This window comes from Rothia gullae, from assembly GCF_024294905.1.
Lineage (GTDB): Bacteria > Actinomycetota > Actinomycetes > Actinomycetales > Micrococcaceae > Rothia.
The window spans coordinates 318,879-374,096 of sequence record NZ_JANCOC010000001.1 but is presented as its reverse complement, the minus strand read 5'-3'; the positions used below and the strand labels follow the sequence as shown (position 1 = coordinate 374,096).

Annotated in this window: 66 protein-coding genes and 2 pseudogenes (1 of these 68 cut by a window edge); 51 read left to right on the top strand and 17 right to left on the bottom strand. The window is 58.7% G+C overall.

Going from position 1 to position 55,218, the window contains the following annotated elements:
- Positions 1-130, bottom strand: the beginning of a protein-coding gene (locus NML54_RS01680) for a metal-dependent hydrolase (protein WP_254755623.1). It extends 1,760 nt beyond the left edge of the window; the window shows 130 of its 1,890 coding nt (coding positions 1-130); its start codon is at positions 128-130; the stop codon falls past the left edge of the window.
- Positions 131-343: 213 nt separating this feature from the next.
- The gene (locus tag NML54_RS01675) at positions 344-1,249 is read right to left on the bottom strand and encodes a PAC2 family protein (RefSeq protein ID WP_254755622.1); all 906 of its coding nucleotides are present in this window, start codon (positions 1,247-1,249) and stop codon (positions 344-346) included.
- Positions 1,250-1,681: 432 nt separating this feature from the next.
- Between NML54_RS01675 and NML54_RS01670 the strand changes: the two genes are divergently transcribed.
- The 3 genes from NML54_RS01670 to sucB all read left to right on the top strand — a co-directional run bounded on the left by NML54_RS01670 (position 1,682) and on the right by sucB (position 6,868).
- Positions 1,682-3,178, top strand: coding sequence for a leucyl aminopeptidase (locus NML54_RS01670; RefSeq protein WP_254755620.1), 1,497 nt, complete (start codon positions 1,682-1,684; stop codon positions 3,176-3,178).
- Positions 3,179-3,608: 430 nt separating this feature from the next.
- Positions 3,609-4,994 (top strand): dihydrolipoyl dehydrogenase, encoded by a 1,386-nt coding sequence (lpdA, locus tag NML54_RS01665; protein ID WP_044142607.1) that lies wholly within the window; start codon positions 3,609-3,611, stop codon positions 4,992-4,994.
- A gap of 191 nt (positions 4,995-5,185) precedes the next feature.
- Positions 5,186-6,868 (top strand): 2-oxoglutarate dehydrogenase, E2 component, dihydrolipoamide succinyltransferase, encoded by a 1,683-nt coding sequence (gene sucB / locus NML54_RS01660; RefSeq protein WP_254755618.1) that lies wholly within the window; start codon positions 5,186-5,188, stop codon positions 6,866-6,868.
- A 206-nt stretch (positions 6,869-7,074) separates the two neighbouring features.
- Here the strand turns inward: sucB and NML54_RS01655 are convergent, their stop codons facing one another.
- The gene (locus NML54_RS01655) at positions 7,075-8,805 is read right to left on the bottom strand and encodes a peptidase (protein ID WP_254755617.1); all 1,731 of its coding nucleotides are present in this window, start codon (positions 8,803-8,805) and stop codon (positions 7,075-7,077) included.
- 207 nt (positions 8,806-9,012) lie between these two features.
- Between NML54_RS01655 and lipB the strand changes: the two are divergent.
- From lipB to glnA, 4 genes and pseudogenes are all read left to right on the top strand, one after another.
- Positions 9,013-9,702: pseudogene (gene lipB / locus NML54_RS01650) on the top strand (lipoyl(octanoyl) transferase LipB); the annotation flags it as partial.
- A gap of 164 nt (positions 9,703-9,866) precedes the next feature.
- On the top strand, positions 9,867-10,874 hold the full coding sequence (gene lipA / locus NML54_RS01645) for a lipoyl synthase (RefSeq protein ID WP_254755614.1): 1,008 nt from the start codon (positions 9,867-9,869) through the stop codon (positions 10,872-10,874).
- A 197-nt stretch (positions 10,875-11,071) separates the two neighbouring features.
- Positions 11,072-11,788 (top strand): DUF4191 domain-containing protein, encoded by a 717-nt coding sequence (locus tag NML54_RS01640; protein ID WP_254755612.1) that lies wholly within the window; start codon positions 11,072-11,074, stop codon positions 11,786-11,788.
- Positions 11,789-12,127: 339 nt separating this feature from the next.
- A complete protein-coding gene (glnA, locus tag NML54_RS01635) occupies positions 12,128-13,552 on the top strand; it encodes a type I glutamate--ammonia ligase (RefSeq protein WP_254755610.1) in 1,425 nt (474 codons plus the stop codon).
- A gap of 349 nt (positions 13,553-13,901) precedes the next feature.
- Here glnA and NML54_RS01630 read toward each other — a convergent pair whose 3' ends face one another.
- Positions 13,902-14,282, bottom strand: coding sequence for a PH domain-containing protein (locus NML54_RS01630; protein WP_254755609.1), 381 nt, complete (start codon positions 14,280-14,282; stop codon positions 13,902-13,904).
- 232 nt (positions 14,283-14,514) lie between these two features.
- On the opposite strand from NML54_RS01630, the gene NML54_RS01625 reads away from it, so the two are divergent.
- Positions 14,515-15,003 carry a GNAT family N-acetyltransferase gene (locus NML54_RS01625; RefSeq protein WP_254755607.1) on the top strand — a complete coding sequence of 163 codons (489 nt, stop codon included), beginning with the start codon at positions 14,515-14,517 and terminating at the stop codon, positions 15,001-15,003.
- Between the two features lie 270 nt (positions 15,004-15,273).
- A complete protein-coding gene (gene budA / locus NML54_RS01620) occupies positions 15,274-16,023 on the top strand; it encodes an acetolactate decarboxylase (protein ID WP_254755605.1) in 750 nt (249 codons plus the stop codon).
- 126 nt (positions 16,024-16,149) lie between these two features.
- On the opposite strand, the gene NML54_RS01615 is transcribed toward budA, so the two are convergent.
- Positions 16,150-16,578 carry an HIT family protein gene (locus tag NML54_RS01615; protein WP_254755603.1) on the bottom strand — a complete coding sequence of 143 codons (429 nt, stop codon included), beginning with the start codon at positions 16,576-16,578 and terminating at the stop codon, positions 16,150-16,152.
- Between the two features lie 53 nt (positions 16,579-16,631).
- Positions 16,632-17,309, bottom strand: a complete 678-nt coding sequence (locus NML54_RS01610) for an MBL fold metallo-hydrolase (RefSeq protein WP_254755602.1) — start codon at positions 17,307-17,309, stop codon at positions 16,632-16,634.
- Positions 17,310-17,466: 157 nt separating this feature from the next.
- Here NML54_RS01610 and NML54_RS01605 point away from each other — a divergent pair, with 157 nt between their 5' ends.
- Positions 17,467-17,931 carry a Fur family transcriptional regulator gene (locus NML54_RS01605; protein WP_254755600.1) on the top strand — a complete coding sequence of 155 codons (465 nt, stop codon included), beginning with the start codon at positions 17,467-17,469 and terminating at the stop codon, positions 17,929-17,931.
- 275 nt (positions 17,932-18,206) lie between these two features.
- On the opposite strand, the gene NML54_RS01600 is transcribed toward NML54_RS01605, so the two are convergent.
- From NML54_RS01600 to NML54_RS08945, 8 genes and pseudogenes are all read right to left on the bottom strand, one after another.
- Positions 18,207-19,127 (bottom strand): metal ABC transporter permease, encoded by a 921-nt coding sequence (locus NML54_RS01600; RefSeq protein WP_254755598.1) that lies wholly within the window; start codon positions 19,125-19,127, stop codon positions 18,207-18,209.
- A complete protein-coding gene (locus NML54_RS01595) occupies positions 19,124-20,023 on the bottom strand; it encodes a metal ABC transporter ATP-binding protein (protein ID WP_254755597.1) in 900 nt (299 codons plus the stop codon). Before NML54_RS01595 ends, NML54_RS01600 begins: the two co-directional genes overlap by 4 nt.
- Complete coding sequence (locus tag NML54_RS01590; RefSeq protein WP_254755596.1) at positions 20,024-21,025, bottom strand: metal ABC transporter solute-binding protein, Zn/Mn family; 1,002 nt, start codon at positions 21,023-21,025, stop codon at positions 20,024-20,026.
- 242 nt (positions 21,026-21,267) lie between these two features.
- Positions 21,268-22,233 carry a tyrosine-type recombinase/integrase gene (locus NML54_RS01585; RefSeq protein WP_254755594.1) on the bottom strand — a complete coding sequence of 322 codons (966 nt, stop codon included), beginning with the start codon at positions 22,231-22,233 and terminating at the stop codon, positions 21,268-21,270.
- Positions 22,234-22,331: 98 nt separating this feature from the next.
- Entirely contained in the window at positions 22,332-22,739 is a 408-nt protein-coding gene (locus tag NML54_RS01580) for an ImmA/IrrE family metallo-endopeptidase (protein ID WP_254755593.1), read from the bottom strand.
- 45 nt (positions 22,740-22,784) lie between these two features.
- Positions 22,785-23,069, bottom strand: a complete 285-nt coding sequence (locus NML54_RS01575) for a helix-turn-helix domain-containing protein (protein ID WP_254755591.1) — start codon at positions 23,067-23,069, stop codon at positions 22,785-22,787.
- Entirely contained in the window at positions 23,057-23,194 is a 138-nt protein-coding gene (locus NML54_RS01570; protein WP_254755589.1) for a hypothetical protein, read from the bottom strand. The genes NML54_RS01575 and NML54_RS01570 overlap by 13 nt, the downstream gene beginning before the upstream one ends.
- A 57-nt stretch (positions 23,195-23,251) precedes the next feature.
- Positions 23,252-23,401, bottom strand: a pseudogene (locus NML54_RS08945) (helix-turn-helix domain-containing protein); the annotation flags it as partial.
- 159 nt (positions 23,402-23,560) lie between these two features.
- On the opposite strand from NML54_RS08945, the gene NML54_RS01565 reads away from it, so the two are divergent.
- From NML54_RS01565 to NML54_RS01550, 4 genes are read left to right on the top strand one after another with little or no spacing between them, the layout of a single operon-like run.
- Positions 23,561-23,779, top strand: a complete 219-nt coding sequence (locus NML54_RS01565) for a helix-turn-helix domain-containing protein (protein ID WP_254755587.1) — start codon at positions 23,561-23,563, stop codon at positions 23,777-23,779.
- Between the two features lie 51 nt (positions 23,780-23,830).
- Complete coding sequence (locus NML54_RS01560; RefSeq protein WP_070600493.1) at positions 23,831-24,052, top strand: helix-turn-helix transcriptional regulator; 222 nt, start codon at positions 23,831-23,833, stop codon at positions 24,050-24,052.
- A gap of 10 nt (positions 24,053-24,062) precedes the next feature.
- Positions 24,063-24,335, top strand: a complete 273-nt coding sequence (locus tag NML54_RS01555; protein WP_254755586.1) for a hypothetical protein — start codon at positions 24,063-24,065, stop codon at positions 24,333-24,335.
- A 27-nt stretch (positions 24,336-24,362) separates the two neighbouring features.
- Entirely contained in the window at positions 24,363-24,560 is a 198-nt protein-coding gene (locus tag NML54_RS01550; protein ID WP_254755584.1) for a hypothetical protein, read from the top strand.
- On the opposite strand, the gene NML54_RS01545 is transcribed toward NML54_RS01550, so the two are convergent.
- Positions 24,504-25,025 carry a hypothetical protein gene (locus tag NML54_RS01545; RefSeq protein ID WP_254755582.1) on the bottom strand — a complete coding sequence of 174 codons (522 nt, stop codon included), beginning with the start codon at positions 25,023-25,025 and terminating at the stop codon, positions 24,504-24,506. The two genes, NML54_RS01550 and NML54_RS01545, sit on opposite strands and share 57 nt — an antisense overlap.
- Before the next feature lie 51 nt (positions 25,026-25,076).
- Here NML54_RS01545 and NML54_RS01540 point away from each other — a divergent pair, with 51 nt between their 5' ends.
- The 31 genes from NML54_RS01540 (at position 25,077) to NML54_RS01395 (ending at position 48,392) form a co-directional block, all read left to right on the top strand.
- On the top strand, positions 25,077-25,607 hold the full coding sequence (locus NML54_RS01540) for a hypothetical protein (RefSeq protein ID WP_254755581.1): 531 nt from the start codon (positions 25,077-25,079) through the stop codon (positions 25,605-25,607).
- A 10-nt stretch (positions 25,608-25,617) separates the two neighbouring features.
- Entirely contained in the window at positions 25,618-25,830 is a 213-nt protein-coding gene (locus NML54_RS01535; RefSeq protein WP_254755579.1) for a hypothetical protein, read from the top strand.
- A complete protein-coding gene (locus NML54_RS01530; RefSeq protein ID WP_254755578.1) occupies positions 25,811-26,149 on the top strand; it encodes a hypothetical protein in 339 nt (112 codons plus the stop codon). Before NML54_RS01535 ends, NML54_RS01530 begins: the two co-directional genes overlap by 20 nt.
- A gap of 2 nt (positions 26,150-26,151) precedes the next feature.
- Positions 26,152-26,391, top strand: a complete 240-nt coding sequence (locus tag NML54_RS01525) for a hypothetical protein (RefSeq protein WP_254755576.1) — start codon at positions 26,152-26,154, stop codon at positions 26,389-26,391.
- A 257-nt stretch (positions 26,392-26,648) separates the two neighbouring features.
- Entirely contained in the window at positions 26,649-27,143 is a 495-nt protein-coding gene (locus NML54_RS01520) for a hypothetical protein (protein WP_254755575.1), read from the top strand.
- 28 nt (positions 27,144-27,171) lie between these two features.
- A complete protein-coding gene (locus NML54_RS01515; protein WP_254755574.1) occupies positions 27,172-27,918 on the top strand; it encodes a hypothetical protein in 747 nt (248 codons plus the stop codon).
- Between the two features lie 41 nt (positions 27,919-27,959).
- The gene (locus NML54_RS01510; RefSeq protein ID WP_254755572.1) at positions 27,960-28,682 is read left to right on the top strand and encodes a hypothetical protein; all 723 of its coding nucleotides are present in this window, start codon (positions 27,960-27,962) and stop codon (positions 28,680-28,682) included.
- A gap of 125 nt (positions 28,683-28,807) precedes the next feature.
- Positions 28,808-31,366 carry a phage/plasmid primase, P4 family gene (locus NML54_RS01505; RefSeq protein WP_254755570.1) on the top strand — a complete coding sequence of 853 codons (2,559 nt, stop codon included), beginning with the start codon at positions 28,808-28,810 and terminating at the stop codon, positions 31,364-31,366.
- A 242-nt stretch (positions 31,367-31,608) separates the two neighbouring features.
- Positions 31,609-32,091 carry a hypothetical protein gene (locus NML54_RS01500; protein WP_254755569.1) on the top strand — a complete coding sequence of 161 codons (483 nt, stop codon included), beginning with the start codon at positions 31,609-31,611 and terminating at the stop codon, positions 32,089-32,091.
- Positions 32,072-32,563 (top strand): hypothetical protein, encoded by a 492-nt coding sequence (locus NML54_RS01495; RefSeq protein ID WP_254755567.1) that lies wholly within the window; start codon positions 32,072-32,074, stop codon positions 32,561-32,563. Before NML54_RS01500 ends, NML54_RS01495 begins: the two co-directional genes overlap by 20 nt.
- A 12-nt stretch (positions 32,564-32,575) precedes the next feature.
- Entirely contained in the window at positions 32,576-33,139 is a 564-nt protein-coding gene (locus NML54_RS01490; RefSeq protein WP_254755565.1) for a DUF7340 domain-containing protein, read from the top strand.
- A gap of 173 nt (positions 33,140-33,312) precedes the next feature.
- Positions 33,313-33,474, top strand: coding sequence for a hypothetical protein (locus NML54_RS01485; RefSeq protein WP_254755564.1), 162 nt, complete (start codon positions 33,313-33,315; stop codon positions 33,472-33,474).
- An 11-nt stretch (positions 33,475-33,485) separates the two neighbouring features.
- Entirely contained in the window at positions 33,486-33,695 is a 210-nt protein-coding gene (locus tag NML54_RS01480) for a hypothetical protein (RefSeq protein ID WP_254755563.1), read from the top strand.
- Between the two features lie 195 nt (positions 33,696-33,890).
- Positions 33,891-34,214 carry an HNH endonuclease gene (locus NML54_RS01475; protein ID WP_254755561.1) on the top strand — a complete coding sequence of 108 codons (324 nt, stop codon included), beginning with the start codon at positions 33,891-33,893 and terminating at the stop codon, positions 34,212-34,214.
- A 181-nt stretch (positions 34,215-34,395) separates the two neighbouring features.
- Complete coding sequence (locus NML54_RS01470) at positions 34,396-34,698, top strand: hypothetical protein (protein ID WP_254755559.1); 303 nt, start codon at positions 34,396-34,398, stop codon at positions 34,696-34,698.
- Positions 34,661-36,112 carry a hypothetical protein gene (locus NML54_RS01465; RefSeq protein ID WP_254755557.1) on the top strand — a complete coding sequence of 484 codons (1,452 nt, stop codon included), beginning with the start codon at positions 34,661-34,663 and terminating at the stop codon, positions 36,110-36,112. The genes NML54_RS01470 and NML54_RS01465 overlap by 38 nt, the downstream gene beginning before the upstream one ends.
- Positions 36,109-37,551: a phage portal protein gene (locus NML54_RS01460; RefSeq protein WP_254755556.1), complete on the top strand. Its 1,443-nt coding sequence runs from the start codon at positions 36,109-36,111 to the stop codon at positions 37,549-37,551. The genes NML54_RS01465 and NML54_RS01460 overlap by 4 nt, the downstream gene beginning before the upstream one ends.
- A gap of 4 nt (positions 37,552-37,555) precedes the next feature.
- Positions 37,556-38,671 carry a VG15 protein gene (locus NML54_RS01455; RefSeq protein WP_254755555.1) on the top strand — a complete coding sequence of 372 codons (1,116 nt, stop codon included), beginning with the start codon at positions 37,556-37,558 and terminating at the stop codon, positions 38,669-38,671.
- Positions 38,649-38,933 (top strand): hypothetical protein, encoded by a 285-nt coding sequence (locus tag NML54_RS01450; protein WP_254755554.1) that lies wholly within the window; start codon positions 38,649-38,651, stop codon positions 38,931-38,933. Before NML54_RS01455 ends, NML54_RS01450 begins: the two co-directional genes overlap by 23 nt.
- A gap of 180 nt (positions 38,934-39,113) precedes the next feature.
- Positions 39,114-39,617 carry a hypothetical protein gene (locus tag NML54_RS01445; protein WP_254755553.1) on the top strand — a complete coding sequence of 168 codons (504 nt, stop codon included), beginning with the start codon at positions 39,114-39,116 and terminating at the stop codon, positions 39,615-39,617.
- A 36-nt stretch (positions 39,618-39,653) separates the two neighbouring features.
- On the top strand, positions 39,654-40,565 hold the full coding sequence (locus NML54_RS01440; RefSeq protein WP_254755552.1) for a phage major capsid protein: 912 nt from the start codon (positions 39,654-39,656) through the stop codon (positions 40,563-40,565).
- A gap of 10 nt (positions 40,566-40,575) precedes the next feature.
- Entirely contained in the window at positions 40,576-40,968 is a 393-nt protein-coding gene (locus NML54_RS01435) for a Gp19/Gp15/Gp42 family protein (protein ID WP_254755551.1), read from the top strand.
- Entirely contained in the window at positions 40,968-41,306 is a 339-nt protein-coding gene (locus tag NML54_RS01430; protein WP_254755549.1) for a hypothetical protein, read from the top strand. The genes NML54_RS01435 and NML54_RS01430 overlap by 1 nt, the downstream gene beginning before the upstream one ends.
- Positions 41,307-41,310: 4 nt before the next feature.
- A complete protein-coding gene (locus NML54_RS01425) occupies positions 41,311-41,565 on the top strand; it encodes a hypothetical protein (protein ID WP_254755548.1) in 255 nt (84 codons plus the stop codon).
- A gap of 71 nt (positions 41,566-41,636) precedes the next feature.
- Positions 41,637-41,972 (top strand): hypothetical protein, encoded by a 336-nt coding sequence (locus tag NML54_RS01420; RefSeq protein WP_254755546.1) that lies wholly within the window; start codon positions 41,637-41,639, stop codon positions 41,970-41,972.
- Between the two features lie 22 nt (positions 41,973-41,994).
- Complete coding sequence (locus NML54_RS01415; protein WP_254755544.1) at positions 41,995-42,522, top strand: phage tail tube protein; 528 nt, start codon at positions 41,995-41,997, stop codon at positions 42,520-42,522.
- Positions 42,523-42,612: 90 nt separating this feature from the next.
- Positions 42,613-42,936: a hypothetical protein gene (locus NML54_RS01410; protein WP_254755543.1), complete on the top strand. Its 324-nt coding sequence runs from the start codon at positions 42,613-42,615 to the stop codon at positions 42,934-42,936.
- A gap of 116 nt (positions 42,937-43,052) precedes the next feature.
- On the top strand, positions 43,053-43,352 hold the full coding sequence (locus NML54_RS08940; RefSeq protein ID WP_371925775.1) for a DUF5361 domain-containing protein: 300 nt from the start codon (positions 43,053-43,055) through the stop codon (positions 43,350-43,352).
- Positions 43,353-43,361: 9 nt separating this feature from the next.
- Positions 43,362-46,634: a tape measure protein gene (locus tag NML54_RS01405; RefSeq protein ID WP_254755542.1), complete on the top strand. Its 3,273-nt coding sequence runs from the start codon at positions 43,362-43,364 to the stop codon at positions 46,632-46,634.
- Entirely contained in the window at positions 46,634-47,509 is an 876-nt protein-coding gene (locus NML54_RS01400) for a phage tail family protein (protein WP_254755540.1), read from the top strand. Before NML54_RS01405 ends, NML54_RS01400 begins: the two co-directional genes overlap by 1 nt.
- Positions 47,510-47,519: 10 nt before the next feature.
- The gene (locus tag NML54_RS01395) at positions 47,520-48,392 is read left to right on the top strand and encodes a hypothetical protein (protein ID WP_254755538.1); all 873 of its coding nucleotides are present in this window, start codon (positions 47,520-47,522) and stop codon (positions 48,390-48,392) included.
- A gap of 45 nt (positions 48,393-48,437) precedes the next feature.
- Here NML54_RS01395 and NML54_RS01390 read toward each other — a convergent pair whose 3' ends face one another.
- The gene (locus tag NML54_RS01390) at positions 48,438-49,796 is read right to left on the bottom strand and encodes an RNA-guided endonuclease InsQ/TnpB family protein (RefSeq protein WP_254755537.1); all 1,359 of its coding nucleotides are present in this window, start codon (positions 49,794-49,796) and stop codon (positions 48,438-48,440) included.
- Between NML54_RS01390 and tnpA (NML54_RS01385) the strand changes: the two genes are divergently transcribed.
- Both tnpA (NML54_RS01385) and NML54_RS01380 read left to right on the top strand, forming a co-directional pair.
- Entirely contained in the window at positions 49,695-50,114 is a 420-nt protein-coding gene (gene tnpA / locus NML54_RS01385) for an IS200/IS605 family transposase (RefSeq protein ID WP_254755535.1), read from the top strand. The genes NML54_RS01390 and tnpA (NML54_RS01385) overlap by 102 nt on opposite strands.
- A gap of 63 nt (positions 50,115-50,177) precedes the next feature.
- Positions 50,178-51,287 (top strand): phage tail family protein, encoded by a 1,110-nt coding sequence (locus tag NML54_RS01380; RefSeq protein WP_254755533.1) that lies wholly within the window; start codon positions 50,178-50,180, stop codon positions 51,285-51,287.
- 113 nt (positions 51,288-51,400) lie between these two features.
- Here NML54_RS01380 and NML54_RS01375 read toward each other — a convergent pair whose 3' ends face one another.
- Positions 51,401-52,588, bottom strand: coding sequence for an RNA-guided endonuclease InsQ/TnpB family protein (locus NML54_RS01375; RefSeq protein ID WP_254755531.1), 1,188 nt, complete (start codon positions 52,586-52,588; stop codon positions 51,401-51,403).
- Between the two features lie 66 nt (positions 52,589-52,654).
- Here NML54_RS01375 and tnpA (NML54_RS01370) point away from each other — a divergent pair, with 66 nt between their 5' ends.
- The 4 genes from tnpA (NML54_RS01370) to NML54_RS01355 form a co-directional block, all read left to right on the top strand.
- Positions 52,655-53,092: an IS200/IS605 family transposase gene (gene tnpA / locus NML54_RS01370; protein WP_254755530.1), complete on the top strand. Its 438-nt coding sequence runs from the start codon at positions 52,655-52,657 to the stop codon at positions 53,090-53,092.
- A gap of 64 nt (positions 53,093-53,156) precedes the next feature.
- Positions 53,157-54,407 carry a hypothetical protein gene (locus NML54_RS01365; protein ID WP_254755528.1) on the top strand — a complete coding sequence of 417 codons (1,251 nt, stop codon included), beginning with the start codon at positions 53,157-53,159 and terminating at the stop codon, positions 54,405-54,407.
- Positions 54,408-54,418: 11 nt separating this feature from the next.
- Complete coding sequence (locus NML54_RS01360; RefSeq protein WP_254755526.1) at positions 54,419-54,625, top strand: hypothetical protein; 207 nt, start codon at positions 54,419-54,421, stop codon at positions 54,623-54,625.
- A 136-nt stretch (positions 54,626-54,761) separates the two neighbouring features.
- On the top strand, positions 54,762-55,218 hold a 457-nt coding region (locus tag NML54_RS01355), incomplete at its 3' end, for a hypothetical protein (RefSeq protein ID WP_254755524.1).

Sequence of the window (55,218 nt, the reverse complement as noted above, 5' to 3'; positions counted from 1 at the left end):
CGCAGCTGAGCACGTCGTATTCGTTGCGGATGGGCGGGGGCGTGCCGTTACTGTAGCCGCCGTGGTTGTGGTTGCTGCGGAGGTGGTCGATGTTGGGGGTGTTGCCGTTGGAGATGTTGTTTGCGTTCATGTCTTCACGGTGGCATGGTTTGCGAGAGTGTGGGGTTAAACGAATAAATCTGTGGATACTTCGGTTCATGTGTCCGAAGGTTCCACAGATTTATTCGTATTGTTCGTTTGTTTACCGGGGTTTGTCCACAGCGGCGCGGGGTGCCGCGTCATAATTTGTCACGCAATATCTGTCAGGCACTATCTGTCAGGCGGTATCCCCTACTGCGCACACCTATTGTTCGTCGAGGAACCGCTCGAAGAGCGCACCAATCTCGTCGCGGCTGGGCACGTTGTGCGCGTCGCGTCGCGAGAGGGGAACCGCAATGTCGGAGGTGCGGAAGTTCTCGTCGTAGTTCTCTTCCATAGTCGTGATCATGCGACCAATTTCGGGGTTCTGCTTGACCTGGTCGTTGATCTGGCTGTGCACGTGGCGTGCGGCTTCGCGCAGGTTCTCGGTGGGTAGGGAGAGGCGCGCCGCCATGCCCACGTGTTCGAGAGCGGTGAGGGTGCCCTGCGGCAGGTCCGCCTCCGAAATGTACTGGGGAATGTTCACGCCGAAGCCTACGGTGTCGATTCCGTTTTCGGTGAAGAGCACTTCCAGCAGGTTGGTGACGGTCGCGTGCACGTCCGCGCTGGGCTTCCACGGGGAGATGCCGCGAATCAGGTCTTTGCGGGAGCCGTGCGCGGTAATCGGGAAGGGGCGGGTGTGCGGCACCGGCATGGGGAATGCGGAGACCAGCACAACCAAGGAGGGCTTGACCCGCTGGGCGATGGTCAGCACCGCCTTTTCGAAGCGCTGCCACTGCAGGTCCGGTTCGGCACCGGTGAGTAGCAGGAACGGTTTGTCGAGGCTGTCTTCTACGGCGTAGAGCTTCAGCTGCGGGTATTGCGGCTTTTCGAAGTGGTCTTTTTCGTAGCGGATGTAGGGGCGGCGGGCACGGTAGTCGTGCAACTGATCACTGTCGAACTCGACGATTTCAATGTTTTTGAGTTCACTGAGCAGCACCTGACCGAGCTGACCTGCGGTGGAGCCTGCATCTTGCGGGCTGGAGAGAGCAATGACGAGGGTTAGCCCGTGCATCCTGGGGTCGTCCAATATTTTGGTGTTCGCTAAGTAGAGATCTTCGGGGTTGAGCATTACGCCTCCTCACTTCTGTCTGGTTCGCGCCGCGTTCAGGTGGGCTTAGCGTTTTCTGCCGGTACCCGAGGTGTTGGGGCGAAGGGGCGTCTTCTGTTATCTGACGCTTTCCGTAGTCTTTCATTCTATGCCACTACTGCCCTGTCTCGACAGTGTGCGGGCTTTTCTCGCAGTAGGTGAACTTGTTTGGTGTCTCGTCGACGTTCTTAAGACGCTGTATCTCGGCTTCTTGTGCCTTTTCTGTTCTGCCAGCTGTTCGGGGTGAGGGCTGAACCTCACGACCTCTTATATATCCGTGTAGAGTAGAAGCAGTAGTCCGCGCGGCTTTGCGCGGCGGTATTCATCCTCACTCTTCGAGGGCCTACAGTTGAGTTTTTCGGGCGCGAGGATGTGCCCCGACTATTTTGAGAAGACATACGCAAAGGAGTAACGATGTCTCTGTCTCTGTCTATTCACAGCACCGACCTTGAAGCGCTCGAAGCTGACGTTCTGGTTCTGGGCGTTTTGAAGGGTTCGGACGGTGCGTACCTGGCGCCGAGCTCCCTGTCTGAGGACTCTGTTGAGGGTATTAACGAGCTGCTGGAGGCGCTGGGCGCCTCGGGTGCCCCCGATCAGCTGCTGCGTCTGCCCGGTCTTGAGGACACCGGTGCCGGCATTGTGGCGCTGGCGGGTCTGGGCTCTGATACTGCTGGGGGTCAGGAGCGTCTGGACGCTCTGCGTTACGCGGCTGGTTCTGCGGCTCGTCAGCTGGTTGGTTCTGCTGAGGAGATTGCTTTCGATTTCGGTGTTTCTTCGGTAGAGGAAATTGAGGCTATTGCTCACGGCGCTGTGCTGGGTAACTTCGTTGAGGAGGGCCTGCGTTTCAAGACTATGGATTTGGTCCAGGAAGAAATCGAGTCCATTCTGATTGTTTCTTCGATTGAGCAGGAAGAAGCTGAAGAGGCTCTGGTACACGCCCTAGTTCTGGGTGAGACCGCTAAGGATGCTCGCCGCCTGGTGAACCTGCCTCCGTCGCATCTGTACCCCGAGACTTTCGCTGAGTTCGCTGCTGAGGTCGCTGAGGATTACACAAACATTGAGATTGAGCTGTTCCACCACGACCGCCTGGCTGAGGAGGGCTTCGGCGGCATTTCCGGTGTTGGTCAGGGTTCGCCCCGCAAGCCGGTTCTTGCCGTTGTGAAGTACACCCCGGAGAACCCGAAGGCTCACGTGGCTCTGGTCGGTAAGGGCATCACCTTCGATACCGGCGGTAACTCGCTGAAGCCTGCCGCTTCGATGATGACCATGAAGTGCGATATGGCGGGTGCCGCATCCGTGCTGAACGCTGTGGTTGCTTCCGCAGAGCTGGATGTGCCGGTTGCTGTGACCGGTTACCTGTGCCTGGCTGAGAACATGCCCGGCGGTCACGCTCTGCGCCCGGAGGACGTCATCACCATGCGTGATGGCCGTACCGTTGAGGTGCTGAACACTGACGCTGAGGGCCGCCTGGTCATGGCTGATGGTATCGCTCTGGCTTCTGAGTCGAACCCGGACGTCATCCTGGATATCGCGACCCTGACTGGTGCTGCTATGGCTGCTCTGGGTCTGCGCACCGCGGCTCTGCTCGGTGACGAGAAGATTCGTGACCGAGTGATTGCAGCCGGTGCTGCTGCGGGTGAGGCGTACTGGCCTATGCCGCTGGAGTCCTACCTGCGTAAGAGCCTGGAGTCCCCCGTTGCTGATCTGAAGAACATTGGTTCCCGCTACGGTGGCGCGCTGACCGCCGGCCTGTTCCTGAAGGAGTTCGTGGGCGAGGGCATCCCCTGGGCCCACCTGGATATTGCGGGCCCCGCGTTCAACGAGGAGGCACCCTACGGCTTCACCCCGAAGGAAGGTACCGGCTTCGGTACCGCTACCCTGGTGAACTTCATCGAGTCGTACGCTAAGTAGTCTGCTTCGCTGGGCGCGCACCCTAACTGGCGCATCCTAACTGGTGCGAGCCGCACAGCATAGAGCTGATCGGAGGAGGGCTTCTCGGTATTCCTACCGGGGAGCCTTCCTCTGCGTCTGTTCTCGGACACGTTCTGTGCGACCGCTGTGGTGGTTCTGCCATCTGACTGTTCCCTGTCATCTGACTGTTCTATGACGCACCGCTTTTCTTGCGTGGTGAAAAATTTGGGGTGTTTAGGCGATTAATCGGCTAAAACCGCCCTGAGTGAACTTAAACGACCGTCAACGGGGGTATTGTTGTATTAAGTGTTTTTCTGCGTACGCGGAGGGGCGCGCGATTTTTCGAGCTCGCGGGCCTTTCGCGCATGCTGGGGAACCTACCAATAAATTGGTAAAGAACTCATTGCAGGGGTCTTTAGCCCCCACAACTATGCAAGGGAGCAATATCGTGGCTCAAGAATTCGACATCCTCATCCTCGGCGGCGGCTCCGCTGGCTACTCTGCAGCTATTCGCGCACGCCAGCTAGGTTTCACCGTCGGCCTGATCGAGAAGGAAAAGGTCGGCGGCACCTGCCTGCACACCGGCTGTATCCCCACTAAGGCCTACCTGCACGCTGCTGAGCTGGCAGAAGAGGCACGCGAGGCGTCCAAGGTTGGCGTTAACGCTGTGCTACAGTCCATCGAAATGGGCAAGGTTCGCGATTACAAGGACAACATCGTCTCCGGTAAGTTCAAGGGTCTTGCAGGCCTGCTGAAGATGAAGGGCGTAGAGGTTATCCCCGGCGAGGGTAAGCTGACCGCTCAGGACACCATCACCGTCGGTGGTGTTGAGTACAAGGGTAAGAACATTATCCTGGCATCCGGCTCGGTCTCCAAGACCTTCGGTCTGCCCATTGAGGGTCGCGTTCTGACTTCCACTGAGGCACTGGAGATGGACTACCTGCCCAAGAGCGCTATCGTGCTCGGTGGCGGCGTGATTGGTTGCGAGTTCGCATCCATGTGGAACGCTATGGGCGTTGACGTCACCATCATCGAGGGCCTGCCGAACCTGGTTCCCAACGAGGACCCGGCAATCATCAAGGTTCTGGAGCGTGCGTTCAAGAAGCGCGGTATCAAGTTCAACACCGGCACCCTCTTCGAGAAGGTTGAGCAGGACGCTAACGGTGCTAAGGTCACCCTGGCTGACGGCAAGGTCTTCGAGGCAGAGATTGTTCTGGTTGCTGTTGGTCGTGGCCCGAACACTGCAAACATGGGCTACGAGGAGCAGGGTATCCCCATGGACCGCGGCTTCGTCCTGGCTAACGAGCGCCTGCACACCGGCGTTGGCAACATCTACGCTGTTGGCGACATCGTCCCCGGCGTTCAGCTGGCTCACCGCGGTTACCAGCAGGGTATCTTCGTTGCTGAGGAAATCGCTGGCCTGAACCCCTCCATCGTTGAAGACGTGAACATCCCCAAGGTCACCTTCTGTGACCCGGAGATCGCTTCCGTTGGCTACTCCGAGCCCAAGGCTAAGGAGAAGTTCGGCGCTGAGAACGTTGAGACCGCTGAGTACAACCTGGCTGGTAACGGCAAGTCCGCTATCCTCGGTGCTACCGGTATCGTGAAGGTTGTCCGCCAGAAGGACGGCCCCATCGTTGGTGTTCACGCTATTGGTAAGCGCATGGGTGAGCAGATTGGTGAGGCTCAGATGTGGGTTGCTTGGGAAGCATTCCCCGAGGACGTCGCTAAGTTCATCCACGCACACCCGACTCAGAACGAGTCCCTGGGTGAGGCTGCAATGGTCCTGAACGGCACCCCGCTGCACAGCGCATAAATTTTGCTGACTGGCGTTAGTGCGTCAGCTTAGTATTGACGACCGTTGGTCGTTAGCGGTTGCCGGGCGTATCCGCTGAACAACGCCCCTATCCGGATGCGCGTCGACGTGCTTTGACGCATACGGCGCGCATCCGGGTCGCCGCTCACATTTTTCTAGTTCAAGCATTCACAAGGAGAACGGGAAAGATTATGTCCCACACCGTAGTACTGCCCGCACTGGGCGAGTCCGTGACCGAGGGTACCGTTACCCGCTGGCTCGTTGAGGTCGGCGACACCATTGAGGTTGACGCACCCCTGGTTGAGGTTTCCACCGACAAGGTTGACACCGAGGTTCCCTCCCCCGTAGCAGGCGTTGTTGAGCAGATTCTCGTCCCCGAGGACGAGGACGTCGAGGTCGGCGCTGCTCTGGCTATCATTGGCGACGGTTCCGGCGCTGCCGCTCCGGCTGCTCCCGCAGCTGCTGAGGCTCCGGCTGCACCCGCCGCTGCTCCGGCTGCTCCGGCAGCTGCTGAGGCTCCGGCTGCACCCGCCGCTACTCCCGCCGCCGCCGCTGCAGGCATCGAGGTCGTACTGCCCGCACTGGGCGAGTCCGTCACCGAGGGCACCGTTACCCGCTGGCTGAAGGAAGTTGGCGAGCAGGTTGAGGTTGACGAGCCCCTGGTTGAGGTTTCCACCGACAAGGTTGACACCGAGGTTCCCTCCCCCGTAGCAGGTACCCTGCTCGAGATCCGCATCCCCGAGGATGAGGACGCAGAGGTTGGCCAGGTTCTGGCTATCATCGGCGATGCTGCTGCTGCAGCTGCTCCGGCTGCTCCCGCTCCGGTTGCTGAGGCTCCCGCAGCTCCCGCAGCTCCGGCTCCGGTTGCTGAGGCTCCTGCTGCTCCCGCAGCTCCCGCTGCACCTGCCGCTCCGGCAGCTGCTGAGGGCGAAGCATACGTGACCCCCCTGGTCCGTAAGCTCGCTAAGGACAACGGCATCGACCTGTCCACCGTCAAGGGCACCGGTGTTGGTGGCCGCATCCGCAAGCAGGATGTTCAGGCTGCTATCGCGGCTAAGGGTTCCGCTGCTCCCGCCGCTGCTGCACCCGCTGCAGTTGCTGCTCCGGCTGCTGGTTCCGCAAAGGCACCGCACACCTTCGAGGTTTCCCCCAAGCGTGGCACCGTCGAGAAGACCGCACGTATCCGCCAGGTTATTGCAAAGCGTATGCGTGAGTCCCTGGACATCTCCACCCAGCTGACCCAGGTCACCGAGGTTGACGTGACCCGCATCGTTCAGCTGCGTGCAAAGGCTAAGGACGGCTTCGCTGCTCGTGAGGGCGCTAAGCTGACCTTCCTGCCCTTCTTCGTCCAGGCAACCGCTGAGGCTCTGCAGCAGCACCCCGCTCTGAACGCTTCCATGACCGAGGACCTCAAGCAGATTACCTACCCGGCCTCCGAGAACATCGCGATTGCTGTGGACACCCCCAAGGGTCTGCTGGTTCCCGTCATCAAGAACGCTTCTGACCTGGGCATTGCTGGCCTGGCAAAGGCTATTGGCGACTTGGGTGGCCGTGCACGTACCGGCGACATCTCCCCCGAGGAGCTGTCGGGTTCGACCTTCACCATCACCAACATTGGTTCCTTCGGTGCGCTGTTCGACACCCCGATCATCAACCAGCCGAACGTTGCAATCCTTGGTACCGGTTCCATCGTGAAGCGCCCCATGGTTGTTAAGGATGTTGACGGTAACGACGTTATCGCTATCCGCTCCATGTGCTACCTGTCCCTCACCTACGATCACCGTGTGGTCGACGGTGCAGACGCTGGTCGCTTCCTGCACACCCTCAAGACCCGCCTGGAGGAGGCAAACTTCGAGTCTGAGCTGGGCCTCTAAGACCTGCATAGATTCAAGGAAGTTTCCTTGTGGCGGTGCCCTGATGGGTAACCGAGTGTAGCTCTCCGGCTTTTCCCGGACAGTGAGCAACAGGGCGGCGGCTCCATCCACTTCGGTGGGTGGGGCCGCCGCCTTTTGTTGTGTCCGCGTTTCTACGGTGTCAGTTACGCGGCATCAGCTGCACAGGGTCAGTTGCGCGGCATCAGCTATGCCGGGATGGGTTCGGCGCGGGCTATCTCCCAGCCTTTCTCACCGCGGTGCAGGTCGAAGATGACTTTCTGGCGGGTGAGGCCGTTTTCTTCGCTGAGTTTGCGGGCTTCCCGCTCGGTTTTATCGGCGCGGTAGCCGGGCGCGGAGACTACCGCCATAACGCGGATGTTCTCGCTGTCACGGCTGAGTTCTTCGGCGGTGTCGACGGTGAGCTCTGCTCCGCCTCGGGCACGGCGTTCTTGGTTTCGCTGGTCAATCAGGGCTCGTAGAATCTGATCGCCCTGCGCGGCTGTATCTTGTGCGCTCTGAACCTGTGTTTCCGTACCGCCGGGCTCCTGCTCCCCCGTTGCGTTCACGGATTGAGCGGATACGGGCTGTGCCGTTGCCAGGGCGTTCTGCCCGTAGAGAGTGAACCCGAGAGGCAGCGCAATAGCCCCCAGCGCGAGCGCGGCAAGTCCCAGGCGCGCGGAGGGACGGGTGAACGCGCCGCGTAGCGCCGTCAGGCGGGATGTGCTCGTCGCATCTGCGTTCTTTAGAGCGGGCGGCGCAGTCTTTGCGGGGCTTGCTATGGGGCTTGCTGTGGGGCTCAATGGCTTAGAACCTGCGGTAGCTGCGCGCCCCGACTTCTTCACGCCCGCCTTCTTCATGCGAGGCAAACGTTCTGCCAGGTAGCGTTGCGCCTTCTGCGTCTTTGAGCGCTTCTGTACCGTCGTGGGCTCCACAGCTGTGGGAATTAGGGCGCGGGCTCGTTCTGAACAGCTCAGGTAGACGTTGAGCGGGCAAGGCGGTACCTCCTCGGCCAGGGCGACCACGGAGCTGAGCCCTGCGAGCGCTGCCTCCTGGGCTGGTGCGTCCAGCAGGTATTCGAGGGCTCTGCCGAGGCGCTCAATCCACTCGTTGCTGGGTGCCCCCTCGGTTGCGGTGTCGGCGGCTCCTATGCCCAGTGAATCCATGCCCAGTGAATCCATGCGCAGTGAGAGAGGTACGCGGGCGGTGGAGGGTTCCGGTGTGTGCCCGCAGGCGGCTTTCCAGAGCAGGGCTGCTGCGGAGCGTGCGTAGTTGCCCCGAGCGGCGGTGAGCTGTTCACCGTCTTGAGAGGCCGTTTCACAGTAGACGGCGTCAGGTAGCAGGAGTTTGGGTACTCCGGCGGCGCTCAGCGCGATGTATTCGGCGCTTAGTTCGGCGCGCCCCTCCCCGACTTTTTTGAGGCTTCCGAGCGCCCGGTGCAGGGTTCGCGCCAGGGTCATGAGCTCGGCGGGTGTCAGGGTGCGAGCGCGCAGGAGCTTGTCGAGGGTGCCCGCGTCGAGGGGCTCGTACCAGAGGCACAGCTGATTGGCACTATCGGCGCTCTCACTAGTAACGGCGTGGAGCTTGGCGAGTCCGGGCACGTTACGTAGGGCGGCGGCTACCTGTGGGGTTTGGGCGTGCCTCTGAGCGGATGCATCCGTGTTTTCCTCGAATCCGTACCCGTTGACTGCCGCACGCAGAGTGGGCGCGGCAGAAGCCAGCTGGGTGGAGGGAGCTGGCGGGGCGGACTGGGGAATGGTGCGCAGGGTGTAGCGTCCGGGGTGGGAGGAGGGTACGGAACCTGCAGCGGGTGCGCTCTCGGTGGGTGCGCTCGCGGTGGGTGCGCTTGCGGTGGTTTCGCCCCGGTACTCGACAATCTGCAGGATGGGTAGAGTCGGGTTGGCGATGCTTTCCAGTACGTGTGCTTCTTCGCTTCTCATACCATAATGTTATCAAATTACATCAAATAATATATTTGAGCACACTAAAATAGTTAAAACACCCAAAGAACCCCCAATGTGAATTCAGGCATTTATCTGCTTATTCTCCCTTCCCACTCCTGAGCACACCCTCACGTAACATTCCGACGTGTTCGCTCATCACGTGATTCAGGGCGCCCTAATTTTCTTCCCTCCACCAGCAGTACTAAGGTAGAAAGTATGTCTGTGACGATTGAACGCGTGGGCTTCGCCCCGAACTATGTGAACTATGTTGAGTGCCTGGACAAGCAGTACCGCATCCACGATGAGGTGGCTAACCGCACCCGCCAGAATACGATTCTTCTACTTGAGCACGAGGCAGTGATTACCGCAGGTAAACGCACCGAAGATCACGAGTACCCCACAGACAAATCCACCCCCGTCGTCAAGATTGACCGCGGCGGCAAGCTGACCTGGCATGGCCCCGGCCAGCTGACCGGCTACCCGATTCTGCGCCTGCCCGAGCCCATTGACGTGGTGGCGTATGTACGTATCATCGAGGAAATCATCATTAACGTCCTGGCTGGCCTGGGCATTAAGGGTGAGCGCGTTGAGGGCCGTAGCGGCGTGTGGATTCTGGGCGACGGCGTCACCCAGGACAAGAAGATCGCGGCACTGGGCATGCGCGTTTCGCGTAACACCACCATGCACGGCTTTGCGATTAACTGCTGCAATGACACCGCGCCTTTCCAGCAGTTCATTCCCTGCGGTATTAGCGATGCGGGTGTTACCACCATTTCGGAGCAGCTGGGCCGCACCGTCACCCCCACCGATATTTTGGAGCCGCTGGAGGCGGAGCTTCTGAAGTACCAGGACCGCCTGGCGGAGTCTTTCGAGCCCATTGCGGCACAGGATTAAACGCAGGGTTAGACGCAGTCAAGAAGCGTCGAACGGGCGGTACACGTAACGCGTCCAGCTTTGTTCGTCATATACGAAAATCAGTTTCACCTACGCCTGAGCGGGCGTAAAATAGAAGGTGGCCCACCTGCACAGAGGGCACACCGAGACCAAGGAGAAGACTTTTGAGCACCGCACCTGAAGGACGCAAGCTACTGCGTGTGGAGGCCCGCAACGCTGAGGTTCCCATTGAGAAGAAGCCTCACTGGATTAAGACCAAGGCTATTGTTGGCCCCGAATACAACGAGATGCGCGAGCTGGCTCGCGGTCAGGGCCTCCACACCGTGTGTGAAGAGGCTGGCTGCCCCAATATTTACGAGTGCTGGGAAGACCGTGAGGCAACCTACCTGATTGGTGGTTCCGAGTGCACCCGCCGTTGCGACTTCTGCAATATTGCGACCGGTAAGCCTGTTGCTGTTGACTATGCTGAGCCGTTCAAGGTTGCTAAGAACGTGAAGGTCATGGGTCTGCGTTACGCAACCGTGACCGGTGTTGCTCGTGACGATCTGGAAGACGGCGGTGCGTGGCTGTACGCAGAGACTACCCGTCAGATTCACAAGATGTGCCCGAACACCGGCGTTGAGATGCTCGTGCCCGACTTCAAGGGTGTTCCCGAGCATGTTCAGAAGGTGATTGACGCTAAGCCTGAGGTGTTCGCGCACAACTTGGAGACCGTCCCCCGTATCTTCCGTCAGATTCGCCCGGCGTTCCGTTACGAGCGTTCCCTGGATGTTATTACCCAGGCTAAGGAAGGCGGCATGGTCACCAAGTCCAACCTGATTCTGGGTATGGGCGAGACCGATGACGAGATTTACGAGGCGCTGTGCGATCTGCACGATGCTGGTTGTGACATCATTACCCTCACCCAATACCTGCGCCCCGGCCCGCTCTTCCACCCGATTGAGCGTTGGGTGAAGCCTCAGCAGTTCGTGGATTTTGCGAACATGGCTGAGGAGATTGGTTTCGCTGGCGTTATGGCGGGCCCGATGGTTCGTTCTTCGTACCGTGCAGGTCGCCTGTGGGCTCGTGCGATGCGTAAGAACGGCTACCAGATCCCTGAGAACCTTGCCCACATTGAGGGTGAGGGTGCAGCCCTGCAGGAAGCCTCCTCCCTGGTGGCTGCGGGCTACTAAGCCTTTCAGAATCTTTCTGAGAGCGTTGAGGCTCCTCGAACCCGGTGTTCGGGGAGCCTCTCCTTATGCCCCGCCTCTTGTGCGGGTAGGGTAAACTAGAAAAATTGCAGGCATACACTGCATCGTTACGTCACTATGGTTCCGTGAGCGTTTGAGACGCTTATCGGAGCCGCGGAAGAACCAGCCGAGGAAGAATCGTGGCAGATAAGCGCGAAGAGAAGAAAAAGAAGAAGGAACGCACTCCGGGCACTTTCGCCCAGATGAAGCAGGTCTACCAGATGACCAAGAAGTCCGACCCGAATATTGGTTGGATTCTGAGTCTGTCGGCTCTGGGCACCCTTTTGGTTTTCCTCCTCATCGGTATTGCCCTGAATAACTGGATTACTTTCCTGATTCTGGGTCTGGGCGTTGCCGCTATTGTGGCGATGCTTCTGCTGGGTCGCCGCGCGCAGACTGCGGCTTTTGCTCAGATTGAGAACCAGCCCGGTCGTAGTGGTGCGGCGATGAACTCGGTGCGCCGCGGTTGGATTGTTGAGGAGCAGCCCGTTGCTGCGAACCGCAACCAGGATCTGGTGTTCCGTGCTCTGGGCCGTCCCGGTATTGTGCTGGTGACCGAGGGCCCTCACAGCCGCGTGACTTCCCTGGTGAACACTGAGAAGAAGCACCTGAACCGTGTGGCTCCTGGCGTTCCGGTTCACGTGATTGAGACCGGTCACGAAGAGGGTCAGGTTGAGCTCAAGGACGTTGTGAAGACTATGAACAAGCTTCCGAAGGCTCTGACTCAGCAGGAGATGCAGGTTGTTTCGGGTCGTCTGGGCACTCTGAACACTATGCGTAACCCGATGAACGCTGTTCCTAAGGGTGTTGACCCGATGCGTGCTCGCCCGGACCGTCGTGCGATGCGCGGCCGCTAAGCGAGACTCTGATATAAGGTTTTGAAGGCTCCGGCTCTTCCCGCGTGGGAAGGGTCGGAGCCTTTTTGTTACGCCCGGTTATTGCTCTGTTACTGACGCTGATGCTAGCGTTGCTAGAGAGCGTTAGCATCTGCGCTGTGTTTCGTGAGGCAACCAAGATGTAACTCCTTTCCAGGATTTGTAACATTACCGAAACACGATAGTCACGCACGCGCAAAAAATAACCTCTATGCTGGATATGTCACAGGGCTTTGCCCGCGGCCAAAAACTAAACCAAAGACTGAATGCGGTGAGGGAAGATACCCTCCTGCACCGTCAGTCGAACAAGGAGCAGTCCTCATGTTTACCAGCCCCCAGGAAGTTCTCGACTTTATCAAGAACGAAGAAGTAGTCTTCGTTGATATCCGATTCACCGACATGCCCGGCGTGCAGCAGCACTTCAACCTGCCCGCTAAGGCGATTGATGACGATTTCTTCGTCAACGGCCAGCTTTTTGATGGCTCCTCCATTCGCGGCTTCCAGGGCATTGCAGAGTCCGACATGCAGCTGATTCCCGACGTTCAGTCTGCGTACGTTGACCCCTTCCGCCTTGAGAAGACCCTGGTCATCATCTGCTCCATCGTGAACCCCCGCACCGGCGAGCCCTACCACCGTGACCCCCGCGGCGTTGCTGAGCGTGCCGAGGCGTACCTGCAGTCCACCGGCATTGCAGACACCGCGTTCTTCGCATCCGAGGCTGAATTCTTCGTCTTCGAGGACGTCCGCTACCAGGTCGAGCCGAACTCCGTATTCTTCAAGATCGACTCCGATGAGGCTCCCTGGAACACCGGCCGCAAGGAAGAGGGCGGCAACCTGGGCAACAAGACCCCCGTCAAGGGCGGTTACTTCCCCGTCTCCCCCGTCGACAAGCAGGCTGACCTGCGTGACGCAATGTGCGTAGCAATGGACGAGGTTGGCCTTGAAGTTGAGCGTAGCCATCACGAGGTGGGCGCAGCCGGCCAGGCAGAAATCAACTACAAGTTCGACACTCTCACCAAGGCTGCTGACGACCTGCTGAAGTTCAAGTACGTCATCAAGGGCACCGCAGACGCATGGGGCAAGTCCGTGACTTTCATGCCTAAGCCCGTGTTCGGCGATAACGGCTCCGGTATGCACTGCCACCAGTCGCTGTGGCAGGATGGCGAGCCCCTCTTCTACGATGAGCGTGGCTACGCTAACCTCTCTGACACCGCACGCTGGTACATTGGCGGTCTGATTGAGCACTCCTCCGCTGTTCTAGCGTTCACCAACCCGACCGTGAACTCTTACAAGCGTCTGGTTCCCGGCTACGAGGCTCCCATCAACATGGTGTACTCGCAGGGTAACCGTTCCGCTGGTATCCGCATCCCGATTACCGGCACCAACCCGAAGGCTAAGCGTCTGGAGTTCCGCGCACCGGACCCCTCCGCTAACCCCTACTTCGCGTTCGCTGCTCAGCTGATGGCTGGTCTGGACGGTATCCGTAACCGTATTGAGCCGCCGGCACCGATCGATAAGGACCTGTACGAGCTGCCCGCTGAAGAGGCTAAGGACATCAAGAAAGCTCCGGCTAACCTGGAGGAGGCTCTGGCGGCTCTGGAGGCTGACCACGACTTCCTGCTCGAGGGCGGCGTCTTCACCGAGGACCTGATTCAGGCGTGGATTGACTACAAGCGTAAGAACGAGCTGGAGCCGCTTTCGCTGGTTCCGCACCCGCTTGAGTACCAGCTGTACTACGGCGTCTAATTCACTGGCGTCTTATCTTTCCTTCTGAGCTTTGCCCCGCACCTGTACTGAGGTAAGTTGCGGGGTGGGTTCTGGGGTAAGTTCTAGGTAACAAGCAACGGCCTATACGTTCCTTTGGGAGCGTATAGGCCGTTGTTGTGTTTTCTGAGGGGTGTCTGCTAGGTTTCTGCGGGACGCAGGCTCACCGGACTATTTTGGTGACGGTTCGTGTCTAATATTTTTCTGCCTCGATGAGCCTCATGTATCTTAGTTGCGCTTTGAGCGGGTCTAAAGGTTAAGCTGTTTGGTGCTGGCTTTCTCTCCCTTTTTGTCGTGCAACCCGGAGGGAACGCCAGTCTATTTTTATGCCCTAATGCTGCTGAGCGTTTAGAACCTGCTGAGCGATGAGCCAGTCAAGTTTGCGGACGTCAATCTTTCGGCCCAGCTTGATTTTGATGTAGCCGACCTTCGTCCATAGAGCAATTTCACTATTCGCGTCGAACAGGTTTCCTGCATTTTCAGAAGACCACATATGGATTGAGGAGTAAGGCAACGAATACATTTCTACCTTCTTACCCGTCAGGCCTTGAGCATCACGAATGATGAGTCGGTGAGTCGTGAAAATCGCCGAATCGCGGAAAGTAGCAAAGGCAGCGACGGCGCTTTCACCCGGCCCCAAAAGGGCTTGGGCATCCTGAGGTACTGGAATTTCTGATTGCAGAGTCCAGGTCATAATAGCGGCGATAGACATAGAGTTACCTCCAAGGTGTTGAGTAATAATAACGTTCTCAGTATAAGAGCTTTGTTAATTCATGCGTGTTCTAGATGGTTATCCTTGCAGATACGCTGCGAGCAATAAATACCTGTAGAGGGTTGTACCGGTAAATCTCATAGAGCGGTTTCATACCTATACCTTTGTACAGAGCTTTCAACACTGGGGTATGTTCTTTCATCAGGCAGAACGTATTTGAAAGGAAACGCCGTTGCCAAATTCCTCCGCATATTTTCAGGCAAAGCACTTCAACGAGCTGACTCTAAGGGAACTACAGCAGATTCATATCATCCGTTCGATGGTCTTTACTGTGGGTCAGCAGATTCTTGCGCAGGAACCCGACGAAGCAGACTTCGAGTCTGTTCATTTCTTCCACGCAGATGAGTCTGGGCGGGTCTTAGCGTACTTGCGGATCTTTGATCTTATGACAGTAGATGATGGCTACCACCGCCCTATCGAAGGTGCTTGGACCATCGGTCGAGTAGCTGTCCGTGAGGAGGCGCGTGGCACCGGCCTGGGGCGTGCCCTACTGCATGAGGCGATTGGCTGGGTTCGTGAAAATACGGAAGCTCGTCAGCTGGTGATTAGCGCCCAATCATATTTGAAAGACAGCTACTATGGTGCGGCGGGGTTTGTGCAAGTGGGAGAGCCGTATCTTGAGGTTGGAATTAGGCACGTAGAGATGCTTCTGGAGCTCTAGCGGGCCCTACCTCCTCTTCCCTTGTAGGAGCAGGTAGCGGGCCACATCCTAAGATGTCGTACCCGCTAGTCCCGGGGTTCTTCCTGCACGGGCGTACAATGAAAGTGCGTGCGCCCGGTCGGCGGCACCTACGAATTCCGCGAGAAACGACATCACAACGCCGTGTTCTCCCCGCCGCCCTTCCCCTTTTTTAGCATCGGCTAGGGCGAGTATCGCCGATGACCGATCGACCCGTCTGACGCCGCATCCACTGTAACGAGGAGAAATCTCATGGCATATCAGCCGACCATCCTAAACGGTGAAACTGTTTTCCGTAACGAAGTTTTTCAGACCGGCCTCATGTCCCAGCTGCTGGACGGCATCTACGATGGCGAGATGACCATCGGTGAGCTCCTGAGCCACGGCAACTTCGGTGTGGGTACCTTCAACGGCCTCGACGGCGAAATGGTCGTCCTCGACGGGGTCTGCTACCAGGTACGACACGACGGCTCCGTATCCCTGCCCGACCTGCGCCAGCAGACCCCCTACGCCGTGGTCACCAACTTCGTGCCCATGATCAAGCGCGAACTGCCGCTGAACCTGCTGCGTAAGTCTGCCTCGCAGATTCTGGATGACTTCACCGTCTCCAAGAACTACATGTACGCCATCAAGATTTACGGCGAGTTCGAGTGGGTCCGCACCCGCACCGTGAAGAAGCAGGAAAAGCCCTACCCGAAGATGGTCGCAGCCACCGAGAACGAAGACATCGTCCAGTTCGATAACGTGACCGGCACGATTGTTGGCTTCCGCACCCCCATCTATGAGCAGGGCATTTCGGTGCCCGGCTGCCACGCTCACTTCATCGACGACGAGCGCACCCGCGGCGGCCACGTGGTTGACTTCAAGCTACGCTCCGCGAAGGTCGAGATTTGCCCCGGTACCGGTCTGCAACTGCACCTGCCGCTGACCCCCGAGTTCTCCTCCGCTAACCTCTCCCCCGAGGACCTGGCTGAACAGATCTCCAAGGCTGAAAAGCACTAAGCTTCTCCCACACCGGGATATAGCAACGGGCTATATTAACGAAGGAGCCGCCCTCTACTGTTCTGTAGAGGGCGGCTCCTTCGTGTTTATACGCGCTGTCGTGTTTATACGCGCTGTAAAGGGCGCTTACGCCTCCGGCACGAACTCGCCGTGGCCGCACTCGCGCAGGGCAGCACGCACCTTCTCAGCGGCCGCATCCAGCTCTTCGGCGGTCGCGTCCTTCTTCGCGTTAGCGGGATCGTAATCAGCCATGCCGTCAGCCGGGAACAGGTGGATGTGGGTGTGCGGAACGTCGAAGCCCGCAATCATCAGAGCCACACGGTCCTTATCGAATGCCTGATCCAGGGCACCAGAAATCTTGTGCGCCACAGCGAACAGGTGCGTTGCCAGCTCAGCCGGCAGGTCGGGCCAACGGTCGACCTCAGCGCGGGGAACGAGCAGCAGGTGACCTTCCGACAGGGGCATGATGTCCAGGAAGGCGACGCAGTGCTCGTCCTTCCAGACGAAGCGGCCGGGAATCTCACCCTCAATAATCTTGGTAAAAATCGTGCTCACAATACTCTCCTTCATGCGCCGTCATCGGCGCGTTTGAAGCTCAACGGTCAGGCTTACGCCTCAACCTCAATGCTCTCACCGGGGTTCAGGTGCTTCAGTTCAGTGCCGTACTTCGCGCCGAAGTTTGTCACCAGGCCCTCAATAATGCCGGTGCCGTTGGCGTTAATCATGCCGTTGTGAATCGGAACCACACGCTGAGCGCCGGTCGCAATCACAAAATCAATGACTTCCTGAACCTTCGACCAGGGGGCGTGAATCGGCACCAGGACGGTATTCGCACGCACGCGGTGCGGAACCACCAGCGAATCTCCGGGGTGGTACACGGCACCGTTAATTAGGTAACCGACGTTGGCGATGGTCTGAATCAGCGGGTGAATCAGGGCGTGCTGACCGCCGTAGGTCTTCACCTCAAAACCGGGGATGCTGAACTCAGAATCAGAGGAAACAACGGTAACCTCAGCAGCGGGTACAGCCTCCTTGATGACCTCGGCGACAGCCTCGGGAGCCCAAATCTTCAACGGGGTCTGCGACTCTGCGCGCTGAGCAATCAGCGGCAGCACCGACGGGCCGTCAAAATGGTCCGGATGCGCGTGGGTCACGAACAGGTAATCGGCGCCTTCCAGCGCGGTGGCGTGTTCGCCTTCTGCGGCAAAGTTACCGGGGTCAAGAACGAGGGTGCGCCCCTCATTCTCAAGGCGGATACATGAGTGGGTGTACTTCGTCATTTTCATAGTTTTAGTCTACCGTTAACCCTCATTCGTGCCTGTTGATGACTTCAATTTTTGAGATAAAGCACAAATCAACCACCTTTTGAACGCCTCTAGTGTAAAGTCGTAAGACAAGATCGACCACACAATGGGACAGATTTCCGCCCCGAAAGGTTCAGCAATGGACACTCATATTCCCGTACGGAGAATTACGAAGCCCGCCGAAGCCCGAAATACCCGCCAGCGTCGCATCATCAAGGCGACTATGGAAGAGCTCGGCGATTTCATCTCAGCACAGGATCTGCACCTGACCCTCTCGAACCGCAAGGAACAGGTCTCTCTCGCAACCACCTACCGCGTGCTGCAGTCGCTGGCTAACGCCGGTGAGCTCGACTCGGTCAAGGGCATTGAGGGTGAGACTCTGTACCGCCACTGCCGGGTGAAAGACCACCACCACCACCTGCTCTGCCGCCGATGCGGCACCGCCATTGAGCTGGAAGCACCCGCCCTCGAGGACTGGGCACTGGCCATGGGCAAGCAGCACGGCTTCTCGGAGCTGGAGCACGTGGTAGAAGTGACCGGTTACTGCCCGGACTGCACTTTGGCACGTCGCGAGGAAGAATCGCATGGCGGCACTGCACGCTAACGTTGCAGGCTACGCCGCAACCTCTAAGCCCCTCATTCTGAGGAGCTCTCCCCCACCGGGGAAAACCTTCTCAACGAAAGATACGGCGGATACGGCGCCTTCAAAGATCTTCGGCACCACTACAGCACGACACACATGGCATCTGGACAAGGCAACACAACGCCACACAGGTTGAGCCCGCATTGCGTACCGGATACATAACCCGTAGCGCTAACACAGCACAACAACGAAAGAACCCCACCTCATTTCCCGAGGTGGGGCTCTTTCTATAGGTCTTATGCCTTCTCAGCCAGCTGGCGGCCCGACGCGCTATGGCGGCGCTTCACGCCACCAATCACACGGCACACCACGTAAATCAGGAAGGAAATGCTGGTCACATAGGGGCTAATCGGCAACGAACCGGCAAGAGCCAGCAGAATACCTCCCACAATGGACGCCTCCGCGAACAGCACCGACAGGATCAGGGTGCGCACCGGAGAGGCGGTCACCTGCATCGCCGCAGCCGCCGGAGTAATCAGCAGCGCCAGCACCAGCAGCGAACCAACCACCTGCACAGACAGCGCCACAGCAATACCCAGAATCACCATGAACACCAGGGACAGGAAGCGCATCGGCACGCCCTTAGCGCGCGCGACCTCCGGGTCCAGGGAGGAGAAGCTCAGCGGACGCCACACCATCACCAGCAGGCAGATAATAACCACCGCACCAATAATCATGGTGTGCAGCTGGTCGGCATCCACGGACACAATCTGACCGGTCAGCAGACCAAACTTATTCGCGCTACGACCCTGGTACAGGGAGAGGAATAGAATACCCAAGCCCAGGCCGAACGGCATGAGCGCACCAATGACCGAGTTCGAGTTGCTCGCCTTAGAGCCAAGAAAGGCAATCAGTAGAGCCGAGGCAATCGAACCGACCATGGAGCCGGTCACCACGTCATAGCCGAGTAGCAGGGCAAGGGCTGCACCCGCGAAAGACATTTCAGAGATGCCGTGCACCGCAAAGGCATGGTCGCGCATCATCACGAAAATACCGACGAAACCGCCGATAAGGCCCAGAACAGCGCCAGCAAAAATGGAGTTCTGCAGCATCTGCAGCAGCTCGCCGTAGCGGTCAAAAACGAAGATACGGGAGAGCAAATCATTCTGCGCGGCGGCAACCGGTGCCAGAGCGGGGAGGGAAGCAAGAATGGTCATCGAGTGGTTCCTCCCGGAAGGTGTAGAGTGCGCTGCGGTTCAGAAAGACCAGACTTCAGGTGGGAACCGTGAATATTCTGGTCGGTACCCTCAATATGGCAGTGGTCGCTGGCGTGAGTCTCACCCACCACCACGTAACGGCCATTAGACTTAAGCACGCTCACCGGGGTTCCGTACAGGGAGGTGAGAGTCTCACCGGTCATGACCTCTTCCACCGACCCGACCGTGAAACGACCATTCGCCAGGTAGAGAACGCGATCCACATGCTCAATGATGGGGTTAATCTCGTGGGTCACGAACACCACCGCCACGCCGCGTTTACGGTTGAACCGGTGAATCAGCTCAGCCACCGCGTACTGGTGGTTGAGGTCCAGGGAGAGTAGCGCCTCGTCGGCCAGCAGAATCTTCGGGTCGTTCGCGAGCGCCTGAGCGATACGCAGACGCTGCTGCTCACCGCCGGAGAGCAGACCCACCGGCACGTTCGCATACTCGGTCGCGCCGACGGCTTCGAGGAGCTCGTCAACCTTGGCACGGTATTTGCGGCCGTGCAGACGGAGACCCCAGCGGTGCCCGTCCACGCCAAGTCCCACAAGGTCGCGGGCGCGCATCGGGGTGGAGGTGGGGATGGACTTCTGCTGCGGTACGTAGCCGACGCCGGCGTTGCCTAAGCGTGCGGGTTTGCCGAGTACAGAGATTTCGCCGGCGTTGAGTCCGGTCAGGCCGAGAACAACTTTGAGGAAGGTGGATTTGCCGGAGCCGTTGGGTCCGAGCACGGCAAAGTATTCGCCTGCGCCGATGTCGAGGGTTAAATCTTTCCAGAGGGTGCGGGCCCCGAAAGCGAGGCTACCCCCGCGAATGGAAATCGCGGGGGCGGCACCGTTATTGTTGTCAGTCACTTAGGAGAGCGCCTTTTCGAGGTTGCTGACGTTGGTCTTCATCCATGCCAGGTAGTTGGTGTTCTCCGGCAGGGTTTCGGTGAAGGATACGTAGTTCACCGAGGCGTCCTTGGCTGCCTGCAGCACCTCGTTGGTCTGGGAGGTGGAGGTCTGCTCGTTGTAGGCGAGCAGCTGGACCTTCTTCTCGGTGACCATGTCCTTGGTTTCCTTCAGGACGAGTGCGGGGACGTCGTTGCCGGCTTCTGCTGCTTCAGCGAATTCGCTGGGGGTTGCGTTCTCTGCGCCGGTGGAGGAAATCAGGTAGTCCGGCACGGGCTCGGTGGACAGGTACTTCTTGCCTTCACCGGCGATTGCCTTGGCGGTGGTGTCCAGTGCGTCCAGTTCCTTGGAGAAGGTGGATGCGTTGGTACGGAACGCCTCAGCGTGTGCGGAGTCGAGGCCTGCAAGCTCTTCAGCGATCTGCTGGGCGACCTTCTTCATGGTTTCGAAGTCGTACCAGAGGTGCTCATTGAACTCGTGGGCGTGGTCACCGCCGTCTTCGTGGTGTTCACCGCCGCGGTGGTCCTCGACCAGGTGGGTGTATTCGGCGTCGGTGAGCTTGCCGCTGACCTTGACCGCGTTCACAATCTTCTGGGAGGTGTTGTCCTTGCCGGCGAGGTCTTCGAGGAACAGATCGTAGCCTGCGCCGTTGATGACGATTAGGGATGCGTCCTTCGCCTTGAGGCGGTCGGCGCTGGTGGCTTCGTAGGAGTGGGGGTCGGTGCTGGTGGAGGCAATCAGCGCGGTGACCTCAATGTAGTCGCCGCCAACCTGCTTGGCGATGTCTGCGTAGACGTCGGTGGAGGCGACGACCTTCACCTTGCCGTTGTTGGAGCCAGCCGAGGAGGAGGAACCGGAGGAGGTGCTGTTCTCGGTTGCGCAGCCTGCCAGCAGCAGGGAGGATGCGGCGAGTGAGCCCATTGCGGTGAGGAAGTGCTTGCGGGTGATCTTCTGATGCGACATGAGGGTTCTCTTTCGGTTCGTTCTAGTCTGTAGGTTTCTTAACTACATCATGCGCACACCCTTATAAACAACTCTTTATTAATCCAGCGCCCAAAAATGAGACTGGCATAAACGGGTATTCAAACGGCTAAATCACCGAAAAACACCAAGTCAAGCGAAAATCAACCACCGGCATATACCAGTGAGAGATGCCGCCAATATCGGAGAAAACAGGTGCCCAAAGTCGTGAGTAAATAGTGACCTCACGCCACCAACCCCTCCAACGCCTCAGCAAACGCCGCAGAACTCGACCGCGCCACATACGCCTGCCGCGTCATAGCCTCCGACGCATGACCCAACTGCACCGAAGCCTCCGACAAACCCAACACCTGATCCAGATGCGTCGCCGTCGTCTTACGGAGCACATGCCACGTCACCCACTCCAACCCAGACCCAGCCAAAGCCTTCTTCAGCTGCGCCCGACTCGAGTTGTACTTCAACGGCGCGCCCCTAAACTCAAACACGAACACGGCACCCGCCGCGGCTTGCGCTCGCCGCCTCTGCAGCACCTTCAGCACGAACGCCGGCACCTGCAGGGTTCGTGACTGATGAGTCTTTGTGTCCGCCTGCCAGCCGGCACCATGAATCAGCGTGCCATTCACCGTCACCGTGCCAGCGTCCAGATCAACGTCTTCCCAGCGCAGGCCCGCGCCCTCGCCCCAGCGGCACCCTGTGCCCAGCAGAACATCCACCAGATCAGCCAAATCACCAGAGACCAGCGACCGGAGCTGCTGAACCTGTTCCAAGCTCAGCGCCTGCACCGTCTTCTTTGTCCCCTTCACCGACTTCGTCGACAGTACAGGGTTATACGGAACAGCGCCCAGCCGCACCGCCTCATCAAAAATCATGCGAAGCACCAGGCGCCGATTATGACGCGCAGACGGGGCAGAAACAGACCCCAAATACGAATCCAAACCACCCGCCGTCGCCTCACGCAACTGCAGCGAACCCAAATCACGACTCACCGCCGCCGCCAACAACCGATAGTTCCTCACCGTATTAGTCGACAGCGAAGCATCCAGACCACCTAGCCAACGCTCCGCAGCCTCACTAATCGTCATGCTCGCGTTCACCGACTGACCAGCCGCCGGCAGACTCGACAGCTTCAGCTTCAGCTTCGTCTCAGCCGCCGCACGAGTCGCCGCCTGCGCCGTCACATCACGACGCACACCACGCTCATCACGAAAATACGTCCTAGCGCGCCACGTCTTCGCCCGCAACCGCCGCACAGTAATCACACCATGCGACCCAATAGGCAACGGATCCCTCACCATCGCTCTTCTCCTTTCCTTCCCTCCAGCCACGCAGAGAGGATCCTCGGGGTCACATCCAAATCAGCCGCCGCAGCAGACAACGAATCGGGCGACACAGCCAGCGCCGTCCGCACCGCTACAGGATCAAGAAGCCAGCCGGCGGCGGTCAGGTCAGCCTTACGTTCGCGCTTAAGCGCGGCGATAGTGTCGAGGGGAGAGTGGGTGTCGCCATTGACGGCGTGTGCCAGCTCGTGTGCAAGGACGCATCGGCGCTGCCGGTGTAGTAGCCCTGGGCTTGCGAGAATCGTCCTTGTTGTCTCGTCCCAGAGGGCGAGGGTCCCGGCGGGTGGTTGGGCGTCAATGATGCGGATGCCCAGCTCTGCGGCATGGGCATCCGGGTCATATGTATTTGTTGAAGTCATAAGTGAATCGGTGATTTACAGATGGAGGCTACGTGCCGAAGCCGGTTATAGCCCCATCTCTTTCTCTTGGGCAGTGTACGCCTTCAGGAAGATATCCGAGGGGCTCAACCTAAGCGCTTCGCAAAGCAAGTCCACCTCATTGGTATTGAGAGGTGACGCATCTTGGTTAATAGTATTGCTCAAACGAGTCTTACTAATCCCCGTCATATCTTCCAGCATCCGCAAGCTCAGACGTTGCCTCGCAACTTCGGCACGCAATTCCGCGTTAATGAGCTGACTAAAGCGACTTGCCGGACCCGTGCCTCTGCGGTTTCCTTTTACGCTACCCATCCAGAGTCCTCACTAACAACATCGTCCGCAGGGTGTGCCGCCAAAGCATATCCTGCCTGCTTTGCGGCTTCGGCACGCGCCAAAATCTGCGCAGCCAACTGAGCATCAGTAAGGGGAGCAGCCACTTGGTCTCGCACGGCGATTTTGCGCTCTGCCCGCTCAATGATCACAGAGAGAGGCTCACCGAGGGCATTTGCCAAGGCTTCCGCTTGGGTTAGCGACAGTGTAGAGGCATTGCGATACATCGTTTTTGAGATGACTGACTGACTCACGCCTGCCTCATCCTGTAGCCGCCTTTGAGAGAAGCCCCGGCGTGCTGCGAGCGCTCTCATTTCCTCGTGAATCGCGGCAATCAGTGCGGTGACTCTAGCTGTAGATTGTTGTCCCATATCAACTAGATTACCTCTAGGAAAAAATTTTTACCATAAAAACTTGATTTTGAGTCTAATTGGGGTCATACTAGGCATATCACCACAGGAAAGGAGGTGCGCATGACCGAGACAGACAAGGCGCTCGCGGCCATCGGATACGCCATGCGTGGGCAGGGAAAAACCCAAGCGGAGCTCTCCGAAAAGCTAGGAAAATCGCAAAAATACGTCAGTCATGCCCTGCGAGGCAAGGCAGACCTGCGACTATCCGAGCTCGCCAAAATCTCCGACTGGCTAGGAGTCCCCGCCCATAGACTCCTGCGGGGTGAGACCACGCCCTAAAATTTTTACCCATGTGAGTCTAATTAGACTCATCCATAGAAAGGACACAAAATGCTAACCATCCCTCACGAGGGACTAACCATCTGGTCGCCCGATGAACTTGCCGAGGCTCTCGGCGTTTCTGCCACGACCCTCGCCGATTGGCGAACGGCACGCACCGGACCCGAATTCATCCGAACCACCACGGGACAGCGCGGAGGCCGCGTCTACTACACCTCAACCGCCGTCACCGCCTGGCTGAGCAAGCTGCCTGTCACTCACACCAACAACTAAGGAGCCAGTAATGAACCCGCATGAAGAGCCTCTCTTCTCATCCGAAGAGAACAACATGCTCCAAGAAATCGGAGAAAGAACCCTCCGCCTGATCCGGCAGATTGCCGCGGGGATGAAACTCAGCAACGTCGAAGTGGCTATCACCTACGACAACCGCATCGACGTCAAAGAATTCACCATCCAAGGGCTCCTTCTACCCCTCTCCCCAGAGGAGGAAGAAGAGGCGGAAAAGAAGAGGGAGGAAAAGGTTCGTAAGTTACTCGACCAATTGAAGCAAAAATAACCGCACCACCCAGGAAGGAAAACACTAATGGAACCCGACCAGTTCAAACTCGTATTCAACGCCGTCTGCTTCGGCGCCAGCGTTACCGCAGCCTTCATCTCCGGACTCTTCTGCCTCTTGGTAACTAAAGATGCCTGGGAAGAAAAGAAGGAAGAAAAGGAGCGCGAGCTATCGGCGAATCGGGACGGGGATAACCTCATCGACCCCACGGATTCGAAGCTCTAGGTTCGACGGCAACGGCTTACCGGAAGCACCCAGCATGAAGATGCGCAGCGACTCGCCGGGGCGGAACACCTGCTGAACCTGCTCGCAGCGGACGAAATCATCCAGATTCGCCACCTCAACCACCTCGACGGATTCACCAGTGACGTTGCGCAGCAGAAAGGTGTCGCCCCTGGTCCAAGTCAGCTCAAATGTGGGCCTCCACAGGTGAGACTCAATCTTGGCCTGAGACTCGGACTGCTTCTGCTCTTCAGCAACGATTTGTTCCATCTGCCGGGCACGCTCCTCCGCAGCCGCAGCAGCACGAACCGCGGCATCACGCATCTCTAACGCCGCCCTGTGTGCCTCCTCAGCCTTAGCCTTCGCTTTCTTCGAGCCAAGGGACTGATACCAGGAAACAATCGCGAAAAAGACAGAGACGATAGCCGCAATCGCTGAACCGCCAGAAAAAAGAGTTGAGATATCCATACCCACAATCCTAACCGCCCACCCCACACCAGTCAGGAAGGACGACACACCATGACCAACCCCAAGACTAAGCGTGACCGCGCAGCAGGCCGCCACCACCGCCACACCGCAATCCAAGGCATCATCGACGACATCGCCAGCATCAACAACTCCATCGCCGCCCTACAGGGAGAGACCTGTGACATCTGTAACAAGCTCGTCGTCTGGACCGCCCGCTTCGAAGGGCAGAACGAACAAACCCGGCAGAACGTCATCGAAACCAAAGGCAAGGTAGCAGCGGTTGAACACGCGGTCACGATCCTCAAAGGGGTCACTAGGCGACAGATGCTCATCAACGCCAATCAGGTGACCATCAACAAGCTGACTAACAGCGTGCAGAAGGAACACCAAGAAGCAATCGCCCAGCTCATCGCCTACACCAACAATGTGAACGGCCGCGCGGACGCTCTCCAGCAGGAAACCGACATCCTGCGCGAAGAGCTCAACGAAACCAACAAGCGACTCATCCAACTCGCATGGATCACCGTCGGGGTCTGGGCAATCACCGCCATCACCATCTTCGCTTTCCTCATCGTCTCGTAAGGAACCACCAATGGAACGCACTATCCGCACCGCACGCGCCCTCACCTGGGCATGCGTCGCCGCGTCCATCCTCATCACAGGTATCGGCACCGCACAGGAAGACATCGCCCTCCGCGCCATCATCTTCGCCGCCGCACTCATCCCCGCAGCCGCCGCAATCCTCATCGGCTCATTCATCCACAACCACACCACAGGAGACACCCATGGGACATATCGCAGATAGCCTCCCGCACCCGGGCGACTGGGATGGGGAGAAGCCCCTCTATAGCGCGGCTGAAGCCGCCGTATTCCTTGGCGTCAAACCGCTCACCATCACCAACCGCGTCTACCGGCGCACACTCAACCCCGCCGCCTGGAGCAAAGACACCGGGTTCTGCTTCACCCGCTCCACTCTCGACCATGCACTCTGCCAGGCAGAAAAAGCGCTCCGTGCAAAGCGCGAGTACCGGCACATCATTCCCAACGAGGAACAGCTCACCCCGCCCCGCTTGAAGCGCTCCAGCATCGATTGGAACAACCCCTACGAAGGAAGGAAGAAATAAACATGCCCACCATCTTCTCCGGCGTTGAGAACCGCATCTTCGAAGCCCGCGAACGCCACCAAGAACTACACCGCACCACCCGCCAGGACGTCGCAGAATGGCGAACCCAGGCGAAACGCCTCACCATCGCTGTCAACGCACTCAACGAAGCCAACGAGGCACTCGACGCCAAGGCGAACGCAGCGCTCGCCCTGTCCGTGCTCGCCGCAACCGCCAGCCTCATCGCCCTCAAGAGGCGGTAAACCCCATGGCTGTCAAGAAGCTCTGCGGGGCATGCGGGCAGGACGCGCTAGAACGCAACCCCAACTGCGCAGCCTGCGGCAACAGGCACGCCCGCTGGTGCAGGGCAGGAGACCCCCGAGGCATCCCCACACCCCGCAAAAACGTCTGCGCCGCCTGCGGGCAACCCGCCCACCAAACCAACCCCGACTGCAAAACCTGCATCAAACGCGAACAGAGGCGTGCAAAAGCAGAAGGTAGGGAGCCCTGGATTCCCTTCATGACCACGAAGGCGATGGCGGCACCCCCAGTACCCGTCACCACGCTCACCACAGCGCGTGACGTCCACAACCACGAGACGCTCACCGGCTGGCTCACCGCCCGCTGCAACCGCCTCAACCCCACCCCCAAGAAAGGTAACGAAATGACCACCCACACCACCCTCACCGGCGCAACCATCACCGACGAGCAGCTGAAGGCACTCGCCCTCGAACTCGTCAACATCCAGGCCGACATCGCCGCCCTGAAGGAAGAAGCCGCCCGAATCGAAGAGCAGCTGAAGGCCCTGCCGAACGGCAAGTACACCTGCGGCGACGCAACCCTCACCGTCTCCCACCCCCGCCGATTCAACGAGGCCCAGTTCGCCGCAACCTACAGCCCCGAGGCGTTCCCGCAGTTCTACCGGGTCATCCACAAGGTCGACCTGAAAACCCTCGCCCCGGCGCTGAAGGACCAGTTCGCCGAAGACTCCACCGCACGCCTCACCATCCGCTAACCACCACCCACTAGGAAGGACACGCACGTTGGTCACCCCCACCATCGCCAAACCCCCAGCAGGGGCAGGGCAGACAGAAGCCTACACCGCCGACATCACCGTCGCAGGCATCATGAACGTTATTACTGACTCCATCACCGCTCATCCCCGCAGCCTCCAGAAGCGCATCGGCCCCTCCGAGATCGGCATGGACTGCACCCGCCGTCTCATCCACAAGCTCGCCGGAGACACCGAACCCGACCGCGGCATCGCCTGGAAACCCACCGTCGGCACCGCCTGCCACACCCAAATGGAGGAATGGTTCGGCGCCCACAAGAACGAAGGGTACCTCGTCGAGAACCGCGTCACTGTCGGGCAGATTGGCGGCGTAGACATCACCGGCTCAAGCGACCTGTTCAGCATCAACGACCGCACTGTCATTGACTGGAAATTCGTCGGCCCGGCGATGCTCAAAAAATATAAGGCTTCCGGCCCATCCAACCAGTACCGGGTACAGGCGCACCTGTACGGCACCGGCTGGGTCAACGCCGGCTACGAAGTCGCCCAGGTCATGATCGCGTTCCTACCCCGTGACGGTGAACTTGGCGACGCCTACTTCTGGTGGGAACCCTACCAGCCCGAGATTGCAGAAGCTGCGCTCGCTAAGGCAAACCAGCTGGTCAGCCTCATCGACGCAATCGGCAAGGACGCGACGCTGGCGATGTACCCGCTGTGCAATGAGCGGTTCTGCCCCTGGTGCCCTGCCGATAAGGCCGCACAGCAGGCGACCATCTAACCCCCATTTTTTATCAACCCCCTTTTGAAAGGAAAACCATAATGTCCGCTTTCGATTTCTTCGCACCCCGCGCCTCCCACTCCTGGAAGTTCACCAACCCCGGCGACACCCACACCGGCACCATCACCGAGGTCAGCGACGCACGCCAGGCAACCGAGTACGGCTCCAATGAGCTTGCCTACTGGGACAAGGAACGCACCCGCCCGAAGATGCAGGTCGCAGTCACCCTCGACACCACTGAGCGTGACCCGCAGGACGCTAACGATACCGGCAAGCGCACCCTCTGGGTCGTTGAGGACGGACGCTCCGGCTCCATCCTCTCCGCCATCCGCCAGGCAGTACACCAGGTGGGTGCCGGCACTATCGACATTGGTGGCCAGCTGACCGTGACTTTCTCCGGTTTTGACCCGAACAGCAAGAACCCGGCGAACCCCCGCAAGGTCTACACGGCGGCATACCAGGCTCCGGCACCGGCTGGTGGCATGTTCACCAACCAGGCACCAGCACAGCCGGTCGCACAGCCTGTAGCACCCGCGGCACCTGTAGCACCTGCACCTGTGGCACAGCCTGCACCCGCCCCGGCAGCTCAGCCTGTAGCACCTGCAACCCCGGCACCGGTCCCCGCCGTCCCCGACGCAGTACGCCAGGCAGTCACCGCCCTCATCGGCACCGGCCAGGCTGATGAGCAGATCGCTGCGACCCTCGCCGGGACCGGTCTGCCCGTCACCACCGAGACCGTGGCCACCATCCGTGCCGCAAACTAGCGACGCACATCTACCTTCACAGGTAACCCGATAGTGCCCCGCGCGGACTTCCACACACCAACCGCGCGGGGCACACCCACCCCTCCAGCCAAACCAGACCAGCCAACCCATCTGAAGGACACGCCATGGGAACCCCCGTCACCCTCGAAACCGCCCTCCACCTACGCAACCAGCGCCTCTCTATCATCCCCACCCGCCCCGACGGCACCAAAGCCCCCGCCCTACCCTGGAAGGCATACCAGACCGCCCCCGCCCCCATCGCAGAAGTCACCGAATGGTACAAGGACGGCAACCGGCGCAACCTCGGCATCGCCATCGTCACCGGTGCCGCCAGTGACCGTCTTGAGATGACCGAAATTGAGGGACGCGCCGCAGCCGACCTGCCCAAGATTGCCGCCACCATGACCGAACGCGGCCACGCCCGCCTCTGGGAACGCCTCAACAGCGGCTGGCTCGAACTCTCACCCTCCGGCGGCTTCCACTGGATCTACCGCCTCGAGGCAGGCGCAAAGGTGCCCGGCAACACCAAACTCGCACGCAACGCCGCCGGTGAAGTCCTCGCCGAAACCCGCGGCGAAGGCGGCTACTTCATCGCCGCACCCACCCCCGGCAGCCACCACAAGACCGGCAACCCCTGGCAGGTGCTTGCCGGCGGACCCGAAACCGCCCCCACCATCACCGAAACCGAGCGCGCAGCCTTCCACAAGGCAATCACCGACACCCTCGACGAAACCCCAGAGGCCCCCGTAACGCTCTTTAGCACCCCCAAACCCACCATCACCCGCCCCACGGGTGAAAGCGCGGCAGAGGGCGGCCTGAAGCCCGGAGACGACTACGAACGACAGACCGACTGGGCAGACATCCTCACCCCCCACGGCTGGGCCCTCCACTCCACGCTCACCAGCGGTGAACGGTTCTGGACACGCCCCGGCAAAAACCCCCGCGACGGGCACTCCGCATCCACCGGCCACGCCGACGACCGCGACCGCCTCTACGTCTTCTCATCCTCCGTCCCCAACTTCCCCATCGAAGAACCCATCACCAAATTCCGCGCCTACTCACTGCTCAACCATGGCGGTGACGACACCGCCGCCGCACGCGCCCTCGCAGCCGCAGGATTTGGTGAGAAAGCACCCATCACCGTGAAACTCTCCGACATCCTACCCGCACGCCACCCGGCACCACCCACACCGCCACCCGCCACAACAGAGGCACCGTCAGAGGTGCCGGCGGTGAGGGAACAGGCACCCGAAACAGCAACCACCACCACGGAAGAACCCACAACCAGCAGTGACGGCGCCACCACCATTACCGACTGGACCGAACTCGGGCTCATCCGCGCCTTCACCGCCCTCTTCGGCAACCACGTCCGCTTCAACACGGATCGCGGCCGCTTCTTCCACTGGACCGGCACCCGCTGGACCGAACAGCCCGACACTGGCGGCGACACCAAGCTCGCGCTGCTGAGCTTCGCAGCCGCCCTCAAGCCACCCATCGAACCAGGCCCTGAAGGTGGCGCACCACGAGTCAACAAGGAAGCGCACGCGCTCATCCGCTACGCCCGCTCCCACCGAGGCTCCACCGCCCTACTCGGACTCCTCAAAGTCCAGCCCACCATCGCAGTCCCCGCCTCCGCCTTCGACACCCACCTCGACGAACTCAACACCCCCACCGGAATCATCAACCTCAGAACAGGAGAACTCATGCCACACACGCCCGGGCACATGCACACCAAACAAACCGCCGTGGCACCCGCAGGCACCTCCACCACCTGGGAGCGGTTCCTCGCCACCACCTTCAACCACGACCAGGCTCTCACCGGGTACATGCAGAGGCTTGCCGGCTACTCTGCGACCGGTCTGCAGCGTGAGCACGTCTTCGCCTTCGCCTACGGCACCGGCGGCAACGGCAAGTCCGTCTACTACGACGCCATCGCCGGCGCACTCGGCGACTACGCCGCAACCCTACCCGCCGGATTCCTCATGAAGAAACCCTTCCAAGAACACGCCACCGAACTCGCACGCCTCAACGGCAAACGCTTCGTCGTCGGCTCCGAAACCAACGCAACCGACACCCTCGACGAAGCGAAACTCAAGATGCTCACCGGCGGCGACCGCATCACCGCCCGCTTCATGAGCAAGGACTTCTTCGAGTTCACCCCCACCCACCACCTACACCTGATGGGCAACCACCAGCCCGCCGTTGAAGACGGCGGCGAGTCCGTGTGGAGGCGCATGAACCTCGTCCCGTTCGTCCACACCGTCCCCGCCGAAGAACGCGACGAGCTCCTACCGGAGAAGCTGCGTGCCGACGCGGCGGCAGTGCTCGCATGGATCATCCAAGGCGCAGTCGCATACTTCCGTGACGGACTGCAGCCGCCCGAGGCAGTCCGCGCCGCCACCGAAGCCTACAAGTCCAGCCAGGACACGGTCGGTCAGTTCCTCGCCGCCCGCTGCGACCTCTACCCCGGCAACAAGCACTACACCGTGGCGGTCACCGACCTACGCCAGGCCTACCACATCTGGTGTGCCGAGGAAGGGCTGGAGCCTGTCAAGGGCAGGGCGTTCGCGTCCCAGTTGAAGGTGCACGGGGTGCTGGTCGGTCGAGACGCACCGCGCGCAACAAACAGCGGCGGGCGCGTGTTCGGCGGTCTGCAGCTCAAAGATTCTGACATTTGGCAGTGACACAAAGTGACACAAAGTGACACAACTTTTAACCCTTGTGTCACTGAGGTTTTCCCAAGTCAGACCATAAATCAGTGACACAAGTGACACAACTTTTACAAGTAGATAACAAACACAACGCGCGCACACACACCCGTTACAGCCATGCATATAGAACCTTGTGTCACTTGTGTCACTGAAAACCTGCCGACAAGGCAAAACACCCAGTGACACAACTTTTCCACGCAACCCGAAAGACCACCATGCCCCGAAAACCTGCCACCAAGAAGAAGGCATCCCAGCCCACCCCCGTGGAGCCCGAGGCAACCCCACCCGCTCTCACCACCGCCTGGTGGGAACACCACCTATCGAACACCGATAAGCGCGGGCGCACCAAGAACCCCACCCAGGCACGCCCCGCCTACCCCAACCGCTGCCACAACTGCGGTGCCGTAATCCTCACCGGGCGAACCCACGACATCTCCGCCTTCCCCGCACGAGCCAACCCCACCCGACTCACCCCCACGGGGCTAGCCCTCGCCCAAGCACTCGGCATCCACCTCTACGGGCTCGAACACGCAGCCACCACCGTACGCCTGCAAATGCTCGACCTGCCGCCCAGCCACGGGTACCCCTACCCCATCATCCCCGCCCACCACTGCCACCTCCCCGTGCAGCTCCCCGGAACCAACCTCACCACCTCAAAGGCTAGAAAGGAACACACCAATGACGCTCCACCCTTCTGAAACCCCCGACGTCGAAATCAAACTCCGCGCCACCCCACGCATCCAAAGCCGCTACCTCCGCTGGATACCCCTCGACGGAAAAACCCTCCTCTCCATCAACCGCTCCAACGGAACCCACTGGCGCACCTACCGCGCCAACGCCGACCAGTGGAAGCACGCAGCCAACCACGACATCCACCAATGGAAGAACGAGCACCCAAGCCACCAAATCCCCACCCTCACCCACGCACAAATCGACATCTGGGTCTACAAAGCACACCGAGGCCGCTACGACCCCGCCAACCTCTACCCCGTCGCTAAAGCCATCATCGACACCTACGTGCAAGCCGGGCTCCTCCCAGACGACAACCACGAACACCTCGACGGCCCACACCTACACCACGGCGGCTTCAGCAAAGAAGTCCCCGGCCTGCTCATCGTCATCACACCCCTCACCGCACAGCCCCACCCACCGGCCCACCCACAACACTAAGGACACGCCACCATGCTCTCCCTGGACTCACTTCTACACGAATTCACCAGCTACCACACCGCCACCCACACCTGGCACGGGACTACCCTCTACATCCGAGCCCTACCCCTTCTCGACCAACTCGAACACGCCATCACCGAACGCCCCAACACCGGGCCCGGCGGCGGAGGCTTCAAATCAACCAGTCCCTGCAATGACCACGCCCTCCTCATCAAAGCCGCCATCGAACACCAAATCAGGTACGACCTGCCCGCCACCCACCAGATCTACAAACACGCCACCCTAGCCGACAAACTCACCAACTGGGCGCACCACGTCGATACCGACTACGCCACCACCAAACTCACCGGCTGGCGCGAAGCCATCAAAGCACTCGACGAAACCGCCATCCCAATCCGCGTACCCTGCCCCAACTGCGGCGCCGAATGGGTCGTCACCGAAACCAGCGAAGGCGAACAACGAGTAGGTGAAGCAATCCACTTCCACCTACGCGCCGAAACCGCCATCTGCGCCGCCTGTAAAACCACCTGGCACGGCATCGACACCATCCGCACCGCACTCATTGCAATCACCTGAAAACTTGTGTACACTGTGGCCCAGCTTCATAGTGCCCAAAAACAAACAGGGGGGCCATGAAAGCGGCGGATCACAGACGACGACACTCAATGGTTAGCAGCGTGTAGTCACTTCAGTCGGAGCCCCTGCCCAACAACGGACAGGGGCTCCGACTGTACCAGAAAGCAAAAACGATGCTCCCCGTCGCAATCATCACCGCCATCATCGGCACCAACCTAACCGTCAACGCAGTGGACATCGCCACAACCAACGGGGCGCCACGAGCCGTAACCTGCACCATCGCAGGAGCACTCCTGCTCGCCACACTGCTCACAACCCTCACCCTCACCATCTAAGGAGTGGCACCATGTGCCGTAGAAGCTTCACCGACGAAGAAGAGGACAAAATCTTCGCAACACTCCACGAGCGATTCCCCGCAGAATGGGACGTCGACATCAGCTGGGGTCGGACCTTCTTCGACTTCAATTCCACCTTCGAGCTCATCATCTCCAAGGCTCAGCTACGCACCATCATCGGGAGTGAATGCGACTGTGACGACTGCGACCAAATACAGTGACCGCAGCTACCCACCGCACGCCGATAGACCGAGTGTGCCCTCTGCCTAGCAGAGGGGGGGTAATGAAGCGGGAGACACGTTCAATCGTGTCGGATTCTTCCTCTGGTGGGGGGGGAGGAGGGAAAGCATATAGCCTCCCCCCACCAGGCACCAGCCCGCAAGCTACAACTGAAGAGTGGAAGAAGGAGGAAGCATATGGCGACCAGCCGCACCGGCACCGCCCGCTGGAAGAACCTCCGAAAACAAGAACTCGCCGCGGCCTTTGAACGCGGCGACATGCGTTGCCCGATTTGTTTCGTCGCCTACGACTGGCACAGATCGAAGCAACCGAATAGTCCCGAGCTTGACCACGTGACAGCTCACGCTGAAGGTGGCAAAGATGTAGCGGAAAACGTTCGCGTCATCTGCCGCCAATGCAACCAGAAACTCGGCGGAAAGCTCGGAAGCAAACGCTCTCAAGCTCTCAAGACAATACGAATTGCAGAAACGCTGAGACCAAAAACAACACTGATCCTTTAGCCCCAACCATCCACCCCAGCCGGTGACCTCTCACCGCTATAAGGGGGACATCATCAACCGGGGCAAACCACCTGAAGCAAACAGGACCAGGGGGGTACCCCCTCCCCCGGAGGGTGAGTTCGCGCCCTCCGGCGATAGCGATATTTTTGCGCTGATTTTCCACATAGCGAGAGGGGTGGCCGTGAGTAAGATCGGGAAGCCTAAGCAGCTGCCTCCTGTAGGACATGGAGCAGAAGGTGAACTGACCTCCGCCATTGAAGCCGGAGCAGGTCGCCTCGCAGAGCTACGAATTTTGAGGCGTATCGTTGCAAGTCATCTGGAACATCCCAACACGTTAGCGCGTGACCTGGCTGCGCTCGCACGCCGTTACCAGGACTTGACGAAAGAGATTGAAGAGCTGGAGACCCTAGAAGAGACCCTTGGGGCCGAAGCTAGGGAGGCGGGGTATGTCGAAGACGTCCCGTTCGACCCGCAAGCTCTCTGACCTTGCACGGCACCTAGTTATCCCGGCAGACATTGAAACGACAGCCTGGCCTCATCTGGCGCAGGCTCTTCGTCGTATGCGGTACCCGTTGGATACTTGGCAGATGTCGCTGGGGAAGCTTCTGGTGGCAAAGCGTGCGGATGGTATCTATGCGTGTGGCGTTGGTGGTGCGGTGTTTTCCCTGCCACGTCAGGTGGGTAAGACCCACACCATTGCTGGTCTCATCTTCGGGCTGTGCGTGGCGTTCCCCGGGACATTTGTCCTGTGGTCTGCCCACCGTGCTCGTACCCATAATGAGACGTTCCGCTCCATGCAGGGAATTGCGAATAAGCCGGACATTATGCCGTTCATTGGGCATGTGCACCGCGCAGCAGGCTCAGAAGGTATTGAGTTCGCCAATGGTTCCCGCATCCTCTTCGGCGCGCGAGAGAACGGCTTCGGTCGTGGCTTTGCGAAGGTCGACGTGCTGGTCTTCGATGAGGCGCAGATTCTCTCCGAGAAAGCTATGGACGATATGGTTCCGGCGACCAACGCGGCCCCAAACGGTTTGGTGATTATGCTGGGCACTCCGCCGCGTCCCAACGACCCAGGCGAAGTCTTCCGGCAGCGTAGAGAAGATGCGCTCAAAGGGGATAAAGACACTCTATATGTAGAGTTCTCTGCAGACCCCGATGGGCGCCTGGATGATAAGCGGCAGTGGGCAAAAGCTAACCCGTCCTACCCGGAGCGCACTAGCGCTACAGCCTTTGGGCGATTACGTAAAATGCTCGGCTCTGATGAGTCCTTCCGTCGTGAAGCCCTTGGAGTCTGGGATGAGTTGGCAGGCGTGACCAACGCGTTCACCCCGGACGCGTGGAACGCGTTGGAAGGCACTGCGCCAGAAACTGGTCGTGACGTGTACGGTGTGCGTTTCTCGCCGGACGGGTTGGAGGTCGCACTCGCTGTGGCACGCCGCCCCGAAGAGGGGCCCGTGTTCATCGAGGGTATCCGTTCCGAGCCGCTCTCCGCAGGCACCGGCTGGCTGGTGGATTTTCTTGCGTCCAAGCAGGAGCGTGCAGCCCAAATCGTCATTGATGGTAAAGCGGGCGTGGGCTATCTGATCCAGGCGCTTCAAGACGCCGGGGTGAGGAACAAAAAGCTTATCTGGCAGCCTTCCCTAGACCAGGTCATTGCGGCACATGCTATGTTCGACCAGGCTGTTATCGGCCACGATGTTGCCCATAGCGCTCAGCCAGAAATGACGGCGCAGGTGCTTGCCGCTTCCAGGCGAAAGATTGGCAATCGTGGTGGCTTCGGCTGGCAGGCGCCAGAAGGCGGGAGTGTCACGATGTTCGAAGCAGCGACCCTGGCCTACTGGGGTGCCAAAGTCACACGACGTAACCCCATCAAGAGAAAGCAGGTGATTAGCGTATGACCGCGTATATTCCCAGCGTGCAGGCAATCCCTGCGGAACTCCTCACCGAGACTGAGCGCCGCCAAGTACAGGCGATGATTGACCAGCTCGGCTCCAAGCGAGCCATGAACGCCCAGCGGCAGGCATACTACGACCAGAAGATGACGCTCCGAGACCTCGGAATTAGTCTCCCGCGGCAGTTCCTGAATATCGGGTCTGTCCTCGGCTGGCCGGGCAAGGTAGTTGACGTACTGGCAGACCGTATCCGCTTCGAACGGTTCGTATCCACCTCAGAAGAGGACGACCCGCACGGGCTGAATGCTCTCGTAGCTGACAACGGCTTCCAGGAGGCGTTCTCTCAGGCTGTCAGTAGTGCGCTCATTCACTCTTGTGCCTTTATCACGGTGACTGAAGGCGACACTACCAAGGGTGAACCTGAAGTGCTCTGGCTCCCTCGCTCCGCGCACTGGGCAACGGGTATCTGGAACCCCCGCACGCGCTCGCTCTCAGCCGGTCTGACTGTTTCAGAGATTCGCAAAGACGGCACCACCTCGTTCATCCCGACCGAGTTCGTCGCGTACTTTGCAGATAAGACCGTGCAGGTAGTCTTCGATGACACCACAGGGCGCTCCGCGGTTGAGGTCATCCCCAACAAGACCGGCCGCCCTCTGCTGGTGCCCATTATTGTGGGCGCTGACCTGCGCAATCCTTTTGGGCGCTCGCGTATCTCCAAGGCTGTTATGTCGTTGACTGATTCGGCAATCCGCACGATTGTTCGCTCGGAAATCGGTGCGGAGTTCTATGCCTCCCCGCAGAGGTACATGCTTGGTGCTGATGAAGAGGCTCTGGCTGGCTCGAAGTGGTCCGCGTTGACCTCTCGACTGCTGACTATCAGCAGGGACGAAGAAGGTGAAGTGCCGACTGTGGGGCAGTTCCCGCAGATTAGCATGCAGCCGCATACTGACCAGTTGCGTCAGTGGGCGTCTTTGCTGGCTGCGGAGTCTCAGATTCCGCTCGATGAGTTGGGTTTCCCGTCGGATAATCCGTCGAGTGATTCGGCGATTCAGTCACAGCGTGATCCTTTGCGTTTGGCGGCTGAACGCGCGATTCGTGGGTTCAAGCAGTCTCTGCGGCAGGTGGCGTTGCTGTCTGTTGCTTTGCGTGAGGGCTCTATTGAGGGCGTGTCGCTGGTGGAGCCGTGGTTTGCTCCGACGGTGCATGTGTCGGATTCGGCTGCTGCAGACGCTGTGTTGAAGCAGGTGCAGGTGATGCCGTGGCTTGCTGAGTCTCAGGTCATTTTGGAGAAGCTTGGGTATGACGACGCGAGTATTCAGCGTTTGTGGGCGGATAAACGTCGTGCGCAGGCTTCGCAGACGATTGCTCAGCTGGTTTCTTCTCGTCAATCTAAGCCCGAAGAGGTGTCTAGCCCAGGTGAGGTAGAAGAGCTTGTAAAGGAGTGATTCTATGGTGGCGCGTACTGATGTGTCTGTACTTGCGGATACGCTCAATGAGATTGTGAACGGTGCGCGCCGCGACCTGGCAGAGATTGCCCAAGCCCTTATTGATACCCCGGATGAGGTGAAGCGTGAGGTCATGCTGGAGAGCATGTACGGGCTGGTCTCTGACTATGGAGACGCTGCCGCGGTGGAGTCTCTGGGCTGGTATCTTGCGTTGCGTGCTGAGGCTGTGGGGCTTGACGACGGGTTCCAGCCGGCTCTTCCTGAGCAACTACCGGAGGACGTGGTTCACGCCTCGACCCGGTGGGCATTGGGAGAGCTAATGAAAGGTGAGGACCCGGAGAAGGCTCTTAAATCTTTGAATGGGGTTCTTGACCGTTTGGTGAAGAAGCTGGGGCGCGAGAGCATTGTGCGTGCTGCTGATTCGGACCCGAAGCGTCCTCGGTGGGCGCGCATTCCTCATGGTCAAACATGCGCATGGTGTTTGATGTTAGCTTCTCGCGGGTGGGTGTATCTGGATGCCCAGTCGGCAGGTGCGGCAAGGCAATGGCATGGTGATTGTGATTGTCAGATTGTGCCTGCGTGGGGTAAGAAGACTCCGAAGATTGCCGGGTATGATCCTGGTGCATTGTATGCCCAGTATGAGGCTGCTCGTGATGCTGTGGTTGCTCGTAAGCAGGGTAAGCATGGGTATTCGCCTTCATTGGCGGAGGTGGCTTCGTCATGGCGGGAGATGTATAACCGTGGTCGGGGTGAGAGTGTTCAGATGCCTAAGGTGCTGCGGGACTATTCGTCAGGGTGGCCTGAGTATTTGGAGTTGTTGAGGCCTGGGCAGTGGCAGCATATTTTGGCTCGTCATGGTGAAGGTGGGAATGCTCCTACTACATTTGGCACATTAGATCCTGGGGATATAGCTATTCTTCTGTTAGGTGTAGTTCAAACTCCTAGATCTGAATGGGAACCAGGTATTTATCCAGATACGTATGAAGGCCATACGGATGTACCTGGTATTGGTATAGTGCGATGCGTGTACCAAATGAAAAATGATATATTGTCTGTACGGAGTTTTTATCCGATTGAGAATAAAGAAGCTGAAGACTATGTTGGATTGGGAAAAAGCTAAGATTCTATCTGCTGTTATGCGAACCCGTACCCTGGAGGAGCGGACACGACCTTTTGTTGAAGAATTTGATAATGTGGGTGAGTGGGAGTTGGCTCTTGCTAGCGTTATTGGTGATTTTGTGAAGCAAAAGGTTACTTTTCCGTATGATGTTGCGGTGCTGGCGGATCATGAATTTATGCCTGATGATCTGGTCGAGAGCATGTGGACTTACGCTACTGAAGAGTTCGACTATGAGGCTCATCTAGACCTCCTAGAGCGTTAGATTTATATAATTAGAAGCCCTGTGCACGGTGTGCGTGCACGGGGCTTTTGTGTACCCATTTTTTGATTGAGTTTTCCACTGTACGGGCGGTGGTGAAATGCCCGGTGATGATCCATTGACAAAACCCCGTGCACGGTTCTCGTGTGCGGGGTTTTGGTGTACCCCTTTTTGGAGGTTTGTATGAGTGAAGAAAATAGCGCACCTGCTGAGGTCGCAGAGCCTAAGAGCGCTACTCAGGAGGGTGTAGAGGCACCGGCAGAGCCTGGTAACGGTTTTGAGCCTATTACCAGCCAGGCACAGCTGAACAAGGTGCTCAATGCTCGCTTGGCGCGTGAGCGTGCGAAGTACTCCGATTATGCGGAGCTCAAGAAGCGTGTTGCCGGCTGGGACAAGCTTGTAGAGCGTGCAGAGACCGCAGAGGCTCGACTGAGCGCTGTGGAGCATGAGAACCAGGTGCGTGCGTGGCGAGCTGCAGTGGCCTCTGAGTATGGTGTCCCCGCCGACGCCCTGCGCGGAGACACCGAAGAGGAGCTGGTTGCACACGCTAAGCAGCTTTCGGAGCTTATCCAGACCCCTGCAGCAGAACCGGCACGTGTTGTTGTGACCGGTGTTGCTGAACCCCAGAACATGGCGCTGAACAGCGACGGAATCGCAGAAGCATTCCGTAAGGTTCTGGGTTTGTAAGAACTATAGACACAAAAATGTGAAAGGAGGGTGACCATGGCCGTCACTAAGGCAGTCACCACCACCGATTTCTCCGGCTTCCTCAAGCCCGAGATGGCAGAAGCCTACTTCGAAGACATTAAGCGCGTCTCTGCTGTTCAGCAGATGGTGCGACAGGTACCCCTGGGGGCCTCCGGTATCGAGGTGCCCGTTGTCACCTCTAAGGCAACCGCTAAGTGGGTTGCTGAAGGCGCAAAGAAGGAATCTACCAGCGCAGGTCTGGGTCTGAAGACCATGAAGCCCATGAAGATCGCGGCAATCGTCCCGATCTCCGCAGAGGTTGTCCGCTCTAACCCCGGCAACTTCATGTCCCTGGTTCGTGACCAGGTCGCCGAAGCAATTGCAGAGGCCTTCGACGCGGCAGTACTGCACGGCACCGACACTCCCTTCGGCGTAGGCCAGGCACTGACCAACACCACCAAGACTGTGGCTCTGGGCACCGCAACAGAGAACAAGGGCGGCATGTTCGCCGACCTGAACTCCGGCCTGGACCTGCTGGTCAAGGACAACAAGGAGCTAACCGGCTTCCTGTTCGACCCCTACGCAGAGCCTAAGCTCAACACCAGCGTAGACACCACCGGCCGCCCCCTGTTCGTCTCCGCACCGACCCAGGACACCGCGTCCCCGGTACGCTCCGGTACCGTGCTCTCCCGTCCTGCTCTCTTCGCAAAGGGTGTGCGTAACGGTGTAGGCGCAGGCAACGTCGTAGGCTTCGGTGGTGACTTCTCCAAGGCAATCTGGGGCACCGTAGGCGGTATCTCCTACGACGTCTCCACTGAAGCAACCGTCACCATCAACGGTCAGCTGACCTCCCTCTGGGAGAACAACCTGGTTGCCCTGCGTGTCGAGGCAGAATACGGCTGGCTGCTGCATGACAAGGATGCATTCGTTAAGTACACCATCAAGTAAGGAGACGTAGATGGCTAGCATGGACAACGGCTACCCGCTCGTGCTTGCGGAAGACCTACGCGCTCGCTGGCCTGATATGCCTCTTGGCTCGGATGCAACCGCCCAGGTGCTTCTGGAGGATGCTGGGGCGCTTATCCGTGCCTCGGCTCCCCACTGGGCGGAGCTGGACGAATATGTGCTGCGCATGGTTGCCTGTGCCATGGTCAAGCGTGGCATGGCAGCATCAGCTTACCCAGATGGTGCCTCCAGCATTTCCCAGACCGCAGGACCGTACAACCAGCAGGTAAGCTTCAGCAACCCCAGCGGAGCTCTCTTCCTGACCAAAGCAGAGAAGAAGCTCCTAAAGGTGGGCTCTCAGAAAGCATTCGTCTATGACCTGCTCGATGAGGAAGTGGTGCGCTAATGTACTGGCTCACCACCCAGCACACAGTACGCCATATGCCTCTGGAGGAGTACACGGAGGACAGCTGGGGCACTAAACACTCCGTGTGGGCCGACCCCGTAGAGGTTGAGGTCTTCGGCTGGGCGCCGCCGTCACCTGACACAGAAATAAGGGACATCGGCACCGGTGTACGCCGAGACCTAGACCTCTACACCCCAACGGGGTTCGCCCGCCCTGGCGACCACGTTGTTATCGACGGGAACCGGTGGGAAGTCATCGGCTACCCCGAAGACTTCACGCATGGTCCGTTTGGCTTCCCTGCCGGCTACCGAATCAACCTACAACGAGTAGAAGGATAGATGTATGGGAAAAGCAAAAGTCGAGCTCAACCTCGCGGGCTTCCATGCTCTCCGCACCTCACCAGAGATGCAAGCAATCCTCGCCGCCAAAGCTGGCGAGATTCGCAGCCGAGCAGGCACCGGATTCTCATCAGGAGTCAAAGCAGGCCCCAAAACATCCGTCGCTCGCGTCTGGCCGAACGGCAAGGAAGGCATGCGCGCCGAAGCAAAGAACGGCGCACTATCCAAGGCAGTCGGAGGGTGGGGAGGTAGCAAATAGTGGCGAATGAGGTCATCCAATACGGAGATGTCTATAGCCGCATCCGCAGCATCCTCACCACCCACCTCAAAGTGCCTGTCCACGTCGCACGCATACCCAGCCCCCGCCCCGACAAATTCATCGTCATCACCCCGTCAGGCGGCGACGAGAAAACAGTCACCCACGCATCACGGTCAATAATCCTCGACGTGTGGGCAGCGCGGGAGAGCGAAGCATACGCGCTCGCTGAGAAGGCAGGCGCGTATCTGCGTGCGACGAAGAACAACGTCAGCGATGAGGTTCTGATCTACTCCATCTCTCCATTGGGTGGAATCGTGTGGATGCCAGACCCTGATGCTGACGTTCCACGTTTTCGGCAGAACTGGCAGGTCATCTGCCGCGGCGCTGTCGTTGACACATTGAATTAACCATCAACGAAAGGAACTCCCAATGGCTAACGTTGCTGACAACGTGCGCGTGGGTATTACCGGCGGATTTTTTGTTGGTCCGGTAAAGACTACGCTGCCGGCGAGTGCGTCTGCATCGATTGACCCGAAGTTCAAGGACCTCGGCTATATCAGCGCGGATGGCGTTACTCAGACCATCGACTCCGACACGTCCGATATTAAGGCATGGCAGAACGGCGATGTCGTCCGAACTATCCAGACCTCTCACAAGGTCAGCTTTAAGATGACGCTCATTGAGACCAATGAGGAAGTCCTGAAGCTCTACTATTCCGACGCTACCGCCACTGCAACCGCAGTAAAGATGACCGGTGCACAGGCACCTCACTTCTCGGGTGTCTTCGATGTACTTGACGGAAACAAGACTATCCGCGTCTGCATCCCTGATGGTCAGGTGGCTGAGCGCGGCGATGTGGTCTACAAGAACGACGAAGCAATCGGCTACGAAGTGACCATTACCTGTTACCCGGATGCGAACGGCGTGAAGGCGTACAAGTACCTGGGCACTCGATAGGTCGGTAGATACCTACTAGATGGAGGGTAAGCCGCCCGTTTTTAGCGGCTTACCCTCCATGCTCACCTAATTCCTGGAAGGACACGACACATGGGCAAGAAGCGCAAGAAGGCAATCAGCCTCACCGACCATAAGAGCAAGAACGGCCAGGACCGAATCATCGTCCATCTGCGCGGCCGTGACTGGGAAGTCAACGCCGCGGCACTTGATGACGCCGAGCTGATGGAAACCCTGATCTCACTGGACGAAGGCAACCCCAAGGGTATCTTCACCGCCGTCCGTGCACTGCTGGGAGACTCGCAGCGCAAGGACGTCATGGAGGTCCTACGCAACCCGGAGACTGGCATCGCATCCATGACTGATTACACCGAATTCTTCACTGATCTCATGCACTCGCTGAACCCAAACTCCTGACGCTCGTGAAGCTCCTTCGGGAGCATCGCGAGCTGATTGAGATTGACCTCATCCGGTTTTACGGTCTTCGCTTTGGAGAGCTTCTCACTAAATACGGCCCTCGCCTCACGGCTGCTATGGTCGTGCACCTGCCCGACGATTCTGCCCTTATGAGGGAGCTCGTCCAGGGATGGAGCCTACAGGACCAGCTTCTTGCCGGCATCTTTGACCGTCTCGCGGAGGCGAATTGGCAGAGGACCGAGGATGGGCAAAAGGGGCATAACCGCCCCAACCCGATTCCCCGCCCTGGAGTCAAAAGCGAGAACTCCCAACAGCTCGGTTCAGGTGCCATGTCGCTCACAGAGGCACGGCACTGGGTTGCTGAGCGGCGCGCCGGCGCCGGTACGGACATCGCCGAAGAGACCACCACAATTTAGGAGGCAACAATGGCAGGCTATGAGCTCGCGAAGGCGTATGTCTCGGTCATCGCTTCGACTAAGGGAGCCGGCGCACAAATCATCTCCGAGATTGGCTCTGCCGGTGAGCGCGCCGGTAGCGAAGCAGGAAGCAAGGCGTCTGGCGCGTTCGGTCGTCTCTTCGGCGGTGCTATCGGCGGCGTGGTCACGAAGGCGCTGGCAGGGCTCTCGCTGGGTACGGTGCTCGGCACTGCGTTCAGTAAGGGCTTCAATCGTCTGAAGGCGATTGACGTTGCTCAGGCTAAGCTTCGAGGTCTGGGAAATGACGCTGACGCGGTGTCCGTGATTATGCAGAACGCCTCTACATCGGTTAAGGGCACCGCGTTCGGTCTGGATGCGGCGGCAACCGCGGCGGCTGGTGCGGTGGCTGCTGGTATTCAGCCGGGTGAGCAGCTTGAAGCAGTTCTGAAGTCCGTCTCGAACTCGGCCGCGGCATCAGGCTCCAGCATGGAGGAGATGGGCGCAATCTACAACAAGGTTGCGAGTGTCGGCAAGGCTCAGAACGACGTTCTGGCACAGGTCGCAGACCGAGGCATCCCCATCTACCAAGCGTTGGCTAAACAGCTTGGCGTGACGGCAGACGAAGTTTTCAAGATGGCCTCTGACGGCAAGATTGGGTTCGACCAGTTCGAGAAGGCTATGACTTCTGCCGCTGGTAACGTGGCATTCGAGATGGGTAATACGCTACCTGGCGCGTTCGCCAACGCGCAGGCTGCCTTGGGTCGTTTTGGTGCGAATATTCTCTCTGGTGTCTACCCGACACTGACGAAGTTTTTCTTGTCGTTCCAGCAGTGGATGAAGCCTGTTGAGGCGATGGGTAAGACCATTGGCGAGAAGCTTGGCTCGGCGATGGAGTACGTTGTCCGTGTTGTCTCGCATGCGGCATCCATCGTGGGTCCGTCAATTGGCGGGCTCGTGATGAGTATCGGCAAGACGCTCGGCGCTATCCTGCCTCCGCTCTGGGATGCCTTCTCAACAGTTGGGTACAGGGTTGAAGAGGTTATCTTCACCATTGCAAGCGCGATTCAGAAGCTCCTCCCAGAGGTCGGCGGACTGGGTGATAGCGCGCTGAACCTGACGAACCCGTTTGATGCAGTGACAGGTCTGGCCGACCTAGCTGCGGGTGCACTGGGACGCCTCACCGACATCATTAACAGGAACCCTGAAGCCGTGACTGCAATGGCAACTGCAGTCATCGGCGCTGTTGGTGCGTACAACACCGCCTCCCGTGCGATCGACGCGGGACGCACCGCACTTGAAACGTACCAGACCGCCGCCGACGCAGTAGGGAAGCTCAAGAGCTCCTTCGATGCCGTCGCAGAAGGCTACCGCCTCGTCGCATCGGGTGCCGGCACCGCAGCTGAAGTTGCCGACCTGTCACGCGAAGCGCAGATTGGCGCGGGAGCATTCAAAGCCAAGGCAGCCGCACTCAAGGTAGCTTCTGCTACCACCGTCGCATATAAGGCGGTGCTGTCGGCGACTTCAGGTGCTCTCGGGTCCTTCCTGGGTGTACTTAAGGCAAACCCGCTCATGGCGGTGGTTGGAGCGCTGGCTCTCGCTGGCGCGGCACTCGTCACATTCTTTACCCAGACTGAGACTGGCCGCCAGATGTGGCAGCAGCTTATGCAGGCAATCGAGCCTGCGCTGAATACGATTATGCCTCTTATCGGCCAGCTGGGTGAGAAGCTGATTCAGTCGCTTCAGCCGGCACTCCAAATCATAATGCCTGCGCTGCAGCGATTTGCGGAGATGGCCGGCGAGGTCTTTGGCCAGGTCGTCCAAGCTGTCCAGCCGGTAATCGAGAGCCTCATTCCTCTAATCGGCAGCGCTATCCAGGCTCTGCTGCCGATTCTGGGGCAGATGGGTGCGGCGCTGATGGAGTCGCTCGGGCAGATTGGGCAACATCTTGCACCGCTGATCCCGATTTTTCTCCAGTTCGGCACGCAGATTGTTCAGGCGCTGTTGCCTGTTGGCCAGCAGCTCATGACTCAGCTCGTGCCTGCGCTCTCCCAGCTCGGCTCAGCTGTGGTGGCGATGCTCCCACAGATCATGGATATCTTTGTTCAGCTCGGGGGAGTCATTATGCAGCTGGTGCCGGTCTTCGGTCAGATTCTGTCGGCGGTCGTGGATTTGGGCGTTCAGGTGCTCGCGGCGCTGATGCCTGCAATCCAGGCTCTCCTTCCGGTGCTCGCGACAATCATCGGAGTCGTCGCTGGCGTGGTTGCGGTCATTGTGACCTCGCTGATTCCTGTCTTCATATCCGTGGTGCAAGCGATTGTCCCGCTCATCACGACACTGATTGATATTCTGGTGCCTGCAATTCAGGCGGTCTTGAATGTGGTCACGACTGTGGTGCAGGCAATTGTCCCGATTGTCCAGGGTGCCCTCAATATCGTCGTCGGCATCATCAAGACAGTGACCGCAATTATCAAGGGCGATTGGAGTGCAGCCTGGGAAGGCATCAAGCAGATTCTCTCCGGTGCCTGGGAAGTCATCAAGGGCATTGTCGTTGGTGCAATCAACATCGTCAGCTCCATCATCACGAACGCTGTGAATCTGATTCGCAGCATCTGGGATGCCGCTTGGAGTGGTATCGGACGCATTGTCTCGACCATTTGGGAGGGCATCAAGAACGGTATCTCCGCCGGCATCAATACCGTAGTCGGGTTCTTCCAGTCGATGGGATCTGACATCATTGGGGTGGTGCGGGGCATCCCTGATCGGATGCTCTCCATCGGTCGTGACATCGTGGAAGGCATCGCCACCGGCATCCGTAACGCCGCCAGCGCGGTTCTTGACGCCGCAAAGGGCGTCGTCAACGCACTGCCTGACTTTGTGAAGTCAGCGCTGGGTATCCATTCGCCGTCTCGCGTCATGCGTGATCAGGTGGGCATCTGGATCCCCGCGGGTATCGCAGAGGGCATCACCCAGGGCGCAGATGTGGCAGTCGATGCGGTCAAGGACATGACCGAAGCCGCGGTCGAAGCCGCAGAGGCAGGAATGGGTACGCTCAGCGCGGCACTCACTCCTGGCGCGCTCAGCGGCTCTGTCTCGCTTGGCGTGCGGTCATCCTCGCTCACCCGTGCACTCTCTGCATCCGCAGGCTCGGCACCAGGTGCTGCCGCCTCCGGTGGGCTCCACGTCCACGTCAACGCGGCTGACGAGATGTCACCTGACCGATTCGGCCGCCGCGTCGGAGAAGCAATTAACCACCATCTCAACCTTGAAGGGGTCCTGATCTGATGATTGGCCAGCACCGTCACCGCGTCACGCTCACCGGAGCTCATGGCTCCCTCGTCCTCACAACCTTTGAGGATGGAGCCAGCGATGACGGGCTGGAGGTCTGGGTGACTGGCCTGCAGGGCTGGGACGGCGGCACCGGTGTAGAAGCTGCCGATGTCCAACGCAAGATTGGGCACGGCATGCTCTCCTACCCGGCGCGCCGTACCGGCCGTACCCTCACTCTCAAGGGAACCATCATCGCGAAGGCTCTGCCCATTCGCGAACTCGCCTCCCGGTTCACCTCATCCCTGCTCTGGGACGGTGAGCTGGGTGCGCTCTCCGTCGAATCCGACAACGGCATCCTCACCTGTAAGGTTCGAATCGACGGAGACCCAAAAATCGAATACCTGGGCGACACCGCGTTCAACTTCGAGCTACCCCTCCTTGCCCCGGAGCCATGGCTCTACGGGCCTGCCGTCACTACACAGATATTCCCCGCCGGCGCCAGCGTGGGGCTCCGGTTCAACCTCTTCGCGCCGGCACCTAGCGGGGTTATCTCCTTCGGTTCCCAGGCTCCTCAATCCGCAGCTATCGCCCATGAAGGGAACGTGACTGCGCACCCCACCTACATCATTCGGGGTGAGTGGTCGTCTGGGTTCCGAATCACCAGCGGCGACCGCGTCATCGAGTATCCATACGCGGTCATCACCCCATCACCGGTCACCATTGACTGCGCCCGTGGCACCGTCACCATCAACGGCACCGATCACACCGCAGACCTCACCCGTCGAGACTGGCACTCAATCTCTGCAAAGTCGGGGTTCGCGCCCACCATCGAAGCGCTCGCGCCTGCTACTGGTTGGTGCGACGTTATCGTCCGAGACACCTACCTATAGGAGAGCACCCATGACTACCGGTTTCGGTATGGCACCTGACCGTAATGGCAATGGAACGACGCCTGATGACTTGCAGGCAGTCATTGCCGCGCAGTACCCCGAGCCTGGAATTATCAGCGGTTGCGAGGTTAAGGGCACCGCCGCAATGAGCTACCAGATTACCGCCGGTGCTGTGTGCATCCACCTCGCGCCGGGTCGTGCAGTACTCGTGCCGGTGCCTGCGCAGCAGATCACGACTCAGCCCGCCCCGACTAACGGGGCGCGAGTCGAGTACATCTACGTTCAGCAGCTGACAGAGCCTGTCAACGGCTCCGTGGCATCCAAAGTGGCAATCGGTGCGACCGTGCCGGCCAACGCAGTGATGCTGTCCAAGCGTGAGATTCGTGCGAACGTCAAGGCGACAAACGCCACCCAGGAGGCCGGCAACATCGTCTTTTCTCGCCCGGTCGGTGGCTCCCTCGGCGTTCTCTTCCACCACGAGACGACTCGCGACACCCCGCACAATCTTGGAGAGTTCCGCCGCGGGGCAGGCACCTTCTTTGTCCCGACTGACCGAACCGTCGACATTCGCCTCACCTCCACGGTGACCACAGCGACCAGCGAAACAAATGTCACCCCGGTCATCGCCAACGGCTCCCTCTTCTACGACGTCTACATCGACGACCGACTGGTACTCCGCCGTGAACGCGCCTTCAACAACGTCTGGGAATCAAAGGACTTCTCCACCATCCAGACACTGCAGAAGGGCCAGCACCGCATCCACTACATCGTCCGCCACACCACCTACGGGCACCCGTACTGGGTCGTGCGCGGCGAAAATGGCGGCTTCCCGTTCCCCGGCGACGTCATCACCGTCACCGACATCGGCGTCGCCAAAGATTGACTTCCTCTACCCCGTTCACGGGGTAGATTCCTACCAACAACCACGCTAAAGCGTGGCTGCTCTCGGTGGGTGAACGGTATCAACAATGACCGCACCGGCAAGCCGACGTCTTACACCATCTCCTCCATGTTCGTTTATCCTCTCGGCAAGCCCTGCCGCGAGCATAATATTAACCGCCGCGTTCAAATCCCTCTCAACGCGGCTACCACAACCAACACACACCCAGTCCCGAACATTCAACGGCTTCCTGCCGTTAGGTGTTCCGCAGATAGAGCAAGTCTGAGTAGTAGGAGCGAAGCGGTCAATCCCCACCACTTCACGCCCCCGCTCTACTGCTTTTTCCTTAATCAAGCGGGTGAGCTGTCCCCAACTAGCGTCCAGCACACTCTTACCCAACCTAGTCTTAGCAAGACCAGCAATTGAGAGGGTTTCCAGGGCGATGACTTGGTTTTCATCAACGATCTGGTTCGCTACTTGGTGCAGGTAATGGGAACGGGTGTTTTTCACTTTGGAATAGGCTTTAGCTACCTGTAGGCGTTGCTTAGCATAACGGTTGCTGCCTTTCTTCTTTCGGGCTAACTGTCGTTGCAGTTTCCCTAGTTTCTTCTCTGCCTTCCGCAAAGGTCTGGGGTTGGCATAGACAGTGCTTTGCCCGTTGCTGTTGATGGTGATAGCCAGGTCTTTGAGTCCCATGTCTACTCCTACGGCGTAAGCGGTAGGAGCTGGGGTGCTCTTAGGTTCTGCTTCGACAACGAAGGAAACATAATAGTTCCCATCTGATTCTTGAATCAGGGTTACAGATGTAGGGCTAGGGGGTAGAGCACGAGAGAGCACAAAGCGCAGTTCCCCGATTTTAGATAATCGAACGAATCCTACACCGTGGCTTGTCTGGCGAACAGAAAAGGCTTGAGAAGTGAACCTAGCTGTCTGTCGTGAGGATCGTTTCTTGAAGCGTGGTGCACTGACTTTAGGGCCTTTACGTTTGCCGGTGGCTGAGGCAAAGAAATTACTGTATGCCTTATCCAGATCACGCAAAGACTGTTGCAGAGGAACAGCAGAAACATCAGAGAGCCAAGACTTCTCAGCAGTCTTTTTCAGGTTGGTAAGACGGGCTGAGAGTTCTTTGTTAGATGGCTTTTTCTTTGTTTCCTTGTAGCAGTTTTCTGAGTAGGCAAGCGCGTCGTTATAGACCACGCGAACGCACCCAAATAGGGCAGCAATCGGCTGTTTTTGCCCTGGTTTCGGGTAAGCGCGGTAACGGTAACGCTTGATACTCATAACCCCTATTATATACTTGGTGTCATGGAAAACGATGCCGATATTAGGCGTGGTAGGCATACAGTTTGGGACTTGCATGTTCACTTGGTGTTCATTACTAAGTATCGGCGTGATGTATTCACTCACGACATGCTCACTGCTTGCGAGAAAACCATGCGAGAGGTCTGCGAGAACTTCGGCGCAGTCTTAGATAAGTTCAACGGGGAAACAGACCATGTTCACCTGCTAGTGCACTACCCAGCAACTATAAGCGTTTCTAAGCTAGTGAACTCTCTTAAGGGGGTTTCATCTCGTGTGCTGCGGCGTGATTTTGAGGCTGAGATTACCCCGTTTTTGTGGGGTGGGCATTTGTGGTCGCGGTCCTATTATGCTGGTTCTGCTGGTGGTGCGCCATTGAGTGTGATTGCTGAGTATGTGAGGTCTCAGGATCGGCCTGGTGTCTGATCTCCACCCTAAAGGGTGGAGTCTTCTTAGCAATCTGGATAACCAACAACAGCAGGAGGAACAATGACCGGGTACGGGCTGCACTGGATCCACACCACCACCGGACAAGTGGGCCCGCCCATCACCGTGCACAACGCCTCCTGGAGCATCGAGCTCAACAAAACGGAGGAAATCTCCCTCACCGTCGATAAGAAGCACCTCAACACCATCAACCCCACATGGTGGGAACCTCTCTCAGGCGGAGTCCTCCTCACCTACACCGCAGCAGACGGGATAGCGCGCCCCATCATCGCCGGCCCAATCACGGATTGGGGCAAAGAAACAACAACCAGCCTCGAAATCAAAGCCGAAGGCCTCCGAGCACTCTTCGAAAAACGCACCATCTGGCAAACCCTCGAATACCGCAAAACCACACTAGGCGAAATTGCCTGGGCGCTCGCTGTGCATGCGATGGACCGCCCGGGTGGGGCGCTGCCGCTGGTGCATGGCACGGTGGGCGATACGGTGGGGGAGCGTGAGCGAACGTATGAGGGGTGGAACCTCGCAAACAACCTCATTGGTAAGCGATGGACTGAGCTATCGGGTGTCATCAACGGTCCTGACATTATGATTCGCCCACGCTGGGCAGATGACGCGCAGACACGGATTGAATGGGCTTTCGTGCACGGCACAGAGGGGTGGCCGTTCATTGCTCAGGATTGGGTTCCTGACTTTGACACGACCGCCGATATGGGTGAGGTTCCGGACGTCTCTGTGACTTCCTCTGGCAAGAATCTAGTGCACCGTATCTGGTGCACTGGTGCGGGCGAGGGCGAGGGCACGGCCCGCGCCCATGCTGAGATCCTCTCAAGTGTCTGGCGCCGCGACCAACCCTTTGTCGAAGACGTGATGAGCGATGCAGACCAAGCAAGCCCCGACGTCCTACGACAGAAGGCGCACGGTGAGCTCCTATCCCGCCAGGCGATGATTGACCAGGTCACGCTGACGTTCGCTGCGAACTCGCAGAAAACGCCTCTGGGCTCATTCTTTGTCGGGGACACTGCGAATGTGACGCTCGCCGGCTGGAAGACGATTCCCGACGGCACTCGACCTATGCGAATCATCAAGATGAACGGCGACCTCAGCCCACAGGTCACACTGGATTTCCAGCAGGCACAGTGGGAGAACAAGTGACTTCCTCCCCTCCCTCACGGGAGGGGCTTCCTACCAACCAGACTGCGATTCCGGCCAGGTGAGTTCATCACCGGCCATCACCACCACAGGCTAGTTCTCGATGGGTTCTTGCTTCACACAAGGACAGCGCCAGCAAGCTGACGTCTTACACCCTCTCCACAAGCGTTTAGGCTCTCGGCAAGCCCTGCCGCGAGCATGATATTCACCGCCGCATTGTAGTCACGGTCAAGGTGGGTATTGCAGTGGGTACATACCCATGTTCTGATGTTTAACGCCTTCTTGCCCCCTGGCGCCCCGCACACAGAGCAGGCCTGGGTAGTGGGGGCGAACCTATCAATCTTGATAAGCCTCCCGCCGGCGTTAGCTAGTTTATAGTCCAACATGCTGATGAGTGTTGCCCAGGCAGCGTTATTGATTGATTTCGCTAACCGGGTGCGCGAGAGTCCTGCGATGTTCAGTGTTTCTACTGCCACTGTTTGGTTTTCACGGGTGATAGTAGAGGTGAGTTTGTGCAGGTGGTCATTGCGCTGGTTGCGGGTTTTTTGGTGGACTTTAGCTACGTTGGTGGCAGCTTTTGCGCGGTTGTTTGAGCCTTTCTTGGTGCGGGCAAACTTACGTTGAGCACGGGTAAGTTTGCGCTGGTTTTTCCGGTAAAACTGTGGGGTGTCAATCTTGTGCCTGTACCCGCTAGTGGTAGTGATGGCAGCAAGGTGGGTAAGCCCTAGATCAATACTGGCAGCCTGGGCTGGGGCGGCAGCGCGGGGCTGGGTTTCAAGGATAAAAGAGGCCCAGTATTTGTCGGTGCTGTCTTTGCTGATGGTGAGGCTGGTGGCAGTCTCTACATTGCGCCCTGCCTTGCCTTTGACCCAGCCGACCTTGGGGATGTAGAGCTTGAACTTCCCGCGCTTGGCGTCGTAGGCCTTGATTTTGAAGGAGTTGGCCCCAGGTAGGCGAAACGACTGAACCCCTTTACGGGTACGTCTGGGTTTTTTTGCTTTCTTGCCCGCGGCACGTTTTTTCACCATTGCAGCGTAGGCATCTTTAGCCTGAGTGCAGGACTCCTGCAAAGCAGCCGCTGGTGCCTGGGTAAGCCAGGGGAAAGCCGTCTTTTTATTACTGACTGTCAAGATAGAGCGTAATTGTGAGTAGGTCTTACGCTGCTGCACCTGATTCTCATATTCGTAGTCACGGTAGGCGGTGTACTGGTTGAAGATGAACCGGACGCAGCCGAAGATACGCGCTAAGTCTTGTTCTTGCCCGCTGGTGGGGTAGATTCTCGTTTTGTACCCTTGCTTGCTCATGGTTCACCTCCAATCTACCGTAAAATACTACCTAGAATTATACACTCTACAATAAGGAAAAACACTGTGAATAAAGATGATTACAGGCGTGGTAGGCATGTGGTCTATGATTTGCATGCTCATATTGTCTTAACCCCCAAATACCGCAGAAAAGTGATGACCGAGCGTGTCCATGCCCTGATTGAAGAGACCACCCGCGAGGTCTGCCAGCGATTTGATGTTGTAGTAGATGAGTTCAACACAAATCAAGACCACGCCCACCTGCTGATTACCTACCCACCCAAAGTTTCTCTATCCACCCTGATTGGGGCTATTAAGACCAATACTGCTAAGCGGGTGCGAGCGGCTGGGTTTGAGGAAGTGCAGCGGGCTTTATGGGGTGAACATTTTTGGTCACCGTCGTATTTTGTGGCTTCGACAGGTGGGGCGCCTTTGGAGAAGGTGAGGGTCTATGTGCAGCAGCAGGGGCAGGTTCCTCGGGGGCCGGGGAATCCTTTGTGGTGATTCATCCACGCCCTGACGGACGTGGGTTTCTCACCACCCACCAGCTAAAAGAAGGAGGCAACGCATGGTGATGTATATTGACCAGCGCCCTACCCGCACCGCCGATACGCTCCGTGAGCAGATGCGCCGGCTGCGTGTGCCAGCCTCAACACCTCATGGAATCAAGATTGCCACTGCTGCAGAGGCCACCCTGTACATGGACGCCGCCGGCACGGCTCGCCGCTGGGATGGAGACACTATCGCCAGCTTCGACGCGCGCCTCTCGGAGGCAACCAAGGTCGTATCGCAGGCACGACAAACCCTTCAGAAGGCAGAGCTTGGGCTGGTCGAGGCGGAGTCCCGCATCCAGGCAGTGGAGCAGCAGACAAGCAAAGACGCCATCACCAAAAAGGCGGTGGCGGGGCTCAAAAGCTTGTCGGAGCCGTGGATTGGGCGGGACATGATTGTGCCCGGCACTATCGATGTGCGGCGTTTGAACGTGACGCAGGAGCTGGCCGCACAGGTGGTGCGCGCCATGAGCACCGAAACAAAGAAACTCGTCGTGACTGAGGATGCAATCCTGGCGCGGGCAACCGTCATTGAGGGGCTGGCTGCCTCTGAGGTGGTGGCGCAGAAAATGGTCACCTCCGGCATGTTGCAGACGACCAAGGAGGCGCGGCGTGGGGTGAAGATTACCCGTGACGGTATCGCCGCCTATAACCACCTGGGTGAGCAGACGGTGAAGATTGACGCCGGCGGCAACGAAAACGAGTTCCGGGGGACTTTCCACACCTCGGATAAGTCCAAGCCGGGCATTTCGATCCTGACGGAGGCGGGGCGTGGCGCCGCTGGTAGCGTGGATTCGGTGATTGAGATGCGCACCGGCGCGGATGGCGGGCACACCCCCAAGGGTGTTGTGCGCATGAACCCGCAAGGTGCTTTGACTTTGGGTGTGCAGCCGGACGGGTCGAATAGCGCCGATGTGAAGGGGCTTGTCGTGCTCCCGAACGGGGATGTGTCCGTGCAAGGCACACTACGAGTGAACCAGAATCTTTATTTGCGTTCCCTGTTTGAGCAGTCTGAGACGTTCGCGTTCGTCTCGATTGGTCCGTTGGATGAGATCCCCTCACACAGCGCTAGGACGTACAGGGTGACGTTTAGGGAGCAGGTGCAGCTTCCGGTGGTGTTCGCGATAGCTGGCGCTACCGGGCAGCCGCTAGTGTGCACCAACCTAGCGTCATCCCGGTCGCATGCGGATGTTGTGGTGCACAACCTGGGCGGGCAGGGATCTGGCAGGTTCTGGCTGGATGTCGTGTGCCTTCCCATCAAACGATAAGGAGAAACGAAATGACTTTGGAGCAGTGGCAGGCTAAAGCATTGTGGTTGCAGCAGGAGAATGAGCGGCTGCGTGCGGAGCTGCTGGACGAGCGGGTGCTGGCTGGGGTTATCCACCTCACCGACCCGCAGGGGCAGCCGGAGCCGACCGTGCAGGTGCTAGACGGTGATGACCCCGGCGTGGGCAGCACCTCTACGATGACGCCGGCGAACCCGTAGAAAACCCCTACAACGAAGCGCCCAGCCCCTGGCTATGGGTACTACAAACCGACTGGGCAGAAGGCGACACTGTTTTCGAGACATACGTGGCAACCTTCTACCCGCAGCACAAGAAATCCGTATAAGGAGGCGAACATTGGCAAAGTACGCCCACATCACAGGGCGATTCAAGACCCACCAGCAAAAGTACGGGACCCAGGTACCCGCAACCGGAACCGTAACCTTCACACCGACCAGCTACGCCACCGATCAGGAGACCGTGTATGTCCCTGGCGCTCGCACTGCGTACCTGGTGGACGGTGTCCTTCGCGAAGAACCTCATGGTGGCGCGGAGGGGGTTCTGCTGCTGGCTCCCGGCGAGGGCATGGAGCCGTCAACCTGGGCGTATAAGGTGACTGCTTCTCTGCGTGACGAGCGTGGCAACCCGGCCCCGTTCCCGCCTGGCTTCCTGGAAGTGGCCGCCGATGAAACTATCGATTTGGCTCATCGCGGCCTCACCCATGCCCCGACTGGGGAGCTTCACTGGACGAATATCCTCGGGGAACAGGGAAAGCGTGGCGAACAGGGTCCTAAGGGCGATAAGGGTGAGGCTG

Coding starts and splice junctions, on each gene's coding strand:
- NML54_RS01675 (WP_254755622.1), bottom strand. CDS start 1,249: ATGCTCAACCCCGAAGATCTCTACTTAGCGAACACCAAAATATTGGAC.
- NML54_RS01670 (WP_254755620.1), top strand. CDS start 1,682: ATGTCTCTGTCTCTGTCTATTCACAGCACCGACCTTGAAGCGCTCGAA.
- lpdA (WP_044142607.1), top strand. CDS start 3,609: ATGCAAGGGAGCAATATCGTGGCTCAAGAATTCGACATCCTCATCCTC.
- sucB (WP_254755618.1), top strand. CDS start 5,186: ATGTCCCACACCGTAGTACTGCCCGCACTGGGCGAGTCCGTGACCGAG.
- NML54_RS01655 (WP_254755617.1), bottom strand. CDS start 8,805: ATGAGAAGCGAAGAAGCACACGTACTGGAAAGCATCGCCAACCCGACT.
- glnA (WP_254755610.1), top strand. CDS start 12,128: ATGTTTACCAGCCCCCAGGAAGTTCTCGACTTTATCAAGAACGAAGAA.
- NML54_RS01630 (WP_254755609.1), bottom strand. CDS start 14,282: ATGTCTATCGCCGCTATTATGACCTGGACTCTGCAATCAGAAATTCCA.
- budA (WP_254755605.1), top strand. CDS start 15,274: ATGGCATATCAGCCGACCATCCTAAACGGTGAAACTGTTTTCCGTAAC.
- NML54_RS01610 (WP_254755602.1), bottom strand. CDS start 17,309: ATGAAAATGACGAAGTACACCCACTCATGTATCCGCCTTGAGAATGAG.
- NML54_RS01605 (WP_254755600.1), top strand. CDS start 17,467: ATGGACACTCATATTCCCGTACGGAGAATTACGAAGCCCGCCGAAGCC.
- NML54_RS01600 (WP_254755598.1), bottom strand. CDS start 19,127: ATGACCATTCTTGCTTCCCTCCCCGCTCTGGCACCGGTTGCCGCCGCG.
- NML54_RS01590 (WP_254755596.1), bottom strand. CDS start 21,025: ATGTCGCATCAGAAGATCACCCGCAAGCACTTCCTCACCGCAATGGGC.
- NML54_RS01580 (WP_254755593.1), bottom strand. CDS start 22,739: ATGACTTCAACAAATACATATGACCCGGATGCCCATGCCGCAGAGCTG.
- NML54_RS01575 (WP_254755591.1), bottom strand. CDS start 23,069: ATGGGTAGCGTAAAAGGAAACCGCAGAGGCACGGGTCCGGCAAGTCGC.
- NML54_RS01565 (WP_254755587.1), top strand. CDS start 23,561: ATGACCGAGACAGACAAGGCGCTCGCGGCCATCGGATACGCCATGCGT.
- NML54_RS01560 (WP_070600493.1), top strand. CDS start 23,831: ATGCTAACCATCCCTCACGAGGGACTAACCATCTGGTCGCCCGATGAA.
- NML54_RS01555 (WP_254755586.1), top strand. CDS start 24,063: ATGAACCCGCATGAAGAGCCTCTCTTCTCATCCGAAGAGAACAACATG.
- NML54_RS01550 (WP_254755584.1), top strand. CDS start 24,363: ATGGAACCCGACCAGTTCAAACTCGTATTCAACGCCGTCTGCTTCGGC.
- NML54_RS01545 (WP_254755582.1), bottom strand. CDS start 25,025: ATGGATATCTCAACTCTTTTTTCTGGCGGTTCAGCGATTGCGGCTATC.
- NML54_RS01540 (WP_254755581.1), top strand. CDS start 25,077: ATGACCAACCCCAAGACTAAGCGTGACCGCGCAGCAGGCCGCCACCAC.
- NML54_RS01535 (WP_254755579.1), top strand. CDS start 25,618: ATGGAACGCACTATCCGCACCGCACGCGCCCTCACCTGGGCATGCGTC.
- NML54_RS01530 (WP_254755578.1), top strand. CDS start 25,811: ATGGGACATATCGCAGATAGCCTCCCGCACCCGGGCGACTGGGATGGG.
- NML54_RS01525 (WP_254755576.1), top strand. CDS start 26,152: ATGCCCACCATCTTCTCCGGCGTTGAGAACCGCATCTTCGAAGCCCGC.
- NML54_RS01520 (WP_254755575.1), top strand. CDS start 26,649: ATGACCACGAAGGCGATGGCGGCACCCCCAGTACCCGTCACCACGCTC.
- NML54_RS01510 (WP_254755572.1), top strand. CDS start 27,960: ATGTCCGCTTTCGATTTCTTCGCACCCCGCGCCTCCCACTCCTGGAAG.
- NML54_RS01505 (WP_254755570.1), top strand. CDS start 28,808: ATGGGAACCCCCGTCACCCTCGAAACCGCCCTCCACCTACGCAACCAG.
- NML54_RS01500 (WP_254755569.1), top strand. CDS start 31,609: ATGCCCCGAAAACCTGCCACCAAGAAGAAGGCATCCCAGCCCACCCCC.
- NML54_RS01495 (WP_254755567.1), top strand. CDS start 32,072: ATGACGCTCCACCCTTCTGAAACCCCCGACGTCGAAATCAAACTCCGC.
- NML54_RS01490 (WP_254755565.1), top strand. CDS start 32,576: ATGCTCTCCCTGGACTCACTTCTACACGAATTCACCAGCTACCACACC.
- NML54_RS01485 (WP_254755564.1), top strand. CDS start 33,313: ATGCTCCCCGTCGCAATCATCACCGCCATCATCGGCACCAACCTAACC.
- NML54_RS01480 (WP_254755563.1), top strand. CDS start 33,486: ATGTGCCGTAGAAGCTTCACCGACGAAGAAGAGGACAAAATCTTCGCA.
- NML54_RS01475 (WP_254755561.1), top strand. CDS start 33,891: ATGGCGACCAGCCGCACCGGCACCGCCCGCTGGAAGAACCTCCGAAAA.
- NML54_RS01465 (WP_254755557.1), top strand. CDS start 34,661: ATGTCGAAGACGTCCCGTTCGACCCGCAAGCTCTCTGACCTTGCACGG.
- NML54_RS01460 (WP_254755556.1), top strand. CDS start 36,109: ATGACCGCGTATATTCCCAGCGTGCAGGCAATCCCTGCGGAACTCCTC.
- NML54_RS01455 (WP_254755555.1), top strand. CDS start 37,556: ATGGTGGCGCGTACTGATGTGTCTGTACTTGCGGATACGCTCAATGAG.
- NML54_RS01450 (WP_254755554.1), top strand. CDS start 38,649: ATGTTGGATTGGGAAAAAGCTAAGATTCTATCTGCTGTTATGCGAACC.
- NML54_RS01445 (WP_254755553.1), top strand. CDS start 39,114: ATGAGTGAAGAAAATAGCGCACCTGCTGAGGTCGCAGAGCCTAAGAGC.
- NML54_RS01440 (WP_254755552.1), top strand. CDS start 39,654: ATGGCCGTCACTAAGGCAGTCACCACCACCGATTTCTCCGGCTTCCTC.
- NML54_RS01435 (WP_254755551.1), top strand. CDS start 40,576: ATGGCTAGCATGGACAACGGCTACCCGCTCGTGCTTGCGGAAGACCTA.
- NML54_RS01430 (WP_254755549.1), top strand. CDS start 40,968: ATGTACTGGCTCACCACCCAGCACACAGTACGCCATATGCCTCTGGAG.
- NML54_RS01425 (WP_254755548.1), top strand. CDS start 41,311: ATGGGAAAAGCAAAAGTCGAGCTCAACCTCGCGGGCTTCCATGCTCTC.
- NML54_RS01415 (WP_254755544.1), top strand. CDS start 41,995: ATGGCTAACGTTGCTGACAACGTGCGCGTGGGTATTACCGGCGGATTT.
- NML54_RS01410 (WP_254755543.1), top strand. CDS start 42,613: ATGGGCAAGAAGCGCAAGAAGGCAATCAGCCTCACCGACCATAAGAGC.
- NML54_RS08940 (WP_371925775.1), top strand. CDS start 43,053: ATGGTCGTGCACCTGCCCGACGATTCTGCCCTTATGAGGGAGCTCGTC.
- NML54_RS01405 (WP_254755542.1), top strand. CDS start 43,362: ATGGCAGGCTATGAGCTCGCGAAGGCGTATGTCTCGGTCATCGCTTCG.
- NML54_RS01400 (WP_254755540.1), top strand. CDS start 46,634: ATGATTGGCCAGCACCGTCACCGCGTCACGCTCACCGGAGCTCATGGC.
- NML54_RS01395 (WP_254755538.1), top strand. CDS start 47,520: ATGACTACCGGTTTCGGTATGGCACCTGACCGTAATGGCAATGGAACG.
- tnpA (WP_254755535.1), top strand. CDS start 49,695: ATGGAAAACGATGCCGATATTAGGCGTGGTAGGCATACAGTTTGGGAC.
- NML54_RS01380 (WP_254755533.1), top strand. CDS start 50,178: ATGACCGGGTACGGGCTGCACTGGATCCACACCACCACCGGACAAGTG.
- NML54_RS01375 (WP_254755531.1), bottom strand. CDS start 52,588: ATGAGCAAGCAAGGGTACAAAACGAGAATCTACCCCACCAGCGGGCAA.
- NML54_RS01365 (WP_254755528.1), top strand. CDS start 53,157: ATGGTGATGTATATTGACCAGCGCCCTACCCGCACCGCCGATACGCTC.
- NML54_RS01360 (WP_254755526.1), top strand. CDS start 54,419: ATGACTTTGGAGCAGTGGCAGGCTAAAGCATTGTGGTTGCAGCAGGAG.